Below are 56,537 nucleotides of genomic sequence, written 5' to 3' on the forward strand. Positions count from 1 at the left end.
GTTATGTACATATTTACTCGTTCGGTTTGCAGCCGCCGATATTAACCCTACCTACGAAGCTGAGGGACTGCGTTTTCGCATTTATCGTGAAACGCTTTCGCATTTTCGTGCGCCGCTTCAGCAGCAAGATGGATGCATATTGTATGAGGAAATAGGAATTAACCGATTATTTATTAATCAATCGAAAGAAGAGGTAAAAACCTTTATTGATGAAGTATTCCTCCCTCTTAAAAACAATCATTTGAATGATGAACCTTTAGAACAAACGTTAGAAGCCTACTTCGATAATAATCGCTCTGCTTCACTTACAGCTAAGCAGCTTCATATTCACGTTAATACACTTTATCAGCGCTTAAAGAAAATCGAAGACAAAATGAACATATCATTTACAAATAGTGAGCACCTATTAAAAGTCCAGCTAGCGTGCTATTTGAAAAAATTTCACTACAGCTAAAAAACCGATTCTTATTTTTAAGAATCGGTTTTTTCAGTAGAAAGAACAGCTGCAATTGATTGCTTCCAGCGGCTTAGTACCTGTTTGGAATCATGAAGCTGAAATTGAATTCCTGATGTTAGAACGGCATATTTTGCATAATCTTCTTTAACAGCGGCTACTTCTCCTGTAAATAACTCATAGCCTGATAACACAGGAGCTTCTTTTTTCAGCCAAAATTTAATGTAATAAGCTTTCCCTTCAACAACTAATGTAACGGTTGCCTTATGATTCTGTATCATGTTTTTTGCAGACGTTGTACCTTTCCATACTAACAGCTTGACGCGTGAAGAGCTAATAGCTACCAGCTCTCCTGCGCTAATCATTGCTACATGAGGAAAACCCTCGGATGTCACTGTAGATAGCAACATCGCATCACGCTGTTTTCTTTCTAAGTCTTTTCCATTTAAAAATACGCGCACGGCTTTTGGCAGCTCTGCTTTATTCATTTTACTTACCGCCTTTGCTTAGTAAGATCGGGGTGGCACAGGAGGCACGTGCGTTGCCAGCGGTACGTCTTTTGGATTGACTTTAAATGGTCGAGGGTATTTTTCAGGATTGGTGATGGTCTCAGGTTCAGAAGAACGCCAGGTAAACAAACACACGTCGCATAAATAAATTTCCCAGGCTCCTTCAACTGGTGATTTAGATACTACGTTTGCTTGTTTGGTTTCACATCTTGGACAAGTATGCATGTCGATTCCTCCTTGTTTATTTTTGCATCATATTCGTTAAGATTTTTTCCCATTTTTCAGTTTCAAGTGGTGTATCTAAAGGCTGCGAATAGTGGCCTCTTGTTTCCGGTGCAACTGGTGTTGTAGCATCCAAAATCATTTTATCTGTAATACCAGCCGGCTCAGATCCTGGATCAAGTGGAAGAACTGAAAGATTAGGCACTGTTATAACATCATGTTTTGGGTGCATTTTTGTCGATAGCGCCCACATGACTTGCGGTAAATTAAACGGATCCACATCTTCGTCTACTAAAATAACTAGCTTGCAATATCCTAATCCATGCGGCGTAGTCAATGCCCTCATACCAACCGCCTTAGCAAATCCTCCGTATCGGCTTTTCGTTGAAATAATAGCAACGAGACCGTGAGTATACATCGCATTCACAGCTTCAATCTCTTCAGGATATGCTTCTTTTAGCTGCTGATATAAAGGAACGCTTGTATTGATTCCAATTAAATAATCTGTTTCTGTCCAAGGCATACCGATATATAAACTTTCAAAAATAGGCTCTTTACGATGATATACGCGATTGATTTTGATAACAGGCATGCTTCTGCCACCGGAGTAATGACCTGTAAATTCGCCAAAAGGACCTTCATATTCACGTTCACCGGCTAAAATTTCTCCCTCTAAAATCACTTCTGCTCCCCAAGGTACATCTAAATCAGAAAGCTGAGACTTCACAATTCTGTACGGCTCACCTTGAATAGCTCCTGCCATTTCATACTCTGATTGATCGTAATGAAGCGGCGTAGCAGCTGCTGTGACAATCGCAGGTTCACATCCTAAAGCAATTGATACAGGGAGGTTTTCACCTTTTTCTTCGGCTTGTTTCAAGTGAATGGCAATATCATGCTGTGGCACAGGTTGAATGCCTAGACGGTCTTTCCCTTTGACCTGCATACGATATATACCTACGTTTTGTTTGCCAAAGTTCTCCTTATCATGCTGATCACGAGAAATGACGCACGCTTTATCTAGATAGTAGCCTCCGTCTCCTTGATTCAAGCGGAACAACGGCAAAAGGTCGAATAAGTTAATATCATCTGTGATTTCACACTCATGAAATGGCGCTGTTTCTTCTCTTTTTACTTTGACAGGAAATTTTTCATATCTCCGAGCAAACTCAAAGAACTGTTCTTTTACAGGAGTTGATTTCGGCAGTCCCATCATTAACGCGTGATTTGCCCAGGAACCCATTACGTTTAGGGCTACCTTTGCGCTGTTGTACCCATAAATATTGGTAAATAATAACCCTGGCGTTTGGTCTCCTAAATTACTGATGGCTTGACCTGCTGAACCTAAATCTGGATCAGGCTGTACTTCATCTGTAATCTTCAGCAGCTGCCCTTCTTTATGTAGCGTATTAAGGAAATCTCTAAAGTCTTTATAAGCCATGTTTATTTTCCTCCTTGTGATAAATGTTTAATTCCATTCCATCTTTTTGCCTCAGGAAGCTCAATCCCTAATTGATCTAACGTTCGAACAGCAATATGCGTGACGATATCCTCAATCGTCTCAGGTTTGTTATAAAATGCCGGCATAGGAGGCACAAGGATAGCGCCCATTTTTGAAAGATCCAGCATGTTTTCTAAATGAATTGTATTCAAAGGCGTTTCGCGAGGAAGTAGCACCAGCGGCTTTCTTTCTTTTAACATTACATCTGCCGTTCTCGCTATTAAGTTGTCTGCTAGTCCCATTCGAATAGATGCTAATGTTTTCATACTGCAAGGACTAACAATCATTCCATCTATACGAAAAGAACCGCTCGAAATCTTTGCTGCTTGGTCTTGATATGAATAGCAATAATCTGCTAACGCTTCTACTTGCTGAACGCTATAAGGTGTTTCCAGCTTAATTGTGGCATGAGCCCAAGGCGACATAACTAAATGCGTTTCAACAGAAGTCTTCTTCAAAAGCTCTAAAATTCGAATACCTAGAATAGCTCCCGTGGCTCCTGTGATTCCTACAGCTATTTTCATTTCTTTTCCTCCTCTCTGCTTTGGTTACACATTTAACTTTACACTCATTTTCCATACAATTAAAATATTGATAAAGTATATAATAATACCTTTAAAGTATGGAGTTGAATACAGTGGAATTAAGACAGCTGCATTATTTTATCGTCATAGCTGAAGAATTAAATGTAACTAAAGCAGCAAAGCGCCTGCATATGGCTCAGCCTCCTTTAAGCAGACAGCTAAAACAGCTCGAAAATGAGCTGGGCCTTTTGCTTTTTGAACGAAACAATAATAAGCGCTTATTGTTAACGGCAGAGGGAAAGCTTTTTTTAAAACGAGCGAAAGAAATTGTGCAAAGGGTCGAAAAATCAGTATTAGAAGTACAGGAATGTAAAAACGTAACAAATGAAAAGCTTGAAGTCGGATGTACAATCTACTGTGCATCTACGGTTCTAGATAAGCTAACTCTTATCCAAAAACAGTATCCAAACAGCACTTTTAATATCTATGAAAACGAACCAGCTCATTTAAATGAATTATTAACAGAAGGGAAAATTGATGTAGCGGTCACCACTACAGACTTACCTTATCAACAGGTAAAAACAAAAACACTTGCACCAGATGTTTTTGTTGTAGCCGTTCCTAAAGAAAGTGATCATGCAGAAGAAAAAATTTCAGTCGCTGAAATTGCTTCTCTCCCTCTTATTCTTCTTCGTTCAAACCGGGAAATAAGCATATATAATCGCATTGTGAAGGAATTTGAAAAGATAGGTGTAATACCCAACATTTTATGCGAATGCCATGATTCAGCGATGCTTCTTAATTTAGTATGTCGTGGCCTTGGTGCTGCCATTGTTCCTTATTCAATGCTTTCCTCTTTTTCGCTAGAACATATTAAAATTCTAAGTATAGAAGATAATCCATTTGTAATAGAACCTTTAGTTACGTGGCGTACGGATAGTTACCTTCCCAAAATCGCCCAAGAATTTTTAAAGCTTTTTTAAATATAAATGCATAAAAAAAGACTTTGCTAAAATAGCAAAGTCTTTTTTTATGTTCTATATTTATATATGTGACTACATTAACCAAGAAATTAACAGTGGTAATGTAACAAGTGACATAATGGCACTAAGTACGAATGCTGAAGCTGTTTCACCAGCTAAGCTGTCAAAGCGAACTGAAATCATCGCTGCTACAGCTGAACCCGGGAACGCTACTAATAATACTAATTTTACGATGTCAGCTGATGATAGGCCCATTGCTGTTGCAATTCCTAACATTACAAGCGGCTGAATAGCAACTTTTAAAATCGCAATACCAAATGCCGCTGGGCTAAATTGAATTTTACGGATACCAATTGTTACCCCAACTGCGAATAGTGCCGCACCAGATGTAATTGAACCAATTTGATCTAAACTGCTTGAAAGTAAATCTGGAGACTGGAACCCACATAATACTAATACTACTGCGATTAACGGAACACAAGCTAATGGTTCAGAAAGACCGTGTAAGATTGATTTAATCGTTACTTTAAATAAGCTTTCTTCTGAATCCCCTTCACTTCTTTCGCGCTGTCCAACCGTACCAATAATAGTTGCTAAAGGATCGAGCATCGCGTTTACTACAATACCCGTAATAGCGATTGGAATTGCTACTACATCCGCGCCAAACAAGCTACCTAATACGGGAATACCCATAAACGCAAACGTTGGCTGCGTAGAGTTTAAAGAGAACATAGACGCGCCTGTTAGTGAGTATTTAAATACATATTTTGCAACAAGTAAGAAAAGAACATAAAATCCAATAATACCAAGAACTAATGCTAGTAAAAAAGGCCATTTTTCAATAAGCGTTTGTTTTGATGTTGTTGTAATACCAACGAATAGATGTGCAGGTAACGCAAATTTTGTTACAAGCGTATTTAACCCTTTAGATGTTGTTGCATCAAACTTTTTAAAATACCCTGCTAAATAACCTAGCAAAATAACAAAAAAGATTGGGGTTAAAATAATAAAGATTTGACTAATTTCCATTTTTGAACACTCCATTGTTTAGATTAGAATCAATCATATAAATTTGCTTTCTTAGAAAGATAATTATCTTCTAAGGCTTGTTTATGGATATTGTTTACGTCAGGCCATTCATCTCCCCTTTTGCTAAACATCTCTACAAATATGAAGTAACGTATAATGGTTCATGAAAACGCATGGACTTTGTTTTTCTGCAATCATTTATTTACTTCGAAACTGTTCATTTAGTTAACATCAAATCACAAAAAACTTGTCATACAATACAGTAACTATACAACCTTAGTAAAAACTTGTCATACAATCATGTTGTTGGCTTACTTAGGCTGAAAAAAAACACCTTCAAATGAAAGATGCTTAATCTTGTGACGAAAGAAAGCTACTTCTGATTGATGAGGAAGAATCTCTAAGAGTTTGAAACTCTCAGTTAAAAAGTTCCATAATTTCACAAAGTTTTTACAAACAACCTTACTTATTTGTATATTGCTTTCTGTGACGAATTTATGAACATGTTTTAACTTAACATTTGTAGGGCAATTATTCAATTACATTGCTTAAAATTTTAATGAAAAAAATATTTTAATCCTGTTTTTTTTACATAAAACGGATTAAAATAGTCATAAAGACCTATATATTATCGGTTAAAAAGAAGATGATTCATCTATCACCTTCTTTTGCTCACTTTATTTAATAATGACATTTCGATCGTAACGTTACTTTATTTTAGCATCAATAATGGAAAAATTGTGTTCTTCTGAAAACCACGTTTTAATTTTTTCTTTTGCCTTAAGTTTAACACCTTCATCAATGTACATGGCAACTTGAATCAATGCAAGCCCTAGAGCTCCTAAATCATCTGTAAACCCAATTCCTGCTGCAAAGTCCGGAATTAAATCTAAAGGAAGAATAAAATAACCCAATGCTCCTATAATAACTGCTTTTGCTTTTGGCGGAATATCAGGCTTTTGCAGCGTGTAGTATAAAAGCAATACGGCATAAACAACGTTTGCCCCTGCTTTTTTACCAAACTTTTTAAGCTTGTCCCAAAATTTTTCTTCCGAATAATATTTGGCTGTTTCCTCTGTACGAACGGGTACAATTTCTTGTTTCTCTTCCATATCGATCACCCTTTCATCACCATATGTACTTATTATAAACGATTATCTTTACCCGATTCCATCGAGAGATGAAACTCCATAAACCTGCACAAAGCAGGCTTATGAATTTTTTAACGAATAATGCTTCATAACGATGTTAACCAAGTCATTCAGCGCTGTTTCACTTTTAGAATGATTTTCAAACTGCTGAATGAGATCCATATGTTCAAGCAGCACTTCGTAATTACCCGTCATCTTTCTAAGAACTTCATATGCGGAACTGTTCAAATCCACTTGTATTTTCAAATCCTCCAGCTGTACTAAATACTCGTTCCAGCGCTGGTCTTGTTCTAGTAGCAGCCATACAATTTCTTTTATCGCCTTCCGCACATTGGACTCCATCTTTTCATCTCCTTTGATAAACAGATATAACAAAGTCTATGAAAAAAACGAGCTTTTTCATTCCCGTATTGAGCAAAAAGAGTTCCTTTTATTTTATAACAAGTCCGCTTAAAAGCTCTTCCCATACTTTGTCGTCGCGCAGCACATCCATTGAAAAAATAGGTGCATGTAAGACACATGTATAAGGCAAGTCCCAGTTAGCTTCGGACAAAAGTTCTTTTTCACTGTTTGTCAGCAGCAGTATATAGAAATCGCTTTTGACCATTCCCTTTAAAGTATGCTCTAATTCTTTCGCTTCTTCATACGTTCCACCCATACGAATAAACAATATACAAGAACTGGTCTCCATCGACGTTAAAAATCGCTCCGTTCTCCGCTCATACTTTTCTTTGACTTCATTATACGAAAGCCAGTTATTTTCTGTATTAATAGACGACGGAAAATCATGAGCAGAATCAATTTGATACACCTTATCACGCAGCCTAAGCGTAGAACCATCTCCGAAAGAACTGATATAGGTTAAGTGTTCATACAAAAATAAGTCTTTACAGCGATTTTTCAACAGCTGGTTAACATGAGAAAGAGAAATGCTAATACACCAATCAATCACGCCGGCTTGTTTTCGCAAAGAATATTTTTTCATGTATATCCCTGGAAAACAGTTATAGCCTAAGCTATATATCATATCGTACTGCTTGCTTTTTAGTTCATTTAAAGTAACCATGTTCATCCTCCCTTCTACTATAAAATATGACAGCTTTTTATAGAAAGAGGCGGCTTCTGCCTTATACCGTACAAGCTTTTTGCTTCTTGGAATCTTGTGTAACTAAAGAACAATAACGTAAAGGAAAATAACCGAAGCAAAATATTTTGGAACTCGAAAGATTATTGTTAAAATACTTGTATTCCATTGAAATAACAAGGCCTATGAAGTCTTTAAAGAAAGAAGATGAAATTGATGAGTAAAGCATTAAAAGATATTCCGATTTCCGTATTAGATCTTTCTCCTGTAGTTGAAGGAGGAACTGTATCTGACTCGCTTAGAAATACATTAGATTTAGCTCAGCACGCTGAAAAATGGGGATATAACCGCTACTGGCTAGCTGAGCATCATAATATGACAGGTATCGCAAGCTCCGCTACATCTGTTGTAATTGGTCATGTAGCTGCAGGCACGTCACGTATTCGCGTAGGCTCTGGAGGTATTATGCTTCCTAACCATTCTCCGCTTGTTATTGCTGAACATTTTGGCACGCTTGAATCACTATTTCCAGGACGTATTGATTTAGGCTTAGGAAGAGCGCCAGGGACAGATCAGCTGACAGCGCATGCCCTGCGACGCGACCGCAGAAGCGACGGCAGTGACTTCCCAGAACAGCTAGCTGAACTGCAAGAATACTTTAAACCGGCTTCAGAAAGTCAGATGCGCGTTAAAGCTGTTCCCGGTCAAGGTTTAAACATTCCGATTTGGCTGCTTGGCTCAAGCGGTTTTAGCGCACAGCTTTCTGCACAGCTAGGCTTGCCATTTTCATTTGCGAGTCACTTCTCACCTAATAATACAATGACAGCTCTTAACATGTATCGCCGTTATTTTAAGCCGTCCGACGTGTTAGAGAAACCATATGCAATGTTAGGTGTAAACGTAATCGCTGCTGATACAGATAGAGAAGCTGAACGCTTGGCTACTTCTATGCAGCAGCAGTTTCTAAATTTAATTCGAAACACACCAGGTAAACTAAAAGCTCCTGTGGATAATATGGATGAACTATGGACTGACTTTGAAAAAGCTTCTCTTCAACAGCAGCTGGGCTCTTCTATTGTCGGAAGCCCTGAGACGATTAAAGTCAAGCTGGAACAGTTTATTGAAGAAACAGAAGCAGATGAACTGATGATTAACGCTCAAATTTACGATCACAAAGCTCGCCTTCGTTCGTACGAAATTGTTTCTCAGCTGTTCAAATAATAAAAAGGCCGGACGTGTCCGGCCTTTTTATTTGCTTTCTACTGCTTCAAGAAGTAAATCTGCAAGATGAACGGCCCTTACACTTTCTTCTACTCCTTCTCTGACTACGCCTAGCTTCATTTGAATGAGACAGCCCGGGTTTGCTGTTACAATCGTATGTGCATGGGCTTCTTTCACTTTTTCCATTTTATAATCTAAAATTTGCATAGACATCTCTTGTTCCGTTAAGTTATAAATACCGGCTGAGCCGCAGCAATGATCCGCATTTTCCATTTCATTAAACACCGTGCCGTTAATCGCTTGGATCAGTTTTCTCGGTGCGCTGGACGTTTTCATCACGTTTCTTAAATGACACGAGTCTTGATACGTAATAACTTGACTTGAAAGCGATAACTTTTGTTTTTCCACAAACTGCTGCTGCAATAAAATCTCTGAAAAATCTTTGACTTTGGCAGAAAAAGCCGCCGCTCTTTCTTTCCATTCCGGCTCATCTTTTAATAAATGATCGTATTCTACCAACAGCGCACCGCAGCCTCCTGCATTAAGAACAATGTCATCCGCTTGAATGGATTCAAACGCCATAATATTTTGCTTCGCTAACTTCTTTGCCTGATCTTTTTCTCCTCCGTGCGCATGCAGTGCGCCGCAGCACGTCTGCACCTCTGGTATAACGACCTTACACCCCGCTTTTTGTAAAAGTGCAATCGTCGCGTTGTTTGTCTCCATAAACATCGTATCCATTAAACACCCTGTAAAAAAAGCAACCGTACGCTCTCTTGTTCCTTCTGCTTCAAATAAAAAAGGACGTTTCTTCATTTCTTTTTTTGTTGGCACAGGCGGAAGCGTTTTTTCCATTTGTGCTAAATTACCGGGCAGAACGTTTAGTATGTTTGTTTTTTGAACAGCTTTTTGCAAGCCGCTTCTTTGATAGAAAGCAAGCAGAGAATGTACATTTTTTAATCGTTCTTTATGGGGAAAAAGCTGTTCAAACACCATATGCCTGAGCGCTTTTACCGGCCATTTATGTCGTTTTTTCTGCTGAATAATATCACGCGCTTCTTCTAATAAGTGTCCGTACTTCACACCCGAAGGACAAACAGGCTCACACGCTCGGCAGCCAAGGCAAAGATTCAATTGCTTTTCAACAGATTCATCAGGTTCAATAAGTCCGTCTACCACTCCTTTCATCAAAGCAATTCTTCCGCGCGGTGACGCTGCTTCATATTGATTCGTTTGTCCATACGTCGGACAGCTCGGCAAACAAAAACCGCATCTCATACAATTCATTAACTCGTCATAATCTAACCGTTCTTTGAACGCTTGCTGAATGTCTTTTGTTGCCGTCATGAACGAACCACCACTCTTTTTCTCGTGTCTTTAGCAAAAATTTTCCCTGGATTCATAATTCCTTGCGGATCCAAAGCATACTTAATTGCTTTCATCGCTGCTACTCCTTCTCCGCCCATCTTCAACGCCAAATACGGTGCTTTCATTTCTCCAACTCCGTGTTCCCCTGTAATCGTTCCTCCGAGCTCAATGGCTTTATGAAAAATTGCTTCAAAAGCTTGTTCGACCCGGTGAAGCTCTTCTTCGTCACGCGCATCTGTTAAACAAGTCGGATGCAGGTTTCCGTCTCCCGCATGACCAAACGTACAGATCTTAACGTTATATGTTACAGCAATTTCATTAATTGCTTTGACCATTTCACTAATTTTAGACCGTGGAACGGTTGCGTCTTCTAAAATGGTCGTTGGCTTCATCCGTGCTAAAGCAGAAAGGGCTGACCTTCTGGCTGTACTTAACGCTTCTGCTTCTGCTTGCGAAGCCGCTACTTTTACCGATACAGCGTTTCCTTCGCTGCAGATGCGTGAAATCATTTCAATATCGCGCTTCACCACTTCTGGCGGGCCATCTTGTTCAATCAATAAGACAGCGTTTACATCAGTTGGAAGCCCAACTTGCGCAAAATCTTCTACTACTTCACACGTCGGCTGGTCTAAAAATTCAAGCGTAGCCGGAATAATCTTATTGGCGATAATTGCTGAAACCGTCTTAGCAGCTGCGTCCATGTCTTCAAACAGTGCAAGCAGAGTTTGTTTTGTTTCAGGTATTGGAATGAGCTTTAAAATCGCTTCTGTCACGACGCCCAGCGTTCCTTCAGAACCAACAAACAAGTTCGTTAAATCGTAGCCAGCTACATCTTTAGCTAACTTGCCGCCCGTCTTTATGCAGTCGCCGTTTGCAAGAACTACTTCAAGACCAAGAACATAATCTTTTGTCACGCCATATTTTAAGCCTCGTAATCCTCCTGAACATTCATTGATGTTTCCTCCAATAGTTGATATTTTCATGGAGCTTGGATCAGGAGGATAAAATAAACCTTTTGCCTCTACAGCGTTAATTAAATCTAACGTAATAACACCCGGCTGAACGGTAACCGTTAAATTTTCTTCATCAACTTCTAAAATTTTATTCATCCGGTTAAAGGTAAGAACAATTCCTCCTTGCGTGGGACACGTTCCTGCGCTTAAATTTGTACCTGAACCTCTTGGAACAATGGGCACGTGATCTTCGTTGCATATCGTTAAAATTCTTTTCACTTGTTCTTTGTTTTCAGGCATAATAACCGCATCAGGAAGCGACTGAAAGTTAGGTGTTGCGTCATAGGAATACACGAGTCTTGCTTCACTACTATCTTGAAAATTGGCTGATCCTACAACTTCAATGAGCTTTGCTTTTGTTCGTTCATTAAGCATAACGTTCCTCCTTATATGTATCTCTTACTCTTATTATAGTTACAGAAGCAACGAGGGACTATAGATAAAGAACTAAAAAAAAGCGCTTTAAAAACTCTTTTTTTGTATGTTTATCCAACGAAGGACGCACTTCACTCTAGTAAAGATAGCGCAAGGTAAAAAAGCGTAATACCTTTTACGCTTTTAGGATCAATATCTGTGAGCTCTTTTATTTGCTTCAAGCGGTAATGAAGCGTATTAATATGAATATGTAAATCAACTGCCGTTTTTTTTAATGATTGATCATTGGCCAAATAGCACTTCAGCGTTTCAAGCAGCTCTTTTTCTTTTAAGAGAGTGGAAAGCACTCGACTCAAGAATTCCTTTTTTACAGGTTTAGAAACGTCTTCTAAAATCATGTCCATCAGCAGCTCCTCATAAAAAACAACGGTTTGACGTTTTGAAGCCACTTTAAGCGCTTTTTTCGCTTCTTCATATGAAGCATGCAAATTAAATTGCTCCGCTGACTTTCCTACACCAATAGTGACCATAACTTGGTTGTTTGCTTGAATGTACTGCTGACATTTTTTTAATTCTTCTTTAAATCCATGCCTTGCCTTTTCACCTACCGCCTCTTTCAGTAAAAGCAAACGATCATATCCCCAGTTTGCGATATAATCTCCGTCAGCTTTATGACTTTCAAACCAGTAGCGAATTGTTTCTTGTACCTGCTGCTGCTTATTTTTCGAAAGAGATGAATCAATTTGAAACAGCGTGCAGCAATAAGCACTGTCTGCTTGTACTCCTAAAATATGGCCTCGTTCAATAAATTCTGCATCTACCTGCTGGCTATAAATCCATTCACGAAAAAAAGCTTCCACTCCTTTATTTTCCCATTCCTTTGTTTCTATGTAATATGCCTCACGAATAATTAACTCTGTTAATCTTCGAATAATATCTGCAAAAGGCTCAACGGCTTCTGGAGTACCTGTAATGCCAATAACCCCAATAATCTCTCCTTGATAACTGATAGGCAAGTTAATACCAGGCTTAACTCCTTTTAAATCCGCTGCTTCTTTTTTGGATATATATAATTTTTGCTTTCTTTGCATCACGTTCCACGCGCCTTCGTGAAAAAAACCAACCCGTTTTTCTTCTGTTGACGCAATAATAATTCCACTTGGATCTGTTACAATTACATGTTCTTTCATCACAAGCTGCACTTCTTTTATAATTTTCTTCGAAAGTTCAGACATAAGCTGCACGTTGTTTACACCTCACCTATCATCATGTAAAAGAGCTGAAAGAATTCTTTTCTCTCAGCCCGCTTTTTTATTATGCGTTCACTTTTTCAGCTTTTTTTAGCACGTTAAAAAATTCTTTCATAAATTTAGGTAAATCTGGCCAAGCTTGTCCCGTTACTAAGTTTCTGTCTACATGAAGCGTCTGTTCAACAAATACTGCACCCGCCGCTTCTACTTCCGGACGGCAAGCAGGATACGCTGTCACTTCTCTGTCTTGCAGATACTCTCTAACCGTCGTTAACACGAGCTGACCATGACAAATAACGCCTAAAGGTTTGTTTTCTTTTAAAAAATGAGCGGCAATTTCCTGAACTTTTGTGTTCATTCGAATATATTCAGGCGCTCGTCCTCCAGGAATAATAAGTCCGTCAAAATCAGCGGGATCCACTTCATCTACAGAAGCGTGAGAATCAATTTTATATCCCGTTTTTTCTGTGAATGTTTCCATTTCTGGAAGAAAATCATGAACAACCGTTTGGAGCTTCTTTTTCACTGGAGAAGCAATGGTACACTGAATATCTTCTTCTAAACAGCGATAATACGGATAAAAAACTTCTAAAGCCTCCACGGCATCTCCTGTTAAAATCAAGACACGTTTACTCATCTTTTATCACCTTTTCTTTTAATGTCGTCATTTACTTCTTCTCGCAAGCTGCTTTCCATTCCTGCTTTTCCCCTAGGAATAATAAAAAAAGCAGGGCCTTCATTCCTTATCAGGAATTTCAGCCTTGCTTTTTATCTTGTAATCTTTTTAATTCAGCTGTTAATTCAATAAACCAAGCTTCGTCTTTCGTTAGCAGCGCGAGATCAATTAATGAAAGAATTTGCTCTTCGTGCGCCGTTTTTTGAAGGGGCAGCTTTTCTATTTTTTCATCCATCATGCCAATGGTTGTGCCGACCATTTTTTCATCATCACTTTTCACAACGTTGATTAGTGCTGCTTTTTTAGATGGATTAATCGTTTTAATATATCCGTATATAAGTTCACCGTCGCGAGACTTTCCTTTGACCCAGTCGCCTACTTTTAAATTTCCTTCAAATAGCTTCACAGTCATTCTCCTTTCTTCATAAACATGCTAAGAATTAATGTAACGGCATATAGTACTGCAGAAAGTAGTGTAATCATAATACTTACAGTTTAGAAAGTCAAAGAATCTGTTTTAGAGCAAAAATCTTGATATACAACTAAATCACTGCAACAATAAAAAGATCCGAACAATTCATCGTTCGGATCTTTCTTCAACGAAACTACTTTTTTCTCAACCTCTTTACTGGTTATACGAGTCCAGTTAAGCTGTAGATTCCAATAATTAAGAAACATGCAAGCGTTTTTATAATAGTGATGGCAAAAATATCTCGGTAAGACTGCTTGTGGGTTAACCCGGTAATAGCAAGCAGTGTAATAACGGCTCCGTTATGAGGAAGCGTATCCATACCGCCTGATGCCATCGCTACAACTCTATGCATAACTTCAGGAGGAATGTTGTACTGATTAATAGCTTCTACATACTTATCTCCCATCGCACTAAGCGCAATTCCCATACCTCCAGAAGCAGAGCCTGTAATACCCGCTAAAATGTTTGTCGTAACGGCTCCATTGACAAGCGGATTTGTAAATGTATGTGAAATACCGTCACGAACGGCTGCAAACCCAGGAAGAGATGAAATAACGCCTCCAAAGCCATACTCAGCTCCCGTGTTCATCGCAGCAAGAAGCGCTCCGCCAATACTTGCATTAAGACCTGCTTGGAAACCGGTGGTCACTCGCTTCCAATCATACGCAATCGTTGTGATAATTCCAATAACAAGTGCCAATTCCACTGACCAAATACCAACAACCGCGGTTAAATCTACTTTTCCGAACGCTTCAAGGCCAATTTTGGCAAAATCAAAACCCTCTGGATACCATTTTGGAATAGAAACAGTAAAAAATTTGTTTGCAACCCCTACAAGCACAAGAGGAACAAATGCTAAAATCTGTCTTGCTACGCTAGGTTCATACTTAGGTTCTGTAGAAGGCACTGACTCTTTTTCTAGTTCTGCAGCAGCCGCTAGTTCATTATTAAATCCGTAGTAGCCTTCTCCAGCTTTTCTTGCTTTTTTGCTTCGACTTTCCAAATACCAAAGACCTAAGCTAAAGACAATAACCGATCCGATAATCCCCAGTGTCGGAGCAGCATAGATGTCTGTTTTAAAAAAAGTCGTTGGAATAACGTTTTGAATCTGCGGTGTACCCGGAAGTGCATCCATGGTAAACGAAATAGCTCCTAATGCAATCGTTCCCGGTACTAATCGTTTTGGAATATTCGCTTCGCGGAATAAGTTAGCTGCAAACGGATAAACTGCAAACGCAACAACGAATAAACTTACGCCGCTGTAGGTTAAGATTGCTCCCATTAAAACAATCGCCAAGATCGCACGTTTAGCCCCTACGACTTTAACAATTGTTTTCGCAATCGACTCAGCGACTCCAGACATTTCAACCATCTTCCCGAAAACCGCTCCTAATAGAAAGACAGGGAAGTAGTTTTTAATAAACCCAACCATTTTCTCCATAAAAACGTTTGAGAAAAACGGGAGTGCATAGCTTGGTTCCGTTAAAATAACGGCTAGCAGCGCACAAAGTGGAGCAAACAAAATAACTGAAAATCCGCGGTAAGCAACCAGCATCAAAAGCCCCAGAGACAGCAAAATAATCAGCAAATCCATAACGTTTCCCCTTTCATCCCTTATTCAATTTGTCTTATTTTTTATAAAGTGCAGACTCAAACTCATATTCATAGCACGTGTAATAAAGCTGAATAACTTCTTCTGCCGTCGGTACGATCGGATGATTAGCAGGACTTCCGCTTTGAATCGCATCCGCTGCCATTTTCTCAACCGCCGCGTAAAACAGCTGTCGATCAATGCCCCACGATTGAAGATTAGGAATCTCTAAGTCAATACAAAGCTGCTTAATGGCTTCAATTAACACATCTGCTCCTTCTTTTTTTGTATATGATACGTTCGGAAAAAGAGCTTGTCCTATTTCACCTAAACGATCGATTGAAGCCTCTTTTGTATAGTCCAAAACCGCAGGCAGGAGCATCGCATTAGAAATACCGTGCGGCACATGGAATAACGCGCCAATTGGCCTTGACATACCGTGCACTAGCGCAACGGATGAGTTTGAAAACGCCATCCCTGCCAGCATAGAAGCATAGGCCATTTCGTTCCTTGCTTGAACATTTTCTCCATTTCTGTACACAAGACGGATATTTTTCATGATTAACTCAATTGCTTGAAGCGCAAGGGAATCTGTAAAAGGATGTGCTTTTTTAGACAAATACGCTTCCACTGCATGACTGAGTGCATCAATTCCTGTAGCTGCCGTTACGTGTTTTGGACATGATAGAGTTAATAACGGATCAACAATGGCTGTATCAGGCAATAATTGAGGCCTTGCGAGCATCATTTTTACATCGTACGCCGTGTCTGTAATAACTGTCGCTTTCGTCACTTCTGAGCCGGTTCCGGCAGTCGTAGGCACCGCAATCAAAGGAAGAGGGCTACCTTGAAAATCTTGTTGATTTTGAAAATACGTTCGTAAATGCCCTTCATTAGTCATCATCACGGCAACCGCTTTCCCAGTATCGATACAGCTGCCTCCCCCTAAAGCAATAACCACATCGCACTGCTCCGTTTTGCATACGGCAAGCGCTTCATCTAGATGAATATCCGTTGGCTCTGAATTTACGCCTGTATACACGGCACAGTCCATGCCAGCTTCTGCTAAGTAACGACGGCAAGCTTCTACATTGCCTGCTTTCGCCATAACGTCATCACTTATAAGCAATGCCTTTGTCCCAAGCAGTGCAGCCTGTTCTCCAATTTTAGAAAATGATCCTTCTCCATATAAAACCGTGCGTGGTACAAGTAATTCATAAATTGCCACTGTTTTTTCCCCCTTTGTTATCTCGCTGACAATCTCTCCTTCCGTCTTTTCATGCTGACTTATGTAAGCGATTTCATTTATTTGTGCAAAAAACCAACATGAACTTCGTTTTTCTCCCCTATTTATTCTCTTTTTGTATACCCCTTTCCTCTTTCATTCTAAAATTTCATCTTATATTTTTCAATCTTTTTTTGTAACTTTTTAAAAATTACAAAAAAAGCCAGAGGTATTCTCTGACTTTACCATTTAAATAAACTTTTGAACAGTATTATTTCGATTTAATTTATAAATCGATAGCAGGAAAAAAACAAGTGCAAAAGCTAGTAAAATGCTGATATTTAACCATAGGCTGCTTAAATCAGCTCCTTGTTGAACACTTTTTAACGTACTTAATACCCACGTTTGAGGAAGAAAGTCGGCTATTTTCTGCATCACATCCGGCATAAATTCAGGCGGGAAAAAGCAGCCGGACAGTAAACAAGTTGGCGTGATGATAAGCGTCTGAAGACCATTCGCTGATTTTGAACTTTCTGTAAAAGCGATAATTACAAGAGACAAGCCGATGGCTACTAGACCAAACAAAACTAAAATGAAAAACAGCTGCCACACGGGAATGTTCATATCTACGTGAAAAAGAGTTGTAATACAAACAAGTGTAATCATTACTTGCAAAGTTAATAAAATCATATTTGTAATAACATTAGATATCACGTATTGCCTTGCGCTAACTGGCGAAGCTAGCAGTCTAAAATACGTGCGCTGCTCTTTTTCTTTTGTGATAAGAGCCGATAGATTTACGGCAGAAAAAAGCATAAACATAATTAAATACCCAATTGTCTGCTTGACAATATTTTGATCGGTTCCTTTGTCTTCAAGGGCGTGCGTAGAGACGTGGAATGGCGCTTTTTGATAATTCTCATACATTTGTTTAAACGCAGCATTGTTGCCTTCAGCAGCTTGATTCAGTGCAGAAATATTATCAATATATTGATACAAATAAGACTTAATAAAGCTCGTTACTTCTGCTCCTTTTATTGAAGTGATTGTAATATGATCTGGTTTGTTCGCTTTGACGCTGTCAGAAAACCCTTTTTCAAAAGTAATAACCGCATCAACTTTCTTTGACGTAATCTCATGATCCACTTCTTTGTCCGTAAGCATTTTAACATTTGTTTTATGCAGTCCTTTTAAAAACTGAACGGTGTCTTTTGTGATATCCGTTGAGTCGTGATTGACAACTCCGATATTCACCGAAGTCCCTCCTGCATTTCCATAAATAAGAACGGACATCAAAATACCTGCAATAGGCAAACCAATAACAAGCACAAGCGTCCTTTTGTTTCTAAGCAGCATATTTCTCAGCATATTTGTGACAAGCCACATGATATTTTTCATGTTATAACCCCTCTCTTTTTCTCAAAAGCACAATGGCTGTGCCCAAGAATAAAATAGAGAAGCCTACATTCAACCCAATAACTGAAAGAGAAGCGCCGATATCATTTGTATAAATCAATTTAATAAGTCCATTATTCATCCAGGTTAAAGGTGATACATTGACGAAGCCCTCTCCAGATCCATTTTGAAAATAGGTTCCTCCTACAATACACGACACTTGAATAACAACCATAATAATTGCTCTTGACGCCGCTTCTGTCTTCGTAAGGTAGCTAACTCCTAGTCCAAAGCTAATAGCAAAAAGAATTTGAGATACTAACATTACGAGTACTAAGAGTAAATGATCTCCCCAATTCGCATCAAAAAGTATTTAGTCGACATAATGACGACTAATACACAAATAGTGTGAACCAAAACAGTACCTAAAATTTTCCCGACAAAAATTTCAGCGGTTTTAATCGGAGCGGCTACTAATCGATTGGCCGTATTTCGCATACGCTCTCCTCTAATTAAATAACTCGCTGAGATAGATCCGTACAAAACAATCATGGTTGTCATTGAAATAGCGTAGTAGTCTATTGAATTGGGCTGTTTTTGAGAATGAAGGGATGTTTCTTGAATATAGTCATGCTTAGAGGCACGCAGCAGATTCTCCACTTGCTGAGGATTTACTTTTGCCACTTCCATAGCCACGTTATACTTATCCGTAAACGTGCTTAACATACCTTGCACCATGTTAAATTCAATGCTGTTTTCTTCATTTCCGTAGAGATCAATGCCTCCGTCTTTCACTTCTACATAAGCTGTATAACGCTGCTCTTTTACTTCTTTTTTTCCATCCTGATCTTTTTTCAACGCTTTAAAGTGAATGCCGGATTTTTCTGCGTTTGCAGCAAACTGCTTAAATGCGGCAGATTGTTCATTGCTCGTGTCGATTTTATAGAGAACATAGCTATCGTCTATCGTCATGTCGTTATTAAAAGCTTGAGACAAAGCTGTTCCTAAAATAAGGACAAGAGCTAGCGGAAAGAGAATCATAAAAATAAATGCACGCTTATCTCGCAGATCACTTTTCATTTCTTTCAAAGCAATTGCAATAATATTCATTCGTTATTCCTCCTTTCTTTTATAGATCTCTTAAACTGCGCCCTGTCAGCGTGAGAAAGACTGTCTCTAAATTAGGGGCTTGTTCTTTAACTGCTTTAATTTCGATATGATGCGTCATTAAATAATGAATGACTTTGTTCAAGTTATTCACTTCGGCGCTTGAATTAATTTTAATGATTCCATCTTCATACGTAACGGCTGTTACGCCTGGAATTTCTTTTAGACCGCTGCAATCTATGTCGTCCGCTGCTTTTACTTCAATCCAAATATCTTTTGTATCAGTGATAATCGCTTTCAGCTGCTCTTTTGTTCCTTCAGCAATAATCTTGCCATGATCAATAATCGCAATCTTTGTACATACCTCTTCTACTTCTTCCATATAGTGACTCGTATAAATGATTGTGCTTCCCATTTCATTTAGCTTTTTTACAGATGTTAAAATATAATTTCGCGACTGAGGATCAATGCCCACCGTCGGTTCATCCATTATAATAAGCTTTGGGCGATGAGCAATTGCGCATGCGATATTTAGCCTTCTTTTCATTCCTCCTGAAAAACTTTTCGGATACGCCTTTTGTTTATCCAAAAGCCCTACAAATGCTAAAGCTTCTTCGACTCGTTCGTTAAGCAGTGAGCCTCTTAATCCGTAAAGTCCTGCAAAAAACTTCACATTTTCATAGGCTGTCAAATCTTCATAAATCGCTAAGTCTTGCGGAACAATCCCGATGTTCATCTTTGCAAAATTTCGGTGCTTCTTTATATTTTTCCCCAGCACTTCAATATCGCCGCTGTTACTTTGAAGCAGACTAGCAACCATATGAATCGTTGTGCTTTTTCCTGCTCCGTTTGTTCCTAAAAAGCCAAATATATCTCCTTCTTCTACTTGCAAAGATAAATTATCTACTGCAATAAAATCTCCAAATTTTTTTGTTAGTTTTTGAATTGATAATACGTTCATCATTTCACCTCTAGTGTGTTGGTATATCTTTATTTTATGAAAAAAAGGCAAACTTACGTCAGTGCATAAGTTCACCTTTTTCCCATGAGAAATCTCATTATTTATGTATGAAGTTTCTCACCTATCGGCAGTAGTGTGGTAACAGAAAATCCGTTTGCCCCGTCAACAATCACCGTCCCGTTAATGGAAGCAGCTCGTTCTTCCATTCCTGCTATGCCAAGGCCTTTTTGAAACAAGTGAGCGCCTTTTCCATTGTCTTTGACTTCTACTTTAACCATTTTATTTAGTACGTGAAGCTCAATAGAAATCATCGTTGCTTCTGCATATTTTAAAGCGTTTGTAATAGCTTCTGTTATATTTTCATGGATAATTTTCCACTGAAGAGGCGTGATAAGATCTAAATTACCTTTGTATACAAGAGGCATTGCGATACTATGCTTAGCCTCAAACTCACCAATAAATAATTTAAGTCGGCTGATTCCTATTTGCTCAGCAGGAGGCTTTATACTTTTTAACGTTAGCCTAATTTCTTCAATACCTTCTTTGGAAATCGTAATCGCATTTTGAAGAAGAGACAGCGCTTTTTCCTCGTCTTGCTTCATTACGTGCTTTGCTGCCTCCATTTGAATAAGCGCTCCTGTCATTGAATGACCAATCTTATCGTGAATTTCCTGTGATAATCGATTTCGCTCTTCTAATTTTGAAGCATATTGAGACTGTCTTACATACTCTTTATTTTCATTGACATGCTTTTGCAGTTTTTGCATACTTACTCTCATTTCATCGAGCTTTTGCTCATAATTAATCGTTCGTTTTTGATAGAGAGCTGCTCCTGTATAAATAAAGAAAGTAAACGCAGCGACTAACGCATACAGTGCGCTAATGTCAGAGGGAACAAGCAGCACTGGAAGCAACACAAGCAGCAGCACCACCCATTTTTTTGCGACTGATTCTCCAATAAGTTCACAAAGATTTAGCGGCAAAAGAAGAAAAAACAAAGGATGAAGTTTATACGCACAATATAGAATAAGGACTATTGAAAAAGTAATAAACATGCGCTTGAACGCGCTCTTTTTCACAATGGACGCTGCAATATTAACACAGCTGTAAAGAAGCAGTGCCAACACAATAGCTGAAATCGAGTGTACATAATTAAACTGAATGTACGTAATAGCCAAAAATAGCATGAGGATGAGCTTAGTCATCATTAATCCAACTTCCATAGCTCTACTTCCCTTTACCGGTTAAATAGTAAATAGCAATTTGAGTACGATGCTCAAGTCCCGTTTTACTTAAAATCGAACTAATATAGTTTGCTACGGTACCTTCTGAAATAAAAAGTGTTTTAGAAATTTCTTTATTTGAAAGCCCCTTGGCAATCAGCTTCATAATGCTTGTTTCACGCTCTGTAAACTGTGTCATATCCGCTTTTGACTCGCGCTCAGTTGCAGCGTTTAAACTTGATTTAATTTTATCAAGCACAACATCTTGCAGCACCGTATGTCCGTTGAACACACTTTTGATTGCGTCTCGAATGCGCTCTGGTTCTGTATTTTTTAACAAGTAGCCTTTAGCTCCGTTTTTTACGGCATCAATAATATATTCATCGTCATCAAACGTAGTTAAAATAAGCGGCTTTGCTTTCGTTGACTCTGAAATAAGCTTTGTAGCCTCTACACCGTCCATAACAGGCATCCTTACATCTAACAACGCAATATCGACGGAATGATTCTTGCAATATTGAACAGCTTCCTGACCATCTTTTAAAGTAGCGACAACGTCGAATTCCTCGTATGTATTTAATATAATTTTCATTCCTTCTCGAATAAACGAATTATCATCTGCAATAATAATAGTAATTTTCATTTCTTTAAGTGAGAACATCTCACTTTTTTTCACATCCTTTTTTCACACCCATCCGGATGCTTCTCATTTATTGTATCCATAATAAACCAAAAGTTCAATGTGATAGTTCGCAGTCTTTCTAAGCACTAAAAAAGAGCAAACCTCTAAGGTTTACTCTTTGGTCCTGTTACTTCTGAGCTAACTTCATCACCGTCTCTAACAGTACATTTACACCTTTTTCGCATTCTTCCCAAGGAGTGAACTCTTCTTCACAGTGACTTTTTCCGTTTACGCTCGGAATAAAAATCATAGCCGTCGGAATATAGCTAGCTAAAAACTGTGCGTCATGTCCAGCTCCGCTGACCATTCGCTTGTAGGAATACCCAAGCGAACGAACAGTTTCTTCCACTTCATCGCAAACGGTTTTATCAAACCACACGGTATCGCGTCCCCAAAGCTTGGTCACCCGCACTTCGCAGCCTTCTAACAGCTCCGCTTGATTAGGCAGTGACTGAATGATCTTTTCCACGGATGCAATGACGTCTTCATCGGTATGTCTCGCTTCAAGTGAAAAAATAACTTTATTTGGAATAACGGTATGAATATTAGGCAGTACGTTCATACGCCCCATTGTATAGACTAAATTTGAATCTAATCTGCCGAGCTCGTGACGAGCTTCGGCAATTAAATTATTAGTTGCAAAAAGTGCGTCTTTCCGCATATCCATCGGCGTCGTCCCGGCGTGATCTGACTCCCCGGTAACTTCAATTTCATAGCATACCATTCCTAGCACGCACTCGACTACACCGATTGATTTGGCTTCTCGTTCTAGAATAGGCCCTTGCTCAATATGTAATTCTACAAATGCCGACGCTTCAGTAAGACGGCTATTCGTATCGCCTTCATATCCGCATGATTGAAGGGCTTGCTTAAACGTCACGCCGTCAACATCTGTCTTCTTCATCATAACGTCTTTTTGAAATTTGCCCGATAAAATACCTGAAGCCATCATAGAAGGCTCAAAACGCGCTCCTTCTTCATTCGTAAAGTTAACAATGGTAATCGGCACCTTCGGCTTAATATTATGTTCAACCAGCGTTCTTACTAACTCTAATCCTGCAACTACACCGAGGATTCCATCAAACCTTCCGCCTTTTTTTACGCTGTCCATGTGTGAGCCAATCACAACAGGCGGCTTATCTTCTAGTCCTTCAAGCGTAGCGTAAATACATCCAAGATCGTCGATTTTAATATCCATTCCAAGGTCACGGCAACATGAACAAAAATAGTCTCGTGCTAAGCGGTCTTCTTCTGACAGCGCTAAGCGGGTTACACCGTTATTAGGTGTTCGTCCATAATCGGCAAATCGTTCAAGCGTATTTTTAAACCTTTCTCCATTCACTGCTACTTTTTGTCGTTGCAACTCAACCACTCTCCTCATTATTTGGTCATAAAGTGCGTCTAAGATGCGGTGTTAATGAATATCATTCATTATGACATAAAATAGGCGATATCACTTGAAGTCTGTTAGAACCCCTTCCATTGTTTTTGTAATGAAAGTGCGCAGCTTGCCTTATGTATCTATTAGCTTCAAAACGTAAATTTCCTGCTTTTTTCTATGAATAATGCACGCGTCATTTATGCATTTTTATTATAAAAATAATAATAGGTTTTTTTCAAAAAAAAGAGAATTAGTTATTATACTAACTCTCCTCTACACACTTACTTTTTATTTGCTTTCTTCGCAATCGCAATCATTGTAGCCAAAACACCAACTGTAATAATCACAATGGCGATTACAGCAGTGGTAATAATAATTCCTGATGTTACTTCTGAAACACCCATTAGTTTACGTTCTCCTTTTGTGCCTGACCTTTTTATCTACATCAGCATATTGGTCGGTTTATTCCTATTATATACGAACTTGTAAAGTGACGAAATATGTGACACATAATTGACATACTGTTTATATGTTTTCTTTTAATTCTACGTTTTATTTAAGAAAATACGGGAATAATTCAAACATATATAAGAAATACTCTTTATTTCTTTAAAGAAGTATTGTAATATAAATGTAACAATTGTAATATTAACAGCATGAATGTTACATATATTTCAATGAATGAGTAGGAGGGAAATGGAAATGAAAAAATTCGGAATAATCTTAGCATCACTTGCTCTTTTCTTTTCACTAAGCACAGGAGTTACAGCTCAAGCAGCATCACAAAATCTATCAACGACTAATGCGGTAAAAATTGCAGCAAACGCAAGCAACCATTTCTGGAATGCACTTCATGGATCTAAAGGTAATTTATGTACTCAAAAAACATTTAATTATAAAGGCACTCAGTACTCATATCTTTGTCAGGATTTTAATACAAAAACCAAACTAGTAAGCTATTTATCTGAAACTTTTACAAACAGTGCTATTCAAAAAGGATTAACAAACTATCGCTACATCACATATAACGGAAAGCTTGCTCGTCCTGTCGGTGACGGATTCAGCATGCTAGAGTGGAACAAAGCAAAAGCAAAACTAACTTATCAGCGCGCCGATGTTCGCTCTTATCAATTTACGGTTCCAACAGTTGACGGAGGAAGTGTAAAACGCACCGTTACATTTTATAAATCTGGTTCACAGTGGAAAGTAAATAAGTTTGATGCTGTACTATAAGCAGTACCAAAAGCAAGGTCTACCAAGACCTTGCTTTTTTGTGTGCTCATCAGCTCTTTATTAACGAAGTTTCACTTTATTTTCACTAACTCCCCTTATAGTATGGATACACACTACTACTTATTCGATACATTGTCATCGGAGGATTTTATATGAACATACTACAAAAAAGAACGGCTTTTATCGTAACGGCGGCTTTTCTTTTAGCATTTGTTTTCAGTATCGTTTCACTATCACACTATAAAGGAGAAGAACATTTATTTTCGATTCAAGAAAGTCATCAGTTAAAAAAGATTACGAATGGTATATCTGTTCTTGATAATAATTCGAGGGATCATCGTCTTCCTTCAGGAAACGGTCCCGCTTCGTCTACCAACTCCGGAGAACACGTAACGCCTTTTCATAATCTATCTATGGATAACGGTGCCGGAAGTCAAGGAGCTAATAAAGACTATGAAATGCCGCTCGCTCTTTATACGGTGGGCTTTTTTATAGCAGCAGCTTTCGTTTACGGATTATTAAAGAAAAAGAAATGGCATCATTCGATAGAGCATTCTCGCGTTATTTTATGGTCATTACTTGGCACTGGACTATTTATCCGGATTGCGCTGATTCCGTGGGTAGGCTCTCATATGGATGCATCTCTTTTCAAAAACTGGGCATCGGTTGCGGCTAATCATTTTTCAAATTTCTATGCTAAAAGCGGAAGCGATTATCCGCCGTTTTATATTTATATCTTGTTTATCGTTGGGAAAGTTGGCAGTTTACCGGATTTTCAGCAGTATTTTTCGCTGTTGATTAAAATCCCGCCTATTTTAGCAGATGTTGTCACATCTTATTTACTCTATCGTTTAGCTCGTAAATACTTGGCACCTTCTTTTGCCTATCTGTTAGCAATTGGGTATTTATTTAATCCGGCCATTTTAGTTAATTCAACGTTTTGGGGACAAGTCGATTCATTTTTCACTTTGCTTATTGTCCTAGCGATTGTAATGATTACGGAAAAAAGAATTTACGCGTCGGCCGTTATTTTTACAGCAGCGGTCTTAATGAAGCCGCAGGCGATTATTATCCTGCCTATTTTATTTTTCGAACTCATTCGCCTGAAGCAAGTTAAGCATTTCTTTGGCATTGCTTTAACGGCTGCTTTCACTGCTACAGTGATTTTATTGCCTTTTTCAGCAGGAAAAAGTCCTACGTGGATTATTGATTTATTCTCATCCACCATTGGAGAGTACCCGTATGCCTCTGTTAACGCCTATAACTTCTTTAGTTTAATAGGCGCAAACTATAAAGACAGCTCTGCAACGCTGCTGCTTTTCAGCTATCATACGTGGGGACTTATTTTTATCGTCGCGACAACTATTTTTTCATGGCTTATTTATATAAAAGGGCGCAGCTTTAAATACGCCGCTCTTGCAGCGCTTATTCAAATTTCCGGGGTATTTACGTTTTCTTCAAGCATGCATGAACGCTACTTGTTTCCAGCAGCAGCGCTTGCTTTGCTCGCTTATATTTATTTGAAAGACAAAAACTTGCTTTACTTATCCCTTGGATTTAGCATCAGTATTTTTATGAACACTTTTTTTGTTTTATACGGTGACAACAGTATGCAAAACAGTACGTCCTATCCGTTTTCTATGTTTGCTACGTCGATGCTGAACGTTTTGCTTGTTGTTTATTTAGTAAAAGTTGCTTGGAATTTAGTCCAAAAAAGTACGGTTTTAAAAACGGCATAATACAAAAAGCTCAGTGAGTATGATTGATCACTGAGCTTTTTACATAACAAGCGACATGCCTGGCGAGTCTTCTTCTCTTTCTTGAAACCCTAATTTTTTATAAAAATGATGCTTTCCTTTTGCTGCAAACAGCTGAATCGATTCAATTCCGCTTTCTTGACATTTCGTTAACAGTTCTTGAATAATTTGCTTTCCAAGTCCTTTGTTTTGGTACGAGGGATCAACCATCACGTCGCAAATAAGCGCTTGGTAAATTCCGTCTGAAATCATACGGCCAAATGCAATTAATTGTTCATTGTCATAAATACCGACTCTAAACCAGCTGTTGGCTACCGCTTCAAACAGCTGTTCTTTTGTATAATTGCCTTTTTTACTTTTATGTAATCCGCTCGCTTCATGCAGAGCTGCAAACTGCTCAAATAACGGAACCTCTTTTTTTATTACGTAAGACACGTTCATTCTCCTCTCAATACCGTTGCTTTCTATATTATATTTATACATCAAAAAGAATAATAATTCAACATTTTTATCTAGTTATCTTGTTACCCTTTCTCCAAATAAAAAAACTGCCAAACGGCAGTTTTTTAGGCTTGTGCTGATTTTTTTCGTTTTTTAAGATCAATTCCTGCTATAATAAGCAAAATGATTCCAAGAGCAATCATGATTTTACTCACTGTTTCTACCCACTCAGGTGCGCTTCCAGCAAGTAAAAGTGAAAATCCAATGATATAAATAGGAAACCCAACGAGAGCCCAAGGAGATTTCACCTTCTTTTTCTTCATACGTACGATCTCCTCTTTCTTTACAGATTCTATGTAGGCTGTATATGATGAGTTTATCAGAAAAATTTGGAAACGACAAAGGAGATAAACGCATGTATACGCTGCCTCAAACATTTTGTGATACAATTACTCACCTTTACCCTCATAAAAGCCAAAAGTGGCTCGCTGACTTCCCTCAGCTGATTCGCTACTGCGAACAGCGCTGGGGTATCACCATTCACAGTCACTTTCCCCTTTCTTACCACTTTGTTGCTCCTGCGCGCAAAGCAGATGGAAGCGAACTAGTTGTCAAATTTTTTGTAGAGCCTTCAGAGCTGCTTCATGAGCAAGAAGCACTGACAGCAATAGCTGGTGAGAACACGGTAAAAACAGTGGACAGCGATGCTGAAAAAGGCATTTTACTGCTTGAAAAGCTGTCTCCCGGATGCCCGCTTTCCTCTTTATCAACTAAAGAAGAGGCTGTGTTAATCGCTGCTGGGCTCATGAAATCTCTGTGGCGCATGCCTCAATCAGACTCCACTATCGAAGAAACAGCCGTTAAAAGAGAGAAGCAGCTTCGAGAGTATACACAAATGTATCCAAGCGGCATTGATTTTCTTTCTTCCGAAACGCTTCAACACGCGCTAGCCGTTTTCTCTGAATTAAACCGGACTTCTCAGCAGCTTTTTTTGCTTCACGGAGACTTGCATCATGATAACATCTTACAGTCTGGTGAAGCGTGGAAAATAATTGATCCAAAAGGGTTGATTGGAGAAAAAGAGTACGAAATTATCCCTTTTCTTTTAAATCATCTGCCTAAGACAAACGTAGCAGAGACAATTGACCATCGAATCAATATATTTGTAAAAGAACTGAACGTAAATAAAAAACGCATTTTACTGTGGGGATACGCTCATTCTGTATTAGCCACGTGCTGGTTAATAGAAGACCGCCAAGACGCCGCTTCTTTTTTACGTGCTATAGAAGCATTTCAGCACTTATTTGAGTACTATTACGGGCATAAAAAATAAGAGCCGACATTTGGCTCTTATTTTTTGCATTTCTCTGCGACAAGCTCATATGATTTTAATCGGTCAGCCGGATCGTGCGTAATGGTGACAAGCATGAGTTCATCCGCTCCGTAGCGTGCTTGAACTTCTTGAAGACGGACGTGTACTTCTTCCGGGTTTCCGATAATCATAGCTTCTTTCATCTTCTTCATTTTTTTCTCTTCTTCTTCTGTCAGCGGATAGCTGGCCGCTTCTTTAATAGAAGGCACACCTTTTGCTTCCATTTTATCCTGTTGAATTTTCCATACGAGTGAGCTCGTTGCGATGCGATGCGCTTGCTCGGTTGTTTCAGCGCAAATGACCGATACAGTGACAATCGCATAGGGCTGATTCCCGCTCTGTCTTGGCTGAAAAGCCTGCTTGTACTGATCAATAATAGCTGAACCGTCTTGTTCACTCATAAACTGTCCAAACGTATAGGCCATTCCGTTTCTAGCAGCGAGCTCGGCACTTTTTTTACTTGTGCCAAGCAGCCACGGTTCTGGAGAGACAGGCGGAAGCGGCGAAGCTGAAAGCTTGGCGTACTCATGTTCAGCTGGAAATTTATCGTCTAAAAACTGCAGAAGCTCTTCAACAAGTTCAGGCATTTTAAATACTTGCTGCAAGAAGTTATCCGACAGCGCATTTGTTGCTTCAGCCGATCCACCCGGCGCGCGCCCAATCCCTAAATCAACGCGCCCAGGAAACAGCGTTGCCAGCATGTTATACGTTTCAGCTACTTTATACGGCTTGTAGTGAGGCAGCAGCACCGCTCCCGATCCAATTCGAATTCTATTAGTCTGTGCGCCGATATAGCCAAGCATCACTTCAGGAGCCGAACAGGCAAGTCCAGACAAATCATGGTGCTCTGCAATCCAGTAGCGCTCATAGCCAAGCTTGTCACCCGCTTTGGCCAGCTCCATTGATGCTTCTAACGCTTCCGCTGGGGTCTGATGGGATGAAACGGGCGATTGGTCAAGTATACTTACTTTCATCACGCATCTGCTCCTTATTCGTTCACTTCAATTAAACTTAATGAAAAATCCCCTACCTGGCCTTTTTCATATAAATTTGTAAAAGACGTAGAGTACTGGTGAATCGTTCCTTGGAAATCGAGATCTTCTTCCGGGACATTTACATGAAAAGTACCTTTATATAAAAGTGTAGTAATATCATGATATTCCTCACTTGTTACCTTAAAATCAACTGAAACTTTTGTTTTGCCTTTTACAATTTCTTGTTCATAGCTGTAAATTTGAATAGGCGTATCATTTAATACAATTTCTTGTACCACGTTAAATCGTCTCCTTTTTTAGTGCGTATGAAAAATAATAGCACTTGAAGAAGTCATGAGCAAATAAAAGAGCTTCTGGTTGCGCATGCAAAAAAAGCATGGCTTTTCGCCATGCTTGTAGTCCAAAAACGATCTTATACGCGCTTTGTACGCGTGCGTTTGAATACGAAATAAAGAACAATAATCACAAATGCCGCAACTACAAACGGAAGCGTATATTTGCTTGCTACGTCTTCAATGTTCGCCCAGTTCTCGCCTAGCTTTCCGCCTAAGTAAATAAATAAAATCGACCAAGGAATCATCGCTAACACGGTTAAAGACGTAAACTTCCAAAACGGCATTTTAGCAATACCTGCAGGGATCGAAATCGCATGTCGAACAACCGGGACAAAACGAGCGGAGAAAACCACACCCGCGCCGTATTTATTAAACCAGTTTTCCGCAAGATCGATATGCTTATCATGAATAAATAAGTACTTGCCGTATTTTTGAAGAAACGGACGTCCTCCGTAGGCTCCAATCCAATATAAAAACCACTGTGCAATCGTTCCGCCAATAATTCCGGCAATGACTGCTCCTGGAAAACTGATCATGCCTTGAGAAATCATATACCCCCCGTAGGCTAGTACAATTTCACTTGGAATGATTTCAATCATTAAGCCGAGCGCAATACCTAAATAGCCAAGGCTCGTTAAAAAATCCAAAATACTCGTAATAAATGAACTCACCTTTAATCACCTTACTCATTCTTTAATAATTTTACACTACTACTATATTCCAACCATCAGTATAAAAGGAAACTATGAACTCATTATGAACAGCTTACTTCCCTGTTGACTGCCGGTACCTTTTCCTCAGCTCATGCGTATGCAGATCTGCTAGGCGGACTGGAATCGGAAGCTTACTTTCTTTTGAAATAAAATGCATCATAAGCTGATATGACATGTCCAAATCAATATAGTTTCCGCACGACAGAAAAATAGGCTTTACCCCTTTGGCTGTCCTTACTACTCTACCATAAACTTCGCCATCAATCACAATATCTTCATAAGCGCCTGCTGTATCTTCAGGCATAACGTAATCATGTCCCTTGATCTTTAAATAGCTTTTCCCAATTCCAACGGTAGGTTTATTGAGAAAAAACGAAGCATGTGTGGCTACTCCCATGTGCTCGTAGTGCAAATATCCGTTGCCATCAAATAAAAACACGTCGGGCTCTACCTGAAGTTTTTTAACCGCTTCAAGAATTAAAGGAAGCTCTCGAAAAGCTAGAAACCCAGAAAGATAAGGAACCGTTACTTCTCCTACACTGTGCACTTTTTCCACAACGTTTTTCGTCTGATAATCAACCACTACAATGCTGCACGCTCCGTGAGATATGCCGTTTTCTTCCCAGTACGCAACATCAACACCAGCACAGTTATGTATATGCGTCATTTTGACGCGTAATGTTAAATCAATTTGTGCTTTTAGCTTTTGCTGAAGCGTCCAGCACTCCTCTTTCGTTTGCATCGTAAACGCATGTATGTACTGAATATCCATGTTCCATTCCTTTCATTGACTGACTCACCTATTATACAACTATTTTCTAAGAAATTCCTATTCTTTTTTTCACACCTTTTATTATAGCGCTGTTTCCTTAACGTTTGATTAAAATCCCTATTCGTTTACGCATTCTTTGTAAACATCACCATGAAAAAATCCCTAGTTTTCTTTACGAAACGTCAACGCTTTCTACACACTTCCTCTATATCAGCATCACATTTTTTCGTTACGCTATTTCTATACCAACGCATAGGAGAGAAATGTGATGAAAAAATATTTAGCTGGTCTAAGCGCCGTCGCCTTGTTATGCTGTTCAATCGCCTCTTCTGCTTTTGCACGCACGGAAGAAAAACTTACAAATATCGCGCACCGAGGAGCCTCCGCTTACGCACCTGAAAACACAATGGCTGCTTTTCACCAAGCGCTAGAAATGAATGCGGATTACATTGAACTTGACGTGCAGCAAAGCAAAGACGGTGTACTCGTTATTATGCATGACCGTACCGTAGACCGAACGACAAACGGAAGCGGACACATTCGAGAGTTAACGTACGCGGAGCTTCAGCGCTTGGACGCAGGAAGCTGGAAAGGGGATTCTTTTGCGAATGAAAAAGTCCCAACTCTTTCGCAAGTGTTAGATGAATTTCAAGGAAAAATCGGTATATTAATAGAGTTAAAAGCCCCAGAACTTTATCCTGGAATTGAAAAAAAAGTAGCTTTTGAAATCAACAAGCGAAAGCTCGATCACGTCATCGTTCAGTCTTTTAACGTTTCATCCATGAAAAAAATGCATGAGCTTCTCCCAAACGTTCCTATAGGCATACTAACTTCTTCAGAGCGAGATACAGACCCAAACTCAATTCAGCAATTCGCTGACTTTGCCACTTACTTTAACCCTTCCTATGACATCCTAACGCCTGCTCTTATCCACCAAGTCCATTCTGCTGGAATGAAAATATCACCGTGGTCTGGAACCAAGCGGCTTCCCGCTTCATTTTTGTGGAAAACAAAAAGCGACGGAGTCATTACAAATTATCCGGATGAAGTGAATTGGGTGCAAACATCAAGTGCAATCGGACAACAGCTCGAAAAAGGCAGCGCCCGCGGAGTAATTACACTTGCCGTCACAATGTGGCCATAGTCCCTGTAGTCTTTTACTAGTAACCTCGTCTTCCTTACTGCCTTTTTAACGCTTCAATACGTTTAATTTCACTGAAATACTGAAAGTTCCCTTTAAAACATCTCTCCATCGTTTTAAAAAACTGCTCCGCTCCTCCTAACACCATCATAAAAAAGTCTAGTTTTGGAAGCACTACTTTTATGGGAGGAGATGTATGCAAGGTATACAGTACAAACTGTTCAGAAGCCGATTTTAAGGTTAATACTAACGGTTGATCTGGAAAATTCATCTCTCCATATCCGGTCTCTTTTAAACTCTCCATTACATCCACCAAATAAAGCCACATCCCATCTATAACATCCCATGCAGATACATCAAGAAGCGACTCACCGTAGTATTCAAGCTTAATAGCTCCTTCAAGGCAAGTAAAATCAAGCTGATTACCGTAACGAATGAGTTCTTCTTCGTTCGATATATCGATAAAATAGTGCGATTCCTTTTCATATAGAGATGATAAATCGGTAATCAAAATATCTGGACGCTTAATGAATGTTTGAACACAAAACAACGTTATCCCTCCATGCTCTGTTTACTTTCACAGCTCAAATAAATTTTCTCCGTCCTTATTTACCCAATACTTTTCTATTTTTGGAATCAAACCTGTAAAGTCTTCATACGTTCCTTTCCAATCGCTTGGAACATATTCTTCAAATGAAGCCGGCTCAGGAAAAAGTGAGTAGAACGTTTTTTGATCAAAGTCCACTAAAAACGAAGGGCTAAAATCTAATACGTCTTCTCCATCTCCGCTTTCTATTTTATCTTTAAACAGCTTTAAAAGAGTAGCTGCATCTGCTTTATATGACTCTATACGTTGTAAAAAAAGCTCAACATTTTCACTGCTGAGAACCTCGATTCCTTTTCGTTCAGGTTCGATGTATTCATTAACCGCTGAATCACCTTCACTTTCAAAAGCTTGTGCAAACTTTACATAATCCAAATACCATAGCTCTCGATCGGTCACATACCATTGAAACTGCTTTTTATGTACCACTCCGACAATTACGTTTTCAGCATATATGGGTTCTAGCATGAGATGGACCTCCTTGCTTTTATTAGTTTTGTGACCTGTTATATACGATTTAATTAACCTTTAAGCACTCTCTTTTGTACTTTTTCATTCAGCTTTCGCTTTAAATATTCAGCAATTTCTATTTGTCCAAATTCCTTAGCATATCGATACGCATCCATATCCTCGATATTCTCTCCGGTATATTGAACGGAAATATCTATACCTTGATCAACTAGATGTTCAACTACTTCTCTATGACCACCGTAAATTGCTGCGAATAATGGATTTCTTTTTGCTGAGCTTACATCTAATTCTGCTCCAGATTGGATTAAGTACTGTACTATTTCTACATGCCCCTCACCTGCTGCCACTCTTAAGGGAGAAGCATCAAATATATCCCCTTTTATATTTACATCGATTCCTTTATGCACTAGATACTCTACTATTTCCATCTGTCCTTTTTTTGCTGCTATATGCAACCAGCTACCAAATGGAGTCATGGTGTGTAGAATTGCTTTATTACTACCTATTAATTCTTTGACTGAGTTAATGTCACCACGTTTAATTGCATTTCTTATTGCTTTATTGACGCTGTTTTTCTCCAAAGCATATCCCCCTTAATTTAGCTGTTTCTACCGTTTTTACTTTTAAATAGTTGTGGTCAGTGAACTTCACTGTCGTACTTGTAGTTCTTTTAAGACTTTTGTTCGCAGATCATTCACTGTTTTCCTATTCTTATCATCATTTAATAAAGAAGTTAATCTTTCTATGTAACTATCCGCATTCTCTATACATCTTTCAAAACCATTTATAAAATGCTCTACTAATGTATCATTAACTAAAGCAATGGGTTCGGGATAATATTCGACGCCTTCTCTTTCAAATGCTTTTCTACTAGTATAGGCAACTGCATCAATAATACAGTCCCAGGCTATAACATCTGTTTTATTATCTGACGTCTCTTGAATTATTGTGATACCATTTTCCTCGTGATCTAATAATTCATAAAGAGTATCTCCACTATTTTCTTTGTCTTTTAACCATTCCCAGCATTTACATATAACTTTCCGGGCTGAAATTTGATCTTCCGTACGAGAAAGTACCGGTACTACTTTTTCTGAAAGTGCCAGAAAAAATATCACTTTATCATGTTCTGTTAAACTATTGAAATTAGCATTAGTCATTCTTAAACTCCATTTCCACTTCTCTCACTATGATGAGCTTAACTCCTCCGTCTATATATCTTTTGCTCTTCTATGATTAGGAAAGAAATTTTTTTATGATCTTTTTATCATATTCATCTTCTGAAATAATCCCTAAGTACTTATACTCCCAAATCACCTGTTGTTCATACGGGTCAACAGTAAGAATATCTTCATACCTGTAGTCTATCTCAAATTTCCCATCATGACCTAAATGCAAAGTTAAACTTGTCCATATCTCCTGTTTGTTTTCTATAAATACATCTAACAACTCACGAAAGCACTCTAACTGTTTATCTAATAACACTAAGTAGCTCTGTTCTGACACCTCAAATAGTTCAGGTATATCATGACTATATATAGGTTCATCGCTTCCTTTTGGATAATAAAAGAAATACGTTGTTTGAGAACCTTCTCCTACTTCTGCATACAAATAGATTTCTCGCCAGTCTTCTTGTGTCATTTCCTTTAAATTATCGGCCACCTTTTGATAAATATTATTAAGCTTTAATTCCATTTACTGTCCACCTTCTGCTTTAAATATTCAGCAATTTCTATTTGTCCTCGTTCAATCGCAAATTCACAGGCATCCATATTTTTCATCGTATCCCCTGTATATGTTACAGTAATATCAATACCACTCTGAACAAGGTATTTTACAATATCAAGATGACCACCATAAATCGCTGAAAATAAAGGATTTCTACTCGAATCGCTTACATCTAATATTGCACCTCTATCGTATAAGTACTGAACTATGCTAAATTCACCTACACTCGCTGCATGTGCAATTGGCGCTGACTTTGGTACACCTTCATTTGTGTTAATATCCATCCCGTATTCAACTAGGAACTTTATCATATCAAGGCTACCAGCTCTAGCAGCCACGTGTAGCCACGTTCCAAAAGGAGTTATAAGCTCAAGCAGCGTTTTATCTGTAATCAGAATCTCTTTTGCTTGTTCTGTATCACCATTCTTAATGAGATCATAGGTTTTAACTGCTTTTTCCTTATTATCCATAGAAACCTCCTAAGATATTTTTGTTCATAAGGCTTCTTCACCAGTTTATAGTATCAGAGAGATTCCTTTAGTCTTCTGAAATCCCTTCCAGAATTCTTCTAATGATTTAGATAGGATTATGTGGATATTCTTTTAAATAGTGCTCTATTAAACTCTTACTCTATTTCAGCATATTGGTTCACACGCCCTACTCATATGCATTAAAACCAAAAATCCTCAATAGCCTGCTCTACTGAGGGTTTTACTCTTCACTTAAACTGTATTTTTCTCTATTTAAATTAACTCTATAATAAGTTTAAAGTATTTATCATCTTCCTGAAAAAAGATTTTATAATCTTCAATTTGATAAGCCTTGTACAAATACGCTTTTGCTTTTTCAAACTCTCCAAGCTCATAAAAACTTTCCCCTAACCGCAACAACAGAAAAGGATTTTCATTTCCGTCCGGACACTTCAAGGCATATTCCAAGCTGCGTATAGCATCTTCGTAGTTTTTTATTAAAAAGTATGTATCACCCAAAGTTCCGTAAATCCACGTAGCCGCTGACCATTTTTCCTTTGGCTCTGGAACTAATTCAAGTGCTCGTTGATAAGAAGCAATCGCTTCACTCATTTGTTTCAGTTCAGCGAATTGATCACCTTCTTCACATAACTTGACAATTTGCTGGTGAAGTTGATCGTTCATTTCCATTACAGCATCTCCCTACTGAAATAATAAGGTTTCATCTTCATGATCCTTTTAGCAGCTTTATATATTTGACATCTTGCCCTTCGAACGATCTTCCTTCTGACTTTTTATTAGCAATATCAAAAAATTCTTTTGCGACATTTAATTCGCCCAACTCATAATAAATAGTTCCTGATAAAAATTCACGCTCTCCGTCATCTATTCTTTCAAAATCCGATGTATATAAATGATTTAACCATTGCTTAGCGCTTTTGTAATTCTTTATCACTGTAAATGTATCAATAATATCCCGTACAATATTGTAAGTGTCAGGATATAAACCTTTAGGCTGTGGAATTTCACCCCAAGCTTGTACCAATAAATCTATAGATGTTTCGTAATCATTATTTTCAAAGCATTCATCGCTTTTGGTCTTATATTTCTCAACTCTCACTTGCTTTTCAGGGTCAATTTGTATCATTTCTTCCTCCACTCAAAATATCTTCATCTCTTTCATTTAATACTTCCTTCACTTGATCTCTTTCAAAAATCACCATATATTCATATGGTAAAGCTAAAACTTGAATAAGGGATGGACGAATCTTTAATAATTGATAAACATAAAAAGCCTCAAGCTCTTCTGTATCATCTTCTTCATTTACCGGCCCTATGTACCAGCCAGAATCTTCTCGTTCAGCTCCGCCGCTTCTTTGTAAGTAAATACTATCTACTTCTAGTATATTTTTAGCTACCACGACTTTATCTCTAAAGCTGATACCTTCACCATTTTTCATGTTTAACTTGCGCAAAAAGTGAACTTGTTCCAACTGCACCCATAGAGCAAGCGTTAAATCTTCTGTATAATCCTCAAAGGGATTCCCTGAATAGTCCGGTGAAAGAATGTAATACTCTTCATTCTTTACAGAAACAATAAAGTTCGACCACCCTATTTGTATCGAAAAGCCGTCAGTCCATTTTTCTCTTTCTATCGTTTCAAAGATACGAAATAGACTCTGAACCTGCATTTTTAATTCGTGTTCTGCTTGAACTACGACTACTTTATCCCCTATATTTTTAATAAATTGTTTCAATTATTCTTCCCTTTCTTTTTTCACTAATTCTGTTGCCAAATATATTGCGTTTGGACAGTACGTAAGGTTGCTTTCTATAGCTTATACCCATAAAAATACTTTTGTCCTTTTTCCCAGTTTTTAATGGAAAGATTATCAATATACTCCATCATTTTTTTATAATAGCTTGCATTCATAATTGTGCGGTAATCTCCAGGCACTTTTTCCCCAGTTAAAATGGATAATAAAGATGGAATCAACTCCATTTTTAATGGTTCTTCGTTATGTACTGCAATCATCGCTCTTTGGACTAATTTTTTTGCTAAGTCTCCGGGAAAAGCTAAATTTTGTTGAAAGTAATAACTTTCTGGATCATTCTCATTGCAATACTCAACATAATAGTCTCCTATTTCCTCCACAGTCGCCTCTTCTCCAATTTTCGCTTCATAGTCAAGGAAAAAATCAAGCGAATCCCTTATGATAATAGCCGTATCGTCAATTTCGTTCCAGTCTTCAAGTAAACCCAATAAATATGGAACTACTTCAAGAGAAAGTGATGTTATCGCTGCTGATGCAAACGTATCAATTGTTTCTTCAGTACCTTTACTAAGAAATCGCAGGTTGTTTGAATCTCTTAAGTCGTCATGTGTTGCGATAGCGAAAAAGACCCTTATACACAAATTCAAAACCGCTTCATCTTTAGTCCGGTTCATCAATTGAATTAATGACGGCTTTTGAGTAAAATCCCCTATTTTATATAACTCGATTAAATTAAATAAAATGTCCCTTTCTGTATGGCTTTTCAATAGATGTTCTTTTATTTCAGCTTGAGATAAAGTGGTTTTTTCACCAAACCATATACTATTCATAAGGTTTCTTAAGCCTACCATCGTTACACCTTCTTTCGCTAAGTAAATTATCTATTTCAACTTTCCCTTTAAATATTCAGCAATTTCTATTTGTCCTCGTTCAATCGCAAATGTGTAAGCATCCATTTCTTTTATGTTTTCACCAGAGTATGTAATCGATATATTAATATGATTCTCAACTAACAGTTTAACCATCTCAAAATGACCGTTATATATGGCAGCAAACAGCGGATTTCTATCTGGTTCACTAATATCAAGTTCAATATTATGGTTAATAAGATACTTAGCAATATCTATATGTCCTTTTGCAGCCGCTCTTTCTAAGGCATTGGTAGAAAAAGTTCCTCCTTGTGCATTCACATCTATTCCAGCACGAATAAGGTATTGTACAATTTCTAAATGACCATGAGCTGCCGCTACATGTAGCCATGTGCCAAAAGGTGTGATCCATGTTAACATTTCTGCATTTTTCTCAAATAAGTCTCTTACCTTATTTAAGTGACCACCTTTTATAGCACCTCTAATAGCTTTTGTCATTTGAGTTATTGCCATTTTTCGTTTTCCCTCTACTTTCTACCTTGTAGAATTCTCTCCAAAATATATCGTCTCTTTGCTTGATGTAATGCGCTGTAGTGTGGAGAGCTTGTTCTCTATAGCAAGACTCCATTCGTTGCTTCTTTATATACTCCTACTAGTCTTCATTACTATGATTTTGTTTAATTTTATGTAAAAGAGCCATCACTTTTTCTTTATCATGGGCATGATCTTCAATATATACGCGGCAGATTTTGTGCAAGTAAGTTAAAAACGTTTCATAATCGACAATAACACTTTTGTCAGTGTCACCCGTACCGTCTAGAAATTCAATTCCGTTTTCAACATAACCCTCTTCCCACGGCTCTAAGTCGTCTGAAAATGTACAAATGTGGTACTCATTTCCATAACCAGTTTCCTCTGAAAAATAGTGTAAGACTTTTAAAAATTTTTGATCTGATAAAGCGCTATAAAAACTTATCATGGGAGACAACGTACAATCTATATCATGAAATAATTCTACGATTTTCTTCATTTGTATCCCCTTTTTATAATTAATTGAATCAACATTTACTATTTGATCACGCCTACTTCTATGAGAGCCTCAAAAAATCCACAATTATTTTCATGCCCTACTTTAGCTGCGGATTAATGAAGCATAGCTAAAAATTCTTTGAATGTATCTGCAACAGGGTACGTGTTCGGCTCAAGCTCAGCAGAATTTTCATGATCCCATACACAAACGCTAGGGTTATCTCTTGAATTTCTATAATCTAAACACACAAAATCTCCTGCAAATAAAGTCGCGATTGGTAATAAAGCTACTCCCAATAAATCTCCATCATCTGTAAGCCGATCCTCTAATTGAGTCCATGTTACATCAATATCAAACGTACCGGCTTCATTGTTCTCTGGGGCTTCAAGAATACATAAAAACCTTATTAATACATAGCTATGACTCTTCACTTTAAAAGCTTTTGCTTCTGGAGAAGCCCCGTTATTTCTTTTTATCATTTGTTTATAGTCTGGAGGTAATTTCACTCTCCAAAACGCTTCCTTTTCAGCTAGTAAATTATCCGATGGTAATGGATAAATGATTGAATCTTTTTTTATTTCCATTGAATGTACTCCTTCTCTGTAGTATTCTTTCATTCCCTATTGAAATATGTATATTTAACATAATGAATTACACTATAAGCTGTTCATTTTTTATCTATCTTTTACAGCCTCGAGATATCTCTTTAGATGCTTTTGTCCTAGCTTACTTTTTGGCAAGATACCAAGGTATTCATATTTCCATATTGTCTTCCTAGCATGGGAATCTGCGGCTGAAAGATCATCATAATTAAATTGAATCGTAAACGTTTCTTTGTGATTAAAAATTAAAGTGAAGCTGGTCCATGGCTCTTGGTTCTCACTTCCGGTAAACACTTTCCACAATTCTTGGATGCAGTCTAATAATTTGTTCCATTGTTTAACATAGTCTTCTTCACTTACAGCAAAAATTTCAGGAATGTCATGACTGTATATAATTTCATCACTGTTATTAGGATAATAATAGAAGTACGCTGTTTGGGCACCATCAACAACTTCACCATAAAGATAAACTTTAGAACACGCTTCCGGAATGGTCTCTATTACGATATTGCCCATGTCTTGATATAGCTTATTCACTTTTTCTTCGTTCATCTAACATTCCTCCTGCTGCCTTGTTAAATTGCCTAAGAAGCCCTAGCAAAATATTAAAGTCTATTACGTTTCACCTTTTCAAACCACTCATTAGCATTATAACTAGCGGTTTTAACATCATCATTTGTATAAACCAACTCGTAATTGTATTCCGCTGTAAAGTGGCCGCTCTTCACATCATAAATTAATTTCATCTCCGTTGGCATGTCTCTGTTATTTTCTTTACACAGCGCTTCAATTTTTTCAATATCTTCATTTAAAATATCTAATACCATAAATCCTCTTTTCGGAGATGTATCATATCTTTCATCCTCATCCTCTAAGGCGTCGTTCACTTGATGAGATTTTACATATTGATTGTTAATAAGGTAAAAAAACTTACTGGCGATAATGTTTCCTTCACACGAAGCATAGATATACACTTTGTCGGCTCTATCGTTAATATATTCCATACAAATTGATATCATATCGGCTTGGAGTTCACTAAATCGCTCTTCAAATTCTTTCATATGATGTTGCACCTCTGATGTTGCACCTCGCTTATAAACTTTTAATTCTACACTTATAAAAAGTCCTCTTGATGTAATTTTTTCAGGATTAATTTAGTACCTTCATGAGGTGGGAATTTAACCACAAATACTGGATTTATGCTAATTGATTATTGGGATACTCATTTAAATACTTATCAATTTCCAGTCATCCTTTGCTTTAAATATTTAGCAATCTCAGTCTGCCCAAACTCTCTTGCATATTCATAGGCATTCATATTTTTGATATTTTCTCCCGTGTATCTAATGGACACATCTATTCCTTTTTGTACTAAATATTTAACTACTTCTTGATGCCCCCCATAAATTGCTCCAAACAGCGGATTTCTCTTCGCTAAGCTCACATCCAGTTCTGCTCCCGATGCTATTAAATACTTTACTATCTCTAAATTGCCAGATCCAGCTGCTAGATTTAACGCAGAAGCATCAAATGTCCCACCTTTCGCATTAACGTCAATTCCTTTTTTAACTAAATACTGGACGATTTGAAGGTTCTCTTTTTTAACCGCTACATGTAACCACGTACCAAATACAGTCACGGTATTCAAAGTCTCTATATCATCACCTATTAGTTTTTTCACTGCATTGATATCGCCAGTTTTAATGGCATTTCTTATCAATTTCTTACTATGGTTTCGGTCCACTATGCAAACTCCTTCATTTTCATCTACTCAAATAGGATCATTCGGAAATTCACTATCGTACTTTGCAATTAATGCTCTATCTTTTTCTTCACTTGCTTCTTCACCTAGATATTTACGTTTCCAAATCATCATTTGGTCACTAAAACTATACTTTGTATCGAACCAATTCGTATAATCATAGTGTATGTTCAACTTCCTGTTACTATCTACAGACATTGTAAATGAATACCAAAGTTCTTGATGATTATTTTCAAAACTGTTTCTTAATTGATTGCTCAATTCAAACAGTTTTCTTTTACATTTTTTAAATTCTTGTTGATCCATATGATACTCAAACGGGATTTTCAAGCTATACGTAAAACTTTGTGTATTCTGAGGTGTATTATAAAAAAATAAGTACCTCCTCCAGTTTCTGATATTTGAGCATAAAAATAAAACTTTCCCCATTCTTCTGGTATCATTTTGTTCACTGTTTCAGCTATTTCTTTATGTAATTGCTTCATTTTATTTTCCACTCTTAGCAACCTCCGATACATTTGACCTTAATGAAACACCAACAAAAACGGTCTCACCTGCCACTCTTTTCATGACTTCAGTTCGTTCAAATTCTATACCTACCATTCTTCCAGATTTAGCTGCTTGATATTGATATTTAGCTTCCTTTATGTATTTTAGACTTAGACCTAACTCTTTTTATAATGCATCAATTAATCTAAGGTTAGTTAGTTAGTTACTAATTCATTATATTTTAAAAATATCAACCACATCTCCTGGAGATTTATTAATAAGGAGTTCAGGAATGTTTGGATTGCTCTTCTTTAATTTATATTTTTGAATATTTGTTAATGCAGGATTGAAAGAAATATCCTGAAATGTAAACTCTAAGTTTATGAGTTTATTGTAAACTTCCCCTAAAAAATTTTTCCAATTTTTCAAGGGAGAATTTGAAACTTCACCAGGATCTTCTAACATACGATACCCGTCTGCATAATGAAACATCAGTAAACCTGTTCCAAAATCACAAGCTGCATTTTCTAGAATAACTGCTGGCACTTCAAATCCACTATTCCAGTTATAATTCGCAGCAGAGTAATGAAGCAATAGAGAGTTATTAGTATTCAATAAATAACTTATTATGTAATCCTTATCTGTCCTATTAAGTAACTGTTGAAGAAAATGAATATCGTCCTTATCCATAAGTTCTTGCCTCCTTTTTAAAAAACTCAAATGCTATAACTTATTGATTATTGCTGTTAAAACCTTCTTCATATCTTTTCATTTTCATCATTTGTTCTTTACCTTTTTCATCCGCTAATTCTCTACTTAAATATTTGTACTCGAAAATCCCGCATTTTCACTTTGTGCTTACTGCTTCCTTCATTTGTATAGCCTTAATAATTATTTAAATAGGATTATTTGGATATTCTTTTAAATATTGATCTATTAAACTTTTAGTTTTTTCATCCGCTGGTGCTTCATCCAAATATTTATACTTCCAAATCTTTTTCTGTGCTACAAATCCGTAATCTGTATTCAGCCAATCTGTATAATCAAATGATACAGAGAACTTCCCTGTTTGATCTAACATTAGCGTAAAAGAATACCATAGCTCCTGGCTATTTTCTTTAAAGATTTCTCTAAGCTGTTCACTAAGATCAAAAAGCTTATCTTCTTTATTATTAAATTCTAGTTCCGATAGATTAAATTGTTTTGGTATATCTAGGCTATACGTGTAGCTATTATCTCTAATTGATTTATAAAAAAAGTAAACTCGCCCCCCGGATTCATCAATCTGTGCATAAAAATAAAATCTTTCCCATTCTTCTGGAATCATATTATTAACCGTTTCTGCTATTTCTTGATACAATTCCTGTAACTGGCTTTCCATTTGCATAGAATTTATCCTCCTGACTGGTTTTCAACTGTTGCTATCCCTAGTTCTTCATCTTCAATTTGGTATGTTATTCTAACTGTTTATCTTTAACTTTTTTATGTTTCTTCAAATCCATGTCAGACAACTAAAAAAAGACCCTTGGTTACTTTTGTACAAAATCAAGTGCTTTAAGTCCATCTGTTTTTTAGTAGCATTAATGTTGTAACTTTCATAGTAAAAGTATGATACTTATATATATCGTAGCAACTATTACGCTGACACATCTTATGAACTCTAGCTTTACAAAAGAATTAGCGTTCTTCTTTGCACAAATATAAGTATTGGCCAAATTCAGGAAACGCATCCCAGTTTTCCCCAAGGATATTGTTTGTTTCGCGCTCCTCGACTGAACCATTCTTTAAATCTCGCTTTTCCATTGCTATGTAACCATCTTCTCGGAAATGTAAAATCAAAATACCTACTTCTGTATCAGTTTCATCATCATATTCCCAATACATGGCTGTTCTTAAAAAAACCATACCTTCACTCATAACTTCGAAGTCATAATTTAAATATTTACGAATTAGTTCATCGTAAAACCCTACTGAAACCCATTCATTTGTAATATTTATAATATACTTGTGCTTCTCATCTTCCCTTAGTACGACCGTATAGGGTTTATGTTTTTGGTGGTATGTGTATGCAGTATGCTCATCAAGAATGTTCCAAGGCTTCTTTTTGATATCTGACCATTCGTCACAATAATACATTTCCATAGTCACTTGTACACCTTCCCATAATATTTCTACTAACAGTGCTGTTTTTTTTCACAAATTCTTTATACGTTTCTGGTAAATTTATTCTCCATTTACCTTCCTTTTCAGAAAGCACAGTATCGTCCGGCAAGGGATAAATGATTGATTGATCCATCCTTACATTCCATTTGTATACCTCCTTAACATTATGATGAAGTGTAATAGTAAATTAGATAGTGACAATAGATACTCGACTTTAGCATCCTTGCTCAAATTATTAAATCGATTCATTTGATTTGGTGATTCTCCTTCATACATGATTACCTTTTGAGTAATTTTATGTATTTCGTATCTTTCCCTTCAAATAATCTTCCTTCTGATTTTCGATTAGCTATATCAAAAAACTCTTTGGCAATTAAAAGAGATCCCACTTCATAATAAATAACGCCTGAAATAAACTCTTTTTCACCATCATCAAATCGTTTAAAGCCTGATGAGTATAGATGAGTTAGCCAATATTGGGCACTTTCATAGTCATTCATTATGATAAAGGTATCAATGATATCTTTTACCACCTCATAAGTATCACTATATAACCCTTTTGGAAGCGGAATTTCTTCCCACCCTTTGATTAATACATCAACAGATTGTTGGTAATTTTTCTGTTCAAATAACTGATCACTTTTCACTCTATATTCTCCAACTCTTTGTTGGATATTTAATTCCATTTTCATTTACATTCTCCTTAATAAAATGGGATGACTTGTTAAGACTAAAGATACATTGTTATTTAATAGTTTTGCACTTATAAAATTTGACTAGACCTATTAATCCCTATCCTAAAACGTAAAAAACACCTTTTTCTTTTCTTTAACAATTACGTGCTGTTAAAAATAGTGCATTTAACTGCTTATTGAGGTTTGCTGACTGTTAGTTCTCACTATTTGCTGTAGTGGTCTACACTTACTCATTCGTTCTCTTTATTCAATGGGTTCCATACACTGAGTTAAAATAATTTCATAAAATCTTCTCTTTTTATTGAGGTTTCATTGCTTGTACACTCATAATCATAAAAAACTAATTCCATTCTTTCAATTTCCTCTACTGTGATAAAACCGGTCTCAACTGCGCTATTCAAAAAGACAGTGATACTATCTGCACCGATACCTTCCAGTGCTTGCGGTACATATTTTACTTTTTCGTTTTTATAAGCTTCCCAAGATGTATAAGCGACGGCATCCACTAGTAGTGACCATAGCCTAGCCATATTCAAGTCTTCTTCTTCCTCAGCAAATTCTGAGATCCCTGTATAGTCTGCACTGTCAATAAACTCATAGAGTTCATCTCCAGTTACAGTATGAGATTCACCCCATAACCAACATTTGTCTAACGCTTCTCTACCTGCTGAATATCTTTCATCACCTTGGCTTATTACAGAAAATACTCTTTCAGCAACAATTAAAACAACCCCAACTTTTCGTTCACTTTGTAAATTAAGAATGGATTTATTTTTCATAAAACCCTCCTTATGTTTATTTAATAATCTTTCCATTTTTTTAACGTACACGTAATTCATTTTTGAACTTTTTTATGATTGTACTGATTGTTACGCTCAAATAAAAGAACGCACCTGCTTCCTTTTATGGACAATCAAGTGCTATATGCTATATAAACTTACTTAGTCTATTTACACATTATTTTTTAATTATCTTGTAACCCTATTAAAATCCATTCATCTACAATATCCCAGAAATCAACACTATATTCAGGCTGGTCATTGGTGAACCACAGTGTTGCTCCATTATGCGTACAATTGTTCAAATCTACCGCAACGTATCCACCCATACCATTCTCAAAAAATCCATAAGTGGTATCAAGATTGATTTCTAATGGATGCTCTAAATCATCAAGAATCCCCCATTCATCTTCTTTAAAATAAGTTACTCTCTCTAACGGTACTAGACCCATTGCTCGACTTGGCATATAATAAAAGCCATTATGTAACTTTCCGTAAAATTTAACAATAGATTGCGGAACACTTGACCAAGCTTGTTCCATGTCTAAATCGTAAATTGATTTGTTTGGTATTCCCCCTTCATAATAAAGAATTTCGTCATTTTCACTCTTCACACTATATAGAATGGCGTACTGTCCATTATCTATAATGAGTTCAACATCTACTAAATTCTCTTTTAAATATGAAATCGTGTGACTTAATTCTTTTTCACATACCCGATTCCATAAAGCAATTAGTTTATCTTTCCTCTCAGTCTTGTCAGTTTCTATAAATACTTCCACCCATTCTTTCGGGATGTTCTCTTTCTTAATATTTAGTAAGTCTTCATTAGATACAAACTCAATACTTTTTCTGTATTGTTGCAGAAAAGACAACTTATCCACTTAGAATCACTCCTATTTATCCGCTTAAATTCATTTATTAAACTATCTTTATTTTCTACCGTGTTTTCTCTTGTAAATATGCTTATAGATTGTTGTCGGATAAAAAACAGTTTATTTAGATGGTCACATCATGCCACCCTACGTCGTTCACCTGTTCATCTAATAAACGAAGTCCCAATCCATTTTCTATATCCCATGTACAATCAAATGTTAGTCCAATATCACGTTCATCATAAATATCCTTATACGAAACAATAATACCCACTAGGCTAATTATTTCAAGTATTTGGTCAGTGTTTTCAGTTTCTAGGTAATGCCTATTTTAACTAACATCACAACCTAACTCATGCCATGTTTGTTTATATACGTCTTTGTACTTTTCATACATGGAACTTCCCCCCACTTACTCGCTGAGCTAAGCTCGTTCCGCTCCTTCAGGTAGGGGTCTTCTAGACTAAAATGATAAAATGTCATCTCACCTAGACTCGTAATTCTTTTTCTACTCATTTCACTCGTACTTTGTTTTTTTATTTATATATTCGTTATTGTGTTTCCTATACGATCTGCTTGTAAAATATAAAATAAGTAGTAAGTCTACTTCATTAGAACGAACCTTATACCTCTACTGGCCCCATAAAACCAGTAATAATAAGAATATGTTCCTTCAATTTGACCTTTTTTAAGTTCTCTACTTTTTCTGCTCCACCTAACCCTAATAGAGGTGTATAACAAAAACACTCATCATACTCTAACTCATTGTATTGTTTAAGCGCTTCGGGATAAGGCTACCAAGATAAATCTTCATCCCTGAATTCTAAATCAGCAATATTTTGAAAGAAAAATTCAAATGTAAACATAATAATCTTTACTATGCCATACCTGTAATTAAGTAATCCAACATATCCATCCGCCCAAATAATCAAGTCTCCCATACTCGTAGCAAACAATACGATTGAATCCTTAAATCTTGGACAACTCTCCTCCAAGATTTCTATAAATTCCTCTGGATTTACGCTTTTAAAATACCCTTGCATAAATGTACCAAATCCATAATTACTCCAAAAATTTATCACTTCATTTGGTACTAATTCTTTATACTTTTCAATGATTTCACTCGGAACTTTACTATGCAACTTAAAATCTTTTAAATATTGCTCCATTCAACCTCCTCCCCTAAAGTGTTAACTTTACATTCAAATACGTATTTTTAAATTGTTCTGGTGTCATGTTTTTCGCTACTTCCTCTATTTGTTTATCAATACTCTTGATTCTAGACCTCCATTAACTACCTATAGAGAAATTAATCCTCTTATCTCCTATTATTTCAGCTTGTCCACCTGCTATCTAGTCAGGAGTCAGGGTGCTTAAGTAACTAACCATGCCTGAGCTTTTTTCTTTGCTTGTGATAACGGTAATCCCTCACTTTGAAGTTCATTTACCTTTTGTACATAAGCTTTTTGTCTAGCTATTTTTGAACTGCATTTCCTTCTTTCGCTCTACCTTTATCAATAAATTGCTCTCGATTTTTCTGATATTCATATATGGTTAATTCATTCATCCCTTTTTCTTGATCTTTTAACTGTCTTGTAAATTCTTATGAATCGAATTTAGTTTTGTAGGTAAATTTCACTTTAATTTCTTTTGTTCTAGGTATATCATCTAAATGCTTGGCTTTATCCGTATCCTTATTTAAAACCAAAAGCGATAATTGGGTTACCAATTATCGCTTACTAAGTCAAACCATTTGATGTACTATAAAGTAACAATTATTTTATTATCTATGATAGTTCTAAAATTGGTGTAATTTCTCATCATGTTATTACCATATGCACTAACTGCTTCATTACCACACACCAATACTAAATTAAAGCTTGTTATTTTTCACTTCTTCAAACCACTCATCAGCAACATGATCAGCTGTTTTACTATCATCGTTAGTATATACTAAATCATACTTGTATCCAGCTTTAAAATTGCCACTCTTAACATCATAGATTAACTTCATCTCCGTTGGCATATCTCTTTCATATTCTTTGCATAATTCTTCAATCTTTTCGATATCTTCACATATTATTCGCAACACCATAAGCATTCTTTTTTGAGACACATCATATCTTTCGTCTCCATTCTCCAATGCATCATTCACTTTATGACATTCTACATACTTATTATTGATACAATAAAAGAAACTGCCTGAAACAATTCCTCCTTCACGTGAAGCATAAACATATACTTTATCAGCTCTATCTTCAACGTACTCCATACATATAGATATCATATCAGCTTGTAATTCACTAAACTTATCTTCATATTCTTTCATTTTGCTGTTTTCACTCCTTAGATTAACTCTCAAGAATTCCAGTTAATCTTACCTAAAAAATCTTTTCGTTCCTTTGGTCACCATAGAGTGACCCACCTTATTTATTTAGATACTTGCAATGACTAGCGATTGGAATAAGCTATTTTGACGCTATTCTATTTTATAAGCCTTAACTTTTATAAAATAGAAAACAAATGATGAAATGCGCAAATGCGTTTAATAAAAGCACCGATTGCCTAGAAAATACAATCGGTGCTCCCACTTACTCTTGCAAATTTTTTATTGCCAAATTAATCTTATTAATTCAGGAATAAAAGAATTTATACCTATTTACGAACGTAGGTTTTATAAGTTTCCCAATAAAATTAACAAACAAATAAGTTTAGCAGCCCTCTAGGGTTATTTGTCTTTGAGGCTTTTTATAAAATCTTCAAAGCTATAAGAAATAAGGCTAAAGTGCGTGTTAGAAGGTTCATATTCTTCTTCGTAGATGTCTTCCATGTCTAAGCTCCAATAATAAACCGCTCCAGCATTTTCTCCTGATAATGACAAGCAAATTTTGTTATCAATTGGATCTTCGCCAATAATTAGAAGATTATCAGGTATTATATGGTTACTATGAAAAGCTAAAAATACATTCTGTACATTTTTATGCACTTCTTTAGTAAATGGAAGTATGGATGTTAAAGACGACGTGATTTTTTTGTCTAAGGTTTGAAACCTTCGTATAGTAGGGTTGCCGCCATTGGTTTTAAGTAAAAACTCTTTATAATCATCGGGCAATTCAATATTCCACTCTTCTTCAAATGATTGAATCTCTTGCAAATTTGCAGGCTTACTATTATTTTTAATCTCTATATTCATAAATAAATATTAACCTCCCTCTATAAATTATCTCGGTCTATAACTTTGCAACCCATATCATCCCTAGAGATTCTTTCTTTTAGTTTCAAGTTCTATAGTGAGAGTGTGACACCCTTTACATGCTGTGACAAATCATACATTAAAACGTAGGTGCCAATTTTACATACAATTTAAAATCAACTTCTATATCATTTTCAACACTTGTTCTTTCACATTTTCGTCAAACTTAGCTCCTTCTACATTTGCTCCTGTCCAAACTGCATTGTCGAGTTTAGCACCGGTAAAATCCGCTTCTGTGAAATTAGCATTTCTAGCATCTACCGCTGATAAATTTACATTTTCCAAATGCGCTTTTTCAAATTTACTATTTGTCAGATTGGCACCGCTGAAATCCGTTCCCGTACAGTCGGCCTGTTCCGCATCAATTCCTGACAAATTTGCATGGCGAAATGTAGCATGATTTAAAATTGTTCCAACTAATTCTCCATGTGAAAAATCAACTTCATCAAAACGAGTTTCAAAGCAACTACTTATATTTATCTTTGCATATTTCATATTTGCTTTAGAAAAATCCGCTTCGCCAAACATACAGTCTGCCATGTTAATTTCCTCTAAATTACAACTTCTGAAATCAGCTAACTCAAAATCGCAGTCATGAAACGCTGCTCTCATTAGTGAAGAGGCTCTCAACACAACACGTTTTGCCATAATACGCCTTGCCATTACTTCTGACAGGTCTGAAAAACTAAGGTCTAAATCATTCATATCTACCTGATCTATAACCTCATCATTATATTGAGATCTATTTACTATTTCCATAATCCTTATTCGATCATTACTTTTCTCATCCATAATTACAAATTCCTTTCCTTTAATTTTCTAGATACTTCTTCCAAGCAACATTGGGCGAATACGTGACAAACATTCGACTTTCATGAAAACTTAGCACAGCTATTACTTGAGCTGGTTCTAAGTGTTTCATTACATGTAACCAACGATCTAGCCATGTATCACTATCAGCTTCTAATGGATTTTGTAAAAGATCCATACAAACTCCGCCCCATTCTAATTCCGATACGACAGCGGGAGTATTTAGTAAGAATTCTTTATCAAACATTTCCAAAACCTGACCACTAAAATATGTTCTAGCTCCTACCCCCAAAGGACCGTTAGGAAGAAATCTAACCGGTATAGGTAGAGATGAAATATTCATCCATTTTTGTAAGCGTTCACGTTCAGTATTCCAAGGATTAGGTACTGGCCAACAAATTTGAGCTACTCCAAAACAAGGTTTTGCAACTTCTGCGATTTGATCAGATAGCACAAAAAAATCTGACCAAAATTTTTGAGGAATAGATTTTTGAAATTCAAATTTCAGAAATGAACCATAGTTCAAGTTAACTTCAAAGCGTCCTCTATAGTGCACAGATTTATCACGATACAGATGAACTTCAGATACTCTACGCTCTGAAATCACTTTTTCTAGAATTTCCCGACGATTATATTCTACCTTTACTGTTTCAGAGTTACCCCAATGGGTAGGAGCAAATTTTTCATTTGACTCAAACACATCCAAAAGACGACCTAGTATCTCTTCCTGATTAATAGATACTGTAGGATACATTGCAATCGTAAAATAATTAGGTTTCATTTATATCCTCCTTCCATACTAGATATAATATCAGCCTTCAATTCACTGAATAAATCTTTAAATTCTTTCATACTACTTTTACTTCTTTAACAATAATAAAATGCTGTAAGGCCATGCTTACCATTAATAATGTTTTTAACTATAAATTTCTTTGTTTGCATATTACTCTCAGTATAAATGTTTTTAACATCAACACCTGTTTTTTTGAAATATTTTTTTCAAAATTCAACCTCATTTCTCTTTAACTTTCTGATGTTTTTCACATTCACATCGGATAATTTAAAAACAAAAAATTGTTCACAAAAAAACACTTGTTGCCTAAAAGGCAGTCAAGTGCTTATAGTTCATTTTGTAATATAGCTTTGAACATTACTGAACTGGTCCCATGAATTCAGTAATAATAAGAATATGTTCCTTCAATTTGACTTTTTTTAGATTCTCTACTTTTTCTGCTCCACCAAGCCCTAATAATGGAGTATAACCAAAACACTCATCATAAGCTGGCAACTCATAGTGGTCTACTGCTTCAGTATAAGGTGACCATTCTAATGATCTCTGTCTAAATGGTTCTTCCTCTAAAAATCTAATAAATAAAGAATATTTTGAAGCTAGCACTTTCGTTTTAGCCTTACGATAGTTAACCATCACTACATAAGACTCATTATTTTCATCCATCTCAAATAATATAATATCACCCATGGATGTAGCAAAAATTGGAATGGTCCCTTCATTTCTTAAATATGTGTCAGTTATCAACTCCCTAAAATCATCAGGGTTAATTACTTTTAAATAACCATTCAGAAGAGTTCCATATCCATATGTTTTCCACGCTTCAATCAATTCTTTTGGAAGATACTCTTTATATTTATTGATTGTTTCTTCTTCTACTGTTCCAATTTGCCGAAAATCATTGTATATATTCAATTCCTACTCCTCCCTAGTGTGTAAGCTTTACATTTAAATACGTGTTTTTTAGTTGTTCAGGCGCCATATCTTTAGCCATCTCTTCTATCCCTTCATCTCTAACAATATGTATCAAGTTCAAGCCTTTTTCCTTACAGTATACTTTGATTTCGTCTTTTTGATATTTCAACTTACCTGTCCTTAAGTTGAGAATTGTGTATACCCAACAACGTTTAATTTTTCAGCCCCCCATTACGAAATTAAAATTTATGTAACGCTTTTTTAACGAATAGCGAGTATTATACGGCCGTATCTAGTAAAAATACAACTCATAATTTATTAAGCCAAAGCAGAGTTCGAACATCCTTTTACTTTATCCATTGTTTATCGCCTAATTATTATATTATTTTCACAAACCAAGTATTAAAACATAATGCCTTGATGGTACAACCATCATAAGCTATTGATTTTCATTAGCATTTTTTATGTAGTCCAAAGCATAAATTTCTCACAAAAAACAAAAAGCACTTGTTGCCTAAAGTAGACAATCAAGTGCTTTAAATTCTACTGTAACCCTTTTAAAAAGTTCATAATATCATCTTTTTTTAGCGAAGTATTACTATCCTTTAAATAATTAATGAACTCTTTAACCACTACCTTATTTATTAGTTTTATCTCATAAAAACCGTTGGGTCCATTCGGCACTGGGTAGTCCCCAAATTATAAAACAATATCTTGAAAACCAACCTCGACTATTTCTTCATCCTCAAATTTTACCGCAAGACCATGCTCAGGTTCCCACGTGCATTCAAGTAACAAACCAACTTGTCTTACATCTTCATCAAAGACCATAGGAAATATCAGTTGCTTAGGTTCAACAATAGTAGCTATCTCGTCCTTTGTGGATATGACAGGAGCCATCTTATCAGCGAATTTCTCACCGAGTCGCTGTCTGTAATCTTCGTAAACTTCTAAATAATAGTTCAATATAGCATCCTCAGCCAAGTTCAAAAGACGTTCTTTGTCATTAAAAAATTTATGATAAGCATTGACCTGTGCATCTTCAAATTCTGCATCATCTTCTGCTTCAATATTTAATATTACAGTCTTTTCATGTCCAAACAAAGTAATGTTATTATTCCTCTTCCAACCATAGTTGTAGGCTAATTCTCCAAACGTTTCATGTTTAATTGTCTCCATTGATTCCACCCTCTATTATAGTTTTTTTTCGGCTTTACCTGCCTCGGAAACTCCACCTAAATGACCAAACTTACTATTTATTACAGAAGGCACTAGGTCCATAGTCTTCAAATCATTATCCTCGTGCCAAGTATATTTATTTTGCTTACGCCATTTCCTTACTTCCTTAGGGGTTACCCCACATTTTTCAGCTAACCGTTCATCAGCTTTTTTAAAATTAATATCTCTATCAATAGACATGCCTTCTATCTCAACTCTTCCTTTCGAGACAGGAGAAAAATCAGGGACAGCATCTGAGTAATCAATGCCTTTCTTATCAACTTGACTTAGGATTTCATTGACTTTCTCATTCTCATGAATAAATGTAGATTCACCACGTTCTCCAGTCCATTTTCCATTATTTACTGGTGTTTGTGCAAGTCTTTCTTCATAAGTGCTGTTAAAGGTTCTAGTTGCACTCTTCTTCGAAACTTCACCCGTACCCTTAGTAACTTCTTGAACCTTCTCAACTTCTTTAACAACCGGTTTCTCCACTCTCTCCACATTCGGGTTAGCCACAAATTGTCCTGTCTCTGGATCTTGGTATCGTTTGGCCGTTGGGTTATAGAGAGCTTGCGCCATCTGCATCGTCTGTTTCTTTACATTCTGCAAGGTCTCCCTCACCGTCTGCTGGGCAAGCGCTGGACCTGCCGGCACAAGATCTGGCATGAGTCTTGGCATCTGGCTGTCTAGGATGTTGTTATACGTTTTATGTAGCGACTGAGTCCAAGAGGCCGGTGCATTTTTGACGCTTTGGTAGGCTTGCTTTGTGACGTTGGCAACGGCGCTTGTGCGAAGCGTGTTGCGCATGTTGTTGAGCTTTTCGGTTCCTTTGGTCGCAAGGCTTTGTCCCATTTTCCCCGCTGCCTTCGTAGAAAGCGCCCCAGCTCCAGCAATTCCTAATGCTTGCAGAAGACTTGCTTTACGCTGCTCTTCACTGATTTTATTCCCGAACATATCGCGTCCGGTCATGTATTCTCCTAAGCCGTTTGCAGCCACAAGACCGTAGAGGCCTTTTTCGGTTTGCTCCAGGACTTTGAAGGATTTGGCGGATTTGTAGGCGTCTAGGGCGTGATCCGCTGCGCTTAGGCCTTTAGCCGTTTTGTAGATGGCTTTTCCGCCTTTTGCGGCTCGTCCTACCCAGCCGACAACCGGAATGAAGCCGGCTGCTGCCATGGCTCCCGCTGCGACGCGCTGTGAGGTGGAAAGTTTTTCACCCGTAACAGGGTCCACGCCTTCTGCTGCTCGTTTATAATCATAATATCCGCTGACCTCTCCTGTAAAGGTAGAAACCGCGTCCCACGTTTTTTCATACCACGGCTTGTTTGCTTCTTCTTCTTGCTTTTTTTCCAGCTCGTATACTTCTTCTTGCTGCTTGTTGTAATCAACATATGAAGTGGCATAGTCGTTTAGCTTTGTTTGAACTTTATACAGCTCGCTGTCGTGATAGGCTTTTTCGTCAAAGGCAAGCTGATAGACACTTCCTCCTTGACTCGTAGCAAGCTCTAAGCCGCTTACTAGCGTATCCACTACCGCATAGAAGTCGTCCATTTCGCTGTATTCTTTTGACCATTCAGCGTCAAGCTGGTTCACTGCTTCAATTGTATCGGTGCGTTTTTTCTCTGCTTCTTCTATTTTATCGTTAAACTCACTCGTTGAAAACGCTGAAATAGAGACGATATCGTCAATACCGTTTAAAATACTCTGCAGATCGTCGTGCTGCTGCGCAACCATTTCTTTAGCATTGCTATTGGCGTTTTTTAGCTCTGTTTCTAAAAATGATTCAGTTACAATCGTGCTTCCTGATAGCTTTGCTTTTTCAGCTTTAACGTGAAGCGTTGAAAAATAGCTTTGCTGCATTTTAATTAAGTTTTCCCACTGTCCGGCCGTATCGGCGTGCTGCTTATAAAAAGATTTTATATTGTCAGCGCCTTTTCCTTCTAAGCTGCCATCTAAGTCCGCTACGCCCTGCAGCGCTTTTTTCAGTTCACCCAGCTGGCTTAGTAACTCATCGTAGGCTTTTTCCCTGTCTTTTGCTACATCAAACAGCGCTTTTGCATCGTATACCTTTCCCACAGTCATCCCCCTTTGCTGCTACGAATGGATAATAGATTCGTCTTGTTCTTTTAGTAAGTCTACATTAGATTTTGTATCTTTTACGTTTTTGTTTAGTGCTTTTATATAAGTAGAAATAAGCGTTTGAATTTCTTCTTCGCGCGCTTCCCATTTCTCTGTAGTATCAAGACTGTTTTTTCCAAGGTCAGGCATTTTGCTAATGGATAAATTCCCAATCGCTGAGCTGACTGCTTCAAGCTTTTTGATAACGTCAGCGTGATCAAGCTTAATTGTCATGAAAACAGCCCCCTTCTAATTTCACTAATCTTGTTTTCTACTGCGTCATAGGCTTCTTCACCTTTAGCTAATAAAGAATCCGCTTCTCCAATAACGGCGTTCAAGCCACTCAAAGCTCCTTTTTCAGCTTCTAGCGCCCATATCTTTGTTTCAATTTCACGAATGTATCCATCGTAATCACTGTCTAAAATGCCTTTTATGTTGTCGTAGGCTGCCGTACGTTTTTCGTCAAAATCATCCGATAACGTACCCGTCCATTTGTCTCCCAGCTCAGGCTTTTTGATGTGTTCGATTTCTTTTAATGAAACAGCTTGTTCATGCTCAATTTTACTTTTAGCCGTTCTTAGCTTAGAAATTTTCCCTTCTACATCTGAGACTCTTCCAGATACTTCACCCAGCAGTCCGTCTAATACGCTTCCTAACCCCATATCGTTCCTCCTGTTCCGCACATTTCGAGTTTAATCCAATAATTATAAGTATAAAATTTGTCTCATTATAGCTAAATAGGAAAAAACTCTCTTTTTTATGCTTCTAGTTTCATGAATTGAGATAAAAATGAAAAATAAGAGAAAAAAGACTCATGTCTAAATACGTTATCCAACCATATACCGTTATCTAAAACAAACAATAAGTAGAATAAAACCATTCCTTTGTACCCATACCCGTTTTTTCCCACAAATTAAAGCTTTTTGCGTAAAAAGACCAACTTCACTTCGTTTTTTTACACAGCA

67 protein-coding genes and 4 pseudogenes are annotated in these 56,537 nt (G+C 37.1%); 7 read left to right on the forward strand and 64 right to left on the reverse strand.

Features of this window, described 5'->3' with window-relative positions; all coding sequences use genetic code 11:
* The coding region (locus ACO1DI_RS11700) for a PucR family transcriptional regulator (RefSeq protein WP_423145267.1) at window positions 1-454 on the forward strand (454 nt) is incomplete at its 5' end.
* 17 nt (window positions 455-471) lie between these two features.
* Here the strand turns inward: ACO1DI_RS11700 and ACO1DI_RS11705 are convergent.
* From ACO1DI_RS11705 to ACO1DI_RS11720, 4 genes are read right to left on the reverse strand one after another with little or no spacing between them, the layout of a single operon-like run.
* Window positions 472-942: a pyridoxamine 5'-phosphate oxidase family protein gene (locus ACO1DI_RS11705; RefSeq protein ID WP_028413105.1), complete on the reverse strand. Its 471-nt coding sequence runs from the start codon at window positions 940-942 to the stop codon at window positions 472-474.
* An 18-nt stretch (window positions 943-960) separates the two neighbouring features.
* The gene (locus ACO1DI_RS11710; RefSeq protein ID WP_014459818.1) at window positions 961-1,188 is read right to left on the reverse strand and encodes a non-oxidative hydroxyarylic acid decarboxylases subunit D; all 228 of its coding nucleotides are present in this window, start codon (window positions 1,186-1,188) and stop codon (window positions 961-963) included.
* A gap of 16 nt (window positions 1,189-1,204) precedes the next feature.
* Window positions 1,205-2,626, reverse strand: coding sequence for a non-oxidative hydroxyarylic acid decarboxylases subunit C (locus ACO1DI_RS11715; RefSeq protein WP_014459817.1), 1,422 nt, complete (start codon window positions 2,624-2,626; stop codon window positions 1,205-1,207).
* Window positions 2,627-2,628: 2 nt separating this feature from the next.
* A complete protein-coding gene (locus ACO1DI_RS11720; protein ID WP_014459816.1) occupies window positions 2,629-3,210 on the reverse strand; it encodes a non-oxidative hydroxyarylic acid decarboxylases subunit B in 582 nt (193 codons plus the stop codon).
* Between the two features lie 113 nt (window positions 3,211-3,323).
* On the opposite strand from ACO1DI_RS11720, the gene ACO1DI_RS11725 reads away from it, so the two are divergent.
* Window positions 3,324-4,193: a LysR family transcriptional regulator gene (locus ACO1DI_RS11725; RefSeq protein WP_014459815.1), complete on the forward strand. Its 870-nt coding sequence runs from the start codon at window positions 3,324-3,326 to the stop codon at window positions 4,191-4,193.
* Window positions 4,194-4,265: 72 nt separating this feature from the next.
* Here ACO1DI_RS11725 and ACO1DI_RS11730 read toward each other — a convergent pair whose 3' ends face one another.
* The 4 genes from ACO1DI_RS11730 to ACO1DI_RS11745 all read right to left on the reverse strand — a co-directional run bounded on the left by ACO1DI_RS11730 (window position 4,266) and on the right by ACO1DI_RS11745 (window position 7,439).
* Window positions 4,266-5,222: an AEC family transporter gene (locus tag ACO1DI_RS11730; RefSeq protein WP_028408284.1), complete on the reverse strand. Its 957-nt coding sequence runs from the start codon at window positions 5,220-5,222 to the stop codon at window positions 4,266-4,268.
* Between the two features lie 707 nt (window positions 5,223-5,929).
* Complete coding sequence (locus ACO1DI_RS11735) at window positions 5,930-6,334, reverse strand: YkvA family protein (protein WP_063247858.1); 405 nt, start codon at window positions 6,332-6,334, stop codon at window positions 5,930-5,932.
* Between the two features lie 99 nt (window positions 6,335-6,433).
* The gene (locus ACO1DI_RS11740) at window positions 6,434-6,715 is read right to left on the reverse strand and encodes a hypothetical protein (RefSeq protein ID WP_014459812.1); all 282 of its coding nucleotides are present in this window, start codon (window positions 6,713-6,715) and stop codon (window positions 6,434-6,436) included.
* Window positions 6,716-6,803: 88 nt separating this feature from the next.
* Window positions 6,804-7,439, reverse strand: coding sequence for a DUF1796 family putative cysteine peptidase (locus tag ACO1DI_RS11745; RefSeq protein WP_042992090.1), 636 nt, complete (start codon window positions 7,437-7,439; stop codon window positions 6,804-6,806).
* Window positions 7,440-7,673: 234 nt separating this feature from the next.
* Between ACO1DI_RS11745 and ACO1DI_RS11750 the strand changes: the two genes are divergently transcribed.
* Window positions 7,674-8,678 carry an LLM class flavin-dependent oxidoreductase gene (locus tag ACO1DI_RS11750; RefSeq protein ID WP_042992089.1) on the forward strand — a complete coding sequence of 335 codons (1,005 nt, stop codon included), beginning with the start codon at window positions 7,674-7,676 and terminating at the stop codon, window positions 8,676-8,678.
* Between the two features lie 27 nt (window positions 8,679-8,705).
* Here ACO1DI_RS11750 and ACO1DI_RS11755 read toward each other — a convergent pair whose 3' ends face one another.
* From ACO1DI_RS11755 to ACO1DI_RS11820, 14 genes and pseudogenes are all read right to left on the reverse strand, one after another.
* Entirely contained in the window at window positions 8,706-10,025 is a 1,320-nt protein-coding gene (locus tag ACO1DI_RS11755) for a (Fe-S)-binding protein (protein WP_014459809.1), read from the reverse strand.
* Entirely contained in the window at window positions 10,022-11,434 is a 1,413-nt protein-coding gene (gene glcD / locus ACO1DI_RS11760; protein WP_014459808.1) for a glycolate oxidase subunit GlcD, read from the reverse strand. The genes ACO1DI_RS11755 and glcD overlap by 4 nt, the downstream gene beginning before the upstream one ends.
* Before the next feature lie 131 nt (window positions 11,435-11,565).
* Window positions 11,566-12,669 carry a CdaR family transcriptional regulator gene (locus tag ACO1DI_RS11765; RefSeq protein ID WP_243557509.1) on the reverse strand — a complete coding sequence of 368 codons (1,104 nt, stop codon included), beginning with the start codon at window positions 12,667-12,669 and terminating at the stop codon, window positions 11,566-11,568.
* A 79-nt stretch (window positions 12,670-12,748) separates the two neighbouring features.
* Complete coding sequence (locus tag ACO1DI_RS11770; RefSeq protein WP_013057347.1) at window positions 12,749-13,321, reverse strand: DJ-1/PfpI family protein; 573 nt, start codon at window positions 13,319-13,321, stop codon at window positions 12,749-12,751.
* Window positions 13,322-13,439: 118 nt separating this feature from the next.
* Window positions 13,440-13,766, reverse strand: coding sequence for an IDEAL domain-containing protein (locus tag ACO1DI_RS11775; RefSeq protein ID WP_013057348.1), 327 nt, complete (start codon window positions 13,764-13,766; stop codon window positions 13,440-13,442).
* A 226-nt stretch (window positions 13,767-13,992) separates the two neighbouring features.
* Window positions 13,993-15,426, reverse strand: coding sequence for a GntP family permease (locus tag ACO1DI_RS11780; protein WP_014459806.1), 1,434 nt, complete (start codon window positions 15,424-15,426; stop codon window positions 13,993-13,995).
* A gap of 34 nt (window positions 15,427-15,460) precedes the next feature.
* Window positions 15,461-16,651, reverse strand: a complete 1,191-nt coding sequence (locus ACO1DI_RS11785) for an iron-containing alcohol dehydrogenase (RefSeq protein ID WP_035335513.1) — start codon at window positions 16,649-16,651, stop codon at window positions 15,461-15,463.
* Between the two features lie 246 nt (window positions 16,652-16,897).
* Entirely contained in the window at window positions 16,898-18,046 is a 1,149-nt protein-coding gene (locus ACO1DI_RS11790) for an ABC transporter permease (protein ID WP_423145268.1), read from the reverse strand.
* 1 nt (window position 18,047) lies between these two features.
* Window positions 18,048-19,153 (reverse strand): annotated as a pseudogene (locus ACO1DI_RS11795) (ABC transporter permease).
* 19 nt (window positions 19,154-19,172) lie between these two features.
* Window positions 19,173-20,111, reverse strand: coding sequence for an ABC transporter ATP-binding protein (locus ACO1DI_RS11800; RefSeq protein ID WP_029322178.1), 939 nt, complete (start codon window positions 20,109-20,111; stop codon window positions 19,173-19,175).
* 101 nt (window positions 20,112-20,212) lie between these two features.
* The gene (locus ACO1DI_RS11805) at window positions 20,213-21,334 is read right to left on the reverse strand and encodes a sensor histidine kinase (protein ID WP_116740482.1); all 1,122 of its coding nucleotides are present in this window, start codon (window positions 21,332-21,334) and stop codon (window positions 20,213-20,215) included.
* A gap of 4 nt (window positions 21,335-21,338) precedes the next feature.
* Window positions 21,339-21,977 carry a response regulator gene (locus ACO1DI_RS11810; protein ID WP_042992506.1) on the reverse strand — a complete coding sequence of 213 codons (639 nt, stop codon included), beginning with the start codon at window positions 21,975-21,977 and terminating at the stop codon, window positions 21,339-21,341.
* A 166-nt stretch (window positions 21,978-22,143) separates the two neighbouring features.
* Window positions 22,144-23,379 carry a Zn-dependent hydrolase gene (locus ACO1DI_RS11815; protein ID WP_423145270.1) on the reverse strand — a complete coding sequence of 412 codons (1,236 nt, stop codon included), beginning with the start codon at window positions 23,377-23,379 and terminating at the stop codon, window positions 22,144-22,146.
* A 299-nt stretch (window positions 23,380-23,678) separates the two neighbouring features.
* Window positions 23,679-23,801: a hypothetical protein gene (locus tag ACO1DI_RS11820; protein ID WP_013057357.1), complete on the reverse strand. Its 123-nt coding sequence runs from the start codon at window positions 23,799-23,801 to the stop codon at window positions 23,679-23,681.
* A 292-nt stretch (window positions 23,802-24,093) separates the two neighbouring features.
* On the opposite strand from ACO1DI_RS11820, the gene ACO1DI_RS11825 reads away from it, so the two are divergent.
* Both ACO1DI_RS11825 and ACO1DI_RS11830 read left to right on the forward strand, forming a co-directional pair.
* A complete protein-coding gene (locus tag ACO1DI_RS11825; RefSeq protein WP_208733429.1) occupies window positions 24,094-24,630 on the forward strand; it encodes an IseA DL-endopeptidase inhibitor family protein in 537 nt (178 codons plus the stop codon).
* Between the two features lie 152 nt (window positions 24,631-24,782).
* Window positions 24,783-26,369 (forward strand): hypothetical protein, encoded by a 1,587-nt coding sequence (locus tag ACO1DI_RS11830; protein WP_423145271.1) that lies wholly within the window; start codon window positions 24,783-24,785, stop codon window positions 26,367-26,369.
* Window positions 26,370-26,408: 39 nt separating this feature from the next.
* Here ACO1DI_RS11830 and ACO1DI_RS11835 read toward each other — a convergent pair whose 3' ends face one another.
* Complete coding sequence (locus tag ACO1DI_RS11835) at window positions 26,409-26,822, reverse strand: GNAT family N-acetyltransferase (RefSeq protein ID WP_328575267.1); 414 nt, start codon at window positions 26,820-26,822, stop codon at window positions 26,409-26,411.
* 131 nt (window positions 26,823-26,953) lie between these two features.
* Entirely contained in the window at window positions 26,954-27,151 is a 198-nt protein-coding gene (locus ACO1DI_RS11840) for a hypothetical protein (RefSeq protein WP_014459795.1), read from the reverse strand.
* A gap of 47 nt (window positions 27,152-27,198) precedes the next feature.
* Here ACO1DI_RS11840 and ACO1DI_RS11845 point away from each other — a divergent pair, with 47 nt between their 5' ends.
* Window positions 27,199-28,161, forward strand: coding sequence for an aminoglycoside phosphotransferase family protein (locus ACO1DI_RS11845; RefSeq protein ID WP_423145272.1), 963 nt, complete (start codon window positions 27,199-27,201; stop codon window positions 28,159-28,161).
* A gap of 17 nt (window positions 28,162-28,178) precedes the next feature.
* Here the strand turns inward: ACO1DI_RS11845 and ACO1DI_RS11850 are convergent, their stop codons facing one another.
* From ACO1DI_RS11850 to ACO1DI_RS11865, 4 genes are all read right to left on the reverse strand, one after another.
* The gene (locus ACO1DI_RS11850) at window positions 28,179-29,174 is read right to left on the reverse strand and encodes an LLM class flavin-dependent oxidoreductase (protein WP_217027655.1); all 996 of its coding nucleotides are present in this window, start codon (window positions 29,172-29,174) and stop codon (window positions 28,179-28,181) included.
* Window positions 29,175-29,188: 14 nt separating this feature from the next.
* Window positions 29,189-29,473, reverse strand: coding sequence for a DUF3219 family protein (locus tag ACO1DI_RS11855; protein ID WP_014459792.1), 285 nt, complete (start codon window positions 29,471-29,473; stop codon window positions 29,189-29,191).
* Between the two features lie 134 nt (window positions 29,474-29,607).
* A complete protein-coding gene (locus ACO1DI_RS11860) occupies window positions 29,608-30,201 on the reverse strand; it encodes a DedA family protein (protein WP_014459791.1) in 594 nt (197 codons plus the stop codon).
* Between the two features lie 94 nt (window positions 30,202-30,295).
* Window positions 30,296-31,015 carry an endonuclease V gene (locus ACO1DI_RS11865; RefSeq protein ID WP_423145273.1) on the reverse strand — a complete coding sequence of 240 codons (720 nt, stop codon included), beginning with the start codon at window positions 31,013-31,015 and terminating at the stop codon, window positions 30,296-30,298.
* A gap of 268 nt (window positions 31,016-31,283) precedes the next feature.
* Here ACO1DI_RS11865 and ACO1DI_RS11870 point away from each other — a divergent pair, with 268 nt between their 5' ends.
* A complete protein-coding gene (locus tag ACO1DI_RS11870) occupies window positions 31,284-32,159 on the forward strand; it encodes a glycerophosphodiester phosphodiesterase (protein ID WP_423145274.1) in 876 nt (291 codons plus the stop codon).
* Window positions 32,160-32,193: 34 nt separating this feature from the next.
* Here the strand turns inward: ACO1DI_RS11870 and ACO1DI_RS11875 are convergent, their stop codons facing one another.
* The 36 genes and pseudogenes from ACO1DI_RS11875 to ACO1DI_RS12050 form a co-directional block, all read right to left on the reverse strand.
* The gene (locus ACO1DI_RS11875) at window positions 32,194-32,706 is read right to left on the reverse strand and encodes a hypothetical protein (protein WP_098600012.1); all 513 of its coding nucleotides are present in this window, start codon (window positions 32,704-32,706) and stop codon (window positions 32,194-32,196) included.
* 27 nt (window positions 32,707-32,733) lie between these two features.
* Window positions 32,734-33,228 carry a hypothetical protein gene (locus ACO1DI_RS11880; protein ID WP_423145275.1) on the reverse strand — a complete coding sequence of 165 codons (495 nt, stop codon included), beginning with the start codon at window positions 33,226-33,228 and terminating at the stop codon, window positions 32,734-32,736.
* Between the two features lie 53 nt (window positions 33,229-33,281).
* Window positions 33,282-33,812 carry an ankyrin repeat domain-containing protein gene (locus ACO1DI_RS11885; protein ID WP_423145276.1) on the reverse strand — a complete coding sequence of 177 codons (531 nt, stop codon included), beginning with the start codon at window positions 33,810-33,812 and terminating at the stop codon, window positions 33,282-33,284.
* Between the two features lie 66 nt (window positions 33,813-33,878).
* Window positions 33,879-34,391 carry an Imm6 family immunity protein gene (locus tag ACO1DI_RS11890; RefSeq protein WP_098113065.1) on the reverse strand — a complete coding sequence of 171 codons (513 nt, stop codon included), beginning with the start codon at window positions 34,389-34,391 and terminating at the stop codon, window positions 33,879-33,881.
* Window positions 34,392-34,467: 76 nt separating this feature from the next.
* Entirely contained in the window at window positions 34,468-34,926 is a 459-nt protein-coding gene (locus tag ACO1DI_RS11895; RefSeq protein WP_423145277.1) for an immunity protein YezG family protein, read from the reverse strand.
* On the reverse strand, window positions 34,917-35,429 hold the full coding sequence (locus tag ACO1DI_RS11900) for an ankyrin repeat domain-containing protein (protein ID WP_423145278.1): 513 nt from the start codon (window positions 35,427-35,429) through the stop codon (window positions 34,917-34,919). Before ACO1DI_RS11900 ends, ACO1DI_RS11895 begins: the two co-directional genes overlap by 10 nt.
* A gap of 273 nt (window positions 35,430-35,702) precedes the next feature.
* The gene (locus tag ACO1DI_RS11905) at window positions 35,703-36,119 is read right to left on the reverse strand and encodes a tetratricopeptide repeat protein (protein WP_116740460.1); all 417 of its coding nucleotides are present in this window, start codon (window positions 36,117-36,119) and stop codon (window positions 35,703-35,705) included.
* 37 nt (window positions 36,120-36,156) lie between these two features.
* The gene (locus ACO1DI_RS11910; protein ID WP_226555452.1) at window positions 36,157-36,576 is read right to left on the reverse strand and encodes a hypothetical protein; all 420 of its coding nucleotides are present in this window, start codon (window positions 36,574-36,576) and stop codon (window positions 36,157-36,159) included.
* Complete coding sequence (locus ACO1DI_RS11915; protein WP_116740458.1) at window positions 36,563-37,186, reverse strand: immunity protein Imm33 domain-containing protein; 624 nt, start codon at window positions 37,184-37,186, stop codon at window positions 36,563-36,565. Before ACO1DI_RS11915 ends, ACO1DI_RS11910 begins: the two co-directional genes overlap by 14 nt.
* Window positions 37,187-37,260: 74 nt before the next feature.
* Complete coding sequence (imm47, locus tag ACO1DI_RS11920; RefSeq protein WP_423145279.1) at window positions 37,261-38,055, reverse strand: Imm47 family immunity protein; 795 nt, start codon at window positions 38,053-38,055, stop codon at window positions 37,261-37,263.
* Window positions 38,056-38,085: 30 nt separating this feature from the next.
* Window positions 38,086-38,586: an ankyrin repeat domain-containing protein gene (locus tag ACO1DI_RS11925; protein ID WP_423145280.1), complete on the reverse strand. Its 501-nt coding sequence runs from the start codon at window positions 38,584-38,586 to the stop codon at window positions 38,086-38,088.
* Window positions 38,587-38,725: 139 nt separating this feature from the next.
* Window positions 38,726-39,103 (reverse strand): ribonuclease toxin immunity protein CdiI, encoded by a 378-nt coding sequence (gene cdiI, locus ACO1DI_RS11930; protein WP_328153452.1) that lies wholly within the window; start codon window positions 39,101-39,103, stop codon window positions 38,726-38,728.
* 113 nt (window positions 39,104-39,216) lie between these two features.
* The gene (locus ACO1DI_RS11935) at window positions 39,217-39,687 is read right to left on the reverse strand and encodes an SMI1/KNR4 family protein (protein WP_033579207.1); all 471 of its coding nucleotides are present in this window, start codon (window positions 39,685-39,687) and stop codon (window positions 39,217-39,219) included.
* 90 nt (window positions 39,688-39,777) lie between these two features.
* On the reverse strand, window positions 39,778-40,257 hold the full coding sequence (locus tag ACO1DI_RS11940) for an antitoxin YezG family protein (protein ID WP_116740450.1): 480 nt from the start codon (window positions 40,255-40,257) through the stop codon (window positions 39,778-39,780).
* 53 nt (window positions 40,258-40,310) lie between these two features.
* Window positions 40,311-40,766 carry an immunity protein YezG family protein gene (locus tag ACO1DI_RS11945; RefSeq protein WP_116516030.1) on the reverse strand — a complete coding sequence of 152 codons (456 nt, stop codon included), beginning with the start codon at window positions 40,764-40,766 and terminating at the stop codon, window positions 40,311-40,313.
* Window positions 40,767-40,942: 176 nt separating this feature from the next.
* Window positions 40,943-41,449, reverse strand: coding sequence for an ankyrin repeat domain-containing protein (locus ACO1DI_RS11950; protein WP_286127430.1), 507 nt, complete (start codon window positions 41,447-41,449; stop codon window positions 40,943-40,945).
* 27 nt (window positions 41,450-41,476) lie between these two features.
* Window positions 41,477-41,964 (reverse strand): annotated as a pseudogene (locus ACO1DI_RS11955) (immunity protein YezG family protein).
* 226 nt (window positions 41,965-42,190) lie between these two features.
* Entirely contained in the window at window positions 42,191-42,646 is a 456-nt protein-coding gene (locus ACO1DI_RS11960) for a DUF4274 domain-containing protein (protein WP_423145281.1), read from the reverse strand.
* Window positions 42,647-42,851: 205 nt separating this feature from the next.
* Window positions 42,852-43,337 (reverse strand): antitoxin YezG family protein, encoded by a 486-nt coding sequence (locus ACO1DI_RS11965; RefSeq protein ID WP_209369356.1) that lies wholly within the window; start codon window positions 43,335-43,337, stop codon window positions 42,852-42,854.
* 296 nt (window positions 43,338-43,633) lie between these two features.
* The gene (locus tag ACO1DI_RS11970; protein ID WP_209366649.1) at window positions 43,634-44,098 is read right to left on the reverse strand and encodes a hypothetical protein; all 465 of its coding nucleotides are present in this window, start codon (window positions 44,096-44,098) and stop codon (window positions 43,634-43,636) included.
* 299 nt (window positions 44,099-44,397) lie between these two features.
* Window positions 44,398-44,811, reverse strand: a complete 414-nt coding sequence (locus ACO1DI_RS11975; protein WP_098626658.1) for a hypothetical protein — start codon at window positions 44,809-44,811, stop codon at window positions 44,398-44,400.
* A 272-nt stretch (window positions 44,812-45,083) separates the two neighbouring features.
* Complete coding sequence (locus ACO1DI_RS11980) at window positions 45,084-45,593, reverse strand: Imm6 family immunity protein (protein ID WP_423145282.1); 510 nt, start codon at window positions 45,591-45,593, stop codon at window positions 45,084-45,086.
* Between the two features lie 185 nt (window positions 45,594-45,778).
* Window positions 45,779-46,477: an SMI1/KNR4 family protein gene (locus tag ACO1DI_RS11985; protein WP_182421599.1), complete on the reverse strand. Its 699-nt coding sequence runs from the start codon at window positions 46,475-46,477 to the stop codon at window positions 45,779-45,781.
* 115 nt (window positions 46,478-46,592) lie between these two features.
* Window positions 46,593-46,775 (reverse strand): annotated as a pseudogene (locus tag ACO1DI_RS11990) (DUF6985 domain-containing protein); the annotation flags it as partial.
* A gap of 316 nt (window positions 46,776-47,091) precedes the next feature.
* Window positions 47,092-47,637 (reverse strand): annotated as a pseudogene (locus ACO1DI_RS11995) (T6SS immunity protein Tdi1 domain-containing protein).
* A gap of 305 nt (window positions 47,638-47,942) precedes the next feature.
* Window positions 47,943-48,035 carry a hypothetical protein gene (locus ACO1DI_RS12000; RefSeq protein WP_226555440.1) on the reverse strand — a complete coding sequence of 31 codons (93 nt, stop codon included), beginning with the start codon at window positions 48,033-48,035 and terminating at the stop codon, window positions 47,943-47,945.
* Between the two features lie 306 nt (window positions 48,036-48,341).
* Window positions 48,342-48,797 (reverse strand): immunity protein YezG family protein, encoded by a 456-nt coding sequence (locus tag ACO1DI_RS12005; RefSeq protein ID WP_339997709.1) that lies wholly within the window; start codon window positions 48,795-48,797, stop codon window positions 48,342-48,344.
* Between the two features lie 399 nt (window positions 48,798-49,196).
* On the reverse strand, window positions 49,197-49,661 hold the full coding sequence (locus ACO1DI_RS12010) for an SMI1/KNR4 family protein (RefSeq protein ID WP_208733416.1): 465 nt from the start codon (window positions 49,659-49,661) through the stop codon (window positions 49,197-49,199).
* Between the two features lie 183 nt (window positions 49,662-49,844).
* The gene (locus tag ACO1DI_RS12015; protein ID WP_339997707.1) at window positions 49,845-50,513 is read right to left on the reverse strand and encodes a pentapeptide repeat-containing protein; all 669 of its coding nucleotides are present in this window, start codon (window positions 50,511-50,513) and stop codon (window positions 49,845-49,847) included.
* 19 nt (window positions 50,514-50,532) lie between these two features.
* A complete protein-coding gene (locus ACO1DI_RS12020) occupies window positions 50,533-51,312 on the reverse strand; it encodes a hypothetical protein (protein WP_423145283.1) in 780 nt (259 codons plus the stop codon).
* Between the two features lie 369 nt (window positions 51,313-51,681).
* The gene (locus ACO1DI_RS12025; RefSeq protein WP_099000626.1) at window positions 51,682-52,236 is read right to left on the reverse strand and encodes a T6SS immunity protein Tdi1 domain-containing protein; all 555 of its coding nucleotides are present in this window, start codon (window positions 52,234-52,236) and stop codon (window positions 51,682-51,684) included.
* A 13-nt stretch (window positions 52,237-52,249) separates the two neighbouring features.
* Window positions 52,250-52,405 (reverse strand): hypothetical protein, encoded by a 156-nt coding sequence (locus ACO1DI_RS12030; protein ID WP_209005096.1) that lies wholly within the window; start codon window positions 52,403-52,405, stop codon window positions 52,250-52,252.
* Between the two features lie 530 nt (window positions 52,406-52,935).
* Window positions 52,936-53,415 carry a DUF6985 domain-containing protein gene (locus tag ACO1DI_RS12035; protein WP_099331075.1) on the reverse strand — a complete coding sequence of 160 codons (480 nt, stop codon included), beginning with the start codon at window positions 53,413-53,415 and terminating at the stop codon, window positions 52,936-52,938.
* 15 nt (window positions 53,416-53,430) lie between these two features.
* Window positions 53,431-55,530 carry a T7SS effector LXG polymorphic toxin gene (locus tag ACO1DI_RS12040; protein ID WP_423145284.1) on the reverse strand — a complete coding sequence of 700 codons (2,100 nt, stop codon included), beginning with the start codon at window positions 55,528-55,530 and terminating at the stop codon, window positions 53,431-53,433.
* A gap of 18 nt (window positions 55,531-55,548) precedes the next feature.
* The gene (locus ACO1DI_RS12045; protein ID WP_243556672.1) at window positions 55,549-55,806 is read right to left on the reverse strand and encodes a YwqI/YxiC family protein; all 258 of its coding nucleotides are present in this window, start codon (window positions 55,804-55,806) and stop codon (window positions 55,549-55,551) included.
* Window positions 55,803-56,234: a YwqH-like family protein gene (locus ACO1DI_RS12050; protein WP_243556670.1), complete on the reverse strand. Its 432-nt coding sequence runs from the start codon at window positions 56,232-56,234 to the stop codon at window positions 55,803-55,805. Before ACO1DI_RS12050 ends, ACO1DI_RS12045 begins: the two co-directional genes overlap by 4 nt.
* Window positions 56,235-56,537: the final 303 nt, after the last annotated feature.

Source organism: Priestia sp. 40 (genome assembly GCF_049368575.1).
Classification (GTDB): domain Bacteria; phylum Bacillota; class Bacilli; order Bacillales; family Bacillaceae_H; genus Priestia; species Priestia zanthoxyli.

Excerpts from the sequence above, each read along its gene's own strand:
- ACO1DI_RS12010 (WP_208733416.1), bottom strand. The coding sequence starts at position 49,661 with ATGAATATAGAGATTAAAAATAATAGTAAGCCTGCAAATTTGCAAGAG.
- ACO1DI_RS11730 (WP_028408284.1), bottom strand. The coding sequence starts at position 5,222 with ATGGAAATTAGTCAAATCTTTATTATTTTAACCCCAATCTTTTTTGTT.
- ACO1DI_RS12015 (WP_339997707.1), bottom strand. The coding sequence starts at position 50,513 with ATGGATGAGAAAAGTAATGATCGAATAAGGATTATGGAAATAGTAAAT.
- ACO1DI_RS11895 (WP_423145277.1), bottom strand. The coding sequence starts at position 34,926 with ATGGAATTAAAGCTTAATAATATTTATCAAAAGGTGGCCGATAATTTA.
- ACO1DI_RS11870 (WP_423145274.1), top strand. The coding sequence starts at position 31,284 with ATGAAAAAATATTTAGCTGGTCTAAGCGCCGTCGCCTTGTTATGCTGT.
- ACO1DI_RS11740 (WP_014459812.1), bottom strand. The coding sequence starts at position 6,715 with ATGGAGTCCAATGTGCGGAAGGCGATAAAAGAAATTGTATGGCTGCTA.
- ACO1DI_RS11820 (WP_013057357.1), bottom strand. The coding sequence starts at position 23,801 with ATGGGTGTTTCAGAAGTAACATCAGGAATTATTATTACCACTGCTGTA.
- ACO1DI_RS12020 (WP_423145283.1), bottom strand. The coding sequence starts at position 51,312 with ATGAAACCTAATTATTTTACGATTGCAATGTATCCTACAGTATCTATT.
- cdiI (WP_328153452.1), bottom strand. The coding sequence starts at position 39,103 with ATGAAGAAAATCGTAGAATTATTTCATGATATAGATTGTACGTTGTCT.
- ACO1DI_RS11965 (WP_209369356.1), bottom strand. The coding sequence starts at position 43,337 with ATGGAAAGCCAGTTACAGGAATTGTATCAAGAAATAGCAGAAACGGTT.
- ACO1DI_RS12045 (WP_243556672.1), bottom strand. The coding sequence starts at position 55,806 with ATGACAATTAAGCTTGATCACGCTGACGTTATCAAAAAGCTTGAAGCA.
- ACO1DI_RS11755 (WP_014459809.1), bottom strand. The coding sequence starts at position 10,025 with ATGACGGCAACAAAAGACATTCAGCAAGCGTTCAAAGAACGGTTAGAT.
- ACO1DI_RS11720 (WP_014459816.1), bottom strand. The coding sequence starts at position 3,210 with ATGAAAATAGCTGTAGGAATCACAGGAGCCACGGGAGCTATTCTAGGT.
- ACO1DI_RS12035 (WP_099331075.1), bottom strand. The coding sequence starts at position 53,415 with ATGGAGACAATTAAACATGAAACGTTTGGAGAATTAGCCTACAACTAT.
- ACO1DI_RS11970 (WP_209366649.1), bottom strand. The coding sequence starts at position 44,098 with ATGGAAATGTATTATTGTGACGAATGGTCAGATATCAAAAAGAAGCCT.
- ACO1DI_RS11825 (WP_208733429.1), top strand. The coding sequence starts at position 24,094 with ATGGAAATGAAAAAATTCGGAATAATCTTAGCATCACTTGCTCTTTTC.
- ACO1DI_RS11750 (WP_042992089.1), top strand. The coding sequence starts at position 7,674 with ATGAGTAAAGCATTAAAAGATATTCCGATTTCCGTATTAGATCTTTCT.
- ACO1DI_RS11735 (WP_063247858.1), bottom strand. The coding sequence starts at position 6,334 with ATGGAAGAGAAACAAGAAATTGTACCCGTTCGTACAGAGGAAACAGCC.
- ACO1DI_RS11865 (WP_423145273.1), bottom strand. The coding sequence starts at position 31,015 with ATGGATATTCAGTACATACATGCGTTTACGATGCAAACGAAAGAGGAG.
- ACO1DI_RS11900 (WP_423145278.1), bottom strand. The coding sequence starts at position 35,429 with ATGGATAATAAGGAAAAAGCAGTTAAAACCTATGATCTCATTAAGAAT.
- ACO1DI_RS11715 (WP_014459817.1), bottom strand. The coding sequence starts at position 2,626 with ATGGCTTATAAAGACTTTAGAGATTTCCTTAATACGCTACATAAAGAA.
- ACO1DI_RS11840 (WP_014459795.1), bottom strand. The coding sequence starts at position 27,151 with ATGAAGAAAAAGAAGGTGAAATCTCCTTGGGCTCTCGTTGGGTTTCCT.
- ACO1DI_RS11940 (WP_116740450.1), bottom strand. The coding sequence starts at position 40,257 with ATGAACGAAGAAAAAGTGAATAAGCTATATCAAGACATGGGCAATATC.
- ACO1DI_RS11745 (WP_042992090.1), bottom strand. The coding sequence starts at position 7,439 with ATGGTTACTTTAAATGAACTAAAAAGCAAGCAGTACGATATGATATAT.
- ACO1DI_RS11925 (WP_423145280.1), bottom strand. The coding sequence starts at position 38,586 with ATGGCAATAACTCAAATGACAAAAGCTATTAGAGGTGCTATAAAAGGT.
- ACO1DI_RS11905 (WP_116740460.1), bottom strand. The coding sequence starts at position 36,119 with ATGGAAATGAACGATCAACTTCACCAGCAAATTGTCAAGTTATGTGAA.
- ACO1DI_RS11780 (WP_014459806.1), bottom strand. The coding sequence starts at position 15,426 with ATGGATTTGCTGATTATTTTGCTGTCTCTGGGGCTTTTGATGCTGGTT.
- ACO1DI_RS11800 (WP_029322178.1), bottom strand. The coding sequence starts at position 20,111 with ATGAACGTATTATCAATTCAAAAACTAACAAAAAAATTTGGAGATTTT.
- ACO1DI_RS11790 (WP_423145268.1), bottom strand. The coding sequence starts at position 18,046 with ATGAAAAATATCATGTGGCTTGTCACAAATATGCTGAGAAATATGCTG.
- ACO1DI_RS11810 (WP_042992506.1), bottom strand. The coding sequence starts at position 21,977 with ATGAAAATTACTATTATTATTGCAGATGATAATTCGTTTATTCGAGAA.
- ACO1DI_RS12000 (WP_226555440.1), bottom strand. The coding sequence starts at position 48,035 with ATGAATGAATTAACCATATATGAATATCAGAAAAATCGAGAGCAATTT.
- ACO1DI_RS11705 (WP_028413105.1), bottom strand. The coding sequence starts at position 942 with ATGAATAAAGCAGAGCTGCCAAAAGCCGTGCGCGTATTTTTAAATGGA.
- ACO1DI_RS11880 (WP_423145275.1), bottom strand. The coding sequence starts at position 33,228 with ATGCTAGAACCCATATATGCTGAAAACGTAATTGTCGGAGTGGTACAT.
- ACO1DI_RS12050 (WP_243556670.1), bottom strand. The coding sequence starts at position 56,234 with ATGGGGTTAGGAAGCGTATTAGACGGACTGCTGGGTGAAGTATCTGGA.
- glcD (WP_014459808.1), bottom strand. The coding sequence starts at position 11,434 with ATGCTTAATGAACGAACAAAAGCAAAGCTCATTGAAGTTGTAGGATCA.
- ACO1DI_RS11935 (WP_033579207.1), bottom strand. The coding sequence starts at position 39,687 with ATGGAAATAAAAAAAGATTCAATCATTTATCCATTACCATCGGATAAT.
- ACO1DI_RS11960 (WP_423145281.1), bottom strand. The coding sequence starts at position 42,646 with ATGGATAAGGACGATATTCATTTTCTTCAACAGTTACTTAATAGGACA.
- imm47 (WP_423145279.1), bottom strand. The coding sequence starts at position 38,055 with ATGGTAGGCTTAAGAAACCTTATGAATAGTATATGGTTTGGTGAAAAA.
- ACO1DI_RS12005 (WP_339997709.1), bottom strand. The coding sequence starts at position 48,797 with ATGAAAGAATATGAAGATAAGTTTAGTGAATTACAAGCTGATATGATA.
- ACO1DI_RS11980 (WP_423145282.1), bottom strand. The coding sequence starts at position 45,593 with ATGAAAAATAAATCCATTCTTAATTTACAAAGTGAACGAAAAGTTGGG.
- ACO1DI_RS11710 (WP_014459818.1), bottom strand. The coding sequence starts at position 1,188 with ATGCATACTTGTCCAAGATGTGAAACCAAACAAGCAAACGTAGTATCT.
- ACO1DI_RS11975 (WP_098626658.1), bottom strand. The coding sequence starts at position 44,811 with ATGAAAATGGAATTAAATATCCAACAAAGAGTTGGAGAATATAGAGTG.
- ACO1DI_RS11910 (WP_226555452.1), bottom strand. The coding sequence starts at position 36,576 with ATGATACAAATTGACCCTGAAAAGCAAGTGAGAGTTGAGAAATATAAG.
- ACO1DI_RS11850 (WP_217027655.1), bottom strand. The coding sequence starts at position 29,174 with ATGAAAGTAAGTATACTTGACCAATCGCCCGTTTCATCCCATCAGACC.
- ACO1DI_RS11830 (WP_423145271.1), top strand. The coding sequence starts at position 24,783 with ATGAACATACTACAAAAAAGAACGGCTTTTATCGTAACGGCGGCTTTT.
- ACO1DI_RS11845 (WP_423145272.1), top strand. The coding sequence starts at position 27,199 with ATGAGTTTATCAGAAAAATTTGGAAACGACAAAGGAGATAAACGCATG.
- ACO1DI_RS11890 (WP_098113065.1), bottom strand. The coding sequence starts at position 34,391 with ATGACTAATGCTAATTTCAATAGTTTAACAGAACATGATAAAGTGATA.
- ACO1DI_RS11805 (WP_116740482.1), bottom strand. The coding sequence starts at position 21,334 with ATGGAAGTTGGATTAATGATGACTAAGCTCATCCTCATGCTATTTTTG.
- ACO1DI_RS11770 (WP_013057347.1), bottom strand. The coding sequence starts at position 13,321 with ATGAGTAAACGTGTCTTGATTTTAACAGGAGATGCCGTGGAGGCTTTA.
- ACO1DI_RS11765 (WP_243557509.1), bottom strand. The coding sequence starts at position 12,669 with ATGTCTGAACTTTCGAAGAAAATTATAAAAGAAGTGCAGCTTGTGATG.
- ACO1DI_RS11945 (WP_116516030.1), bottom strand. The coding sequence starts at position 40,766 with ATGAAAGAATTTGAAGAGCGATTTAGTGAACTCCAAGCCGATATGATA.